The sequence below is a fragment of the Agrobacterium sp. SORGH_AS 787 genome (assembly GCF_030819035.1).
GTDB classification, from domain to species: Bacteria; Pseudomonadota; Alphaproteobacteria; order Rhizobiales; family Rhizobiaceae; genus Agrobacterium; species Agrobacterium larrymoorei_B.
In genome coordinates this window covers 114,410-170,075 of sequence record NZ_JAUTBG010000002.1, presented here as the reverse complement: position 1 = coordinate 170,075, position 55,666 = coordinate 114,410, and the positions used below count along the sequence as shown (strand labels likewise).

Annotated in this window: 56 protein-coding genes, 1 tRNA gene and 2 pseudogenes (2 of these 59 cut by a window edge); 35 read left to right on the top strand and 24 right to left on the bottom strand. The window is 57.6% G+C overall.

Annotated features, from left to right (window positions below; genetic code table 11):
* From QE435_RS10220 to QE435_RS10205, 4 genes and pseudogenes are all read right to left on the bottom strand, one after another.
* Positions 1-206: the 5' portion of a hypothetical protein gene (locus tag QE435_RS10220; protein ID WP_349041283.1), read on the bottom strand. It extends 70 nt beyond the left edge of the window; the window shows 206 of its 276 coding nt (coding positions 1-206); the start codon lies at positions 204-206; its stop codon lies beyond the left edge, outside the window.
* 1 nt (position 207) lies between these two features.
* Positions 208-429: a hypothetical protein gene (locus QE435_RS10215; RefSeq protein WP_349041282.1), complete on the bottom strand. Its 222-nt coding sequence runs from the start codon at positions 427-429 to the stop codon at positions 208-210.
* Positions 430-465: 36 nt separating this feature from the next.
* A complete protein-coding gene (locus tag QE435_RS10210; RefSeq protein ID WP_349041281.1) occupies positions 466-705 on the bottom strand; it encodes a hypothetical protein in 240 nt (79 codons plus the stop codon).
* Between the two features lie 146 nt (positions 706-851).
* Positions 852-950 (bottom strand): annotated as a pseudogene (locus QE435_RS10205) (IS481 family transposase); the annotation flags it as partial.
* A 373-nt stretch (positions 951-1,323) separates the two neighbouring features.
* On the opposite strand from QE435_RS10205, the gene QE435_RS10200 reads away from it, so the two are divergent.
* Complete coding sequence (locus QE435_RS10200; RefSeq protein ID WP_349041280.1) at positions 1,324-2,544, top strand: EAL domain-containing protein; 1,221 nt, start codon at positions 1,324-1,326, stop codon at positions 2,542-2,544.
* A 257-nt stretch (positions 2,545-2,801) separates the two neighbouring features.
* Here the strand turns inward: QE435_RS10200 and QE435_RS10195 are convergent, their stop codons facing one another.
* Entirely contained in the window at positions 2,802-3,503 is a 702-nt protein-coding gene (locus QE435_RS10195; RefSeq protein ID WP_349041279.1) for a helix-turn-helix domain-containing protein, read from the bottom strand.
* Positions 3,504-3,633: 130 nt separating this feature from the next.
* Here QE435_RS10195 and QE435_RS10190 point away from each other — a divergent pair, with 130 nt between their 5' ends.
* Positions 3,634-3,861: a tautomerase family protein gene (locus QE435_RS10190; RefSeq protein WP_306933915.1), complete on the top strand. Its 228-nt coding sequence runs from the start codon at positions 3,634-3,636 to the stop codon at positions 3,859-3,861.
* A 297-nt stretch (positions 3,862-4,158) separates the two neighbouring features.
* Positions 4,159-4,281 (top strand): annotated as a pseudogene (locus tag QE435_RS10185) (IS5/IS1182 family transposase); the annotation flags it as partial.
* Positions 4,282-4,501: 220 nt separating this feature from the next.
* On the opposite strand, the gene QE435_RS10180 reads toward QE435_RS10185, so the two are convergent.
* Entirely contained in the window at positions 4,502-5,344 is an 843-nt protein-coding gene (locus QE435_RS10180) for a hypothetical protein (protein WP_349041278.1), read from the bottom strand.
* A gap of 168 nt (positions 5,345-5,512) precedes the next feature.
* Here QE435_RS10180 and QE435_RS10175 point away from each other — a divergent pair, with 168 nt between their 5' ends.
* From QE435_RS10175 to QE435_RS10135, 9 genes are all read left to right on the top strand, one after another.
* Complete coding sequence (locus QE435_RS10175) at positions 5,513-5,812, top strand: hypothetical protein (protein ID WP_349041277.1); 300 nt, start codon at positions 5,513-5,515, stop codon at positions 5,810-5,812.
* Positions 5,813-5,940: 128 nt separating this feature from the next.
* Positions 5,941-6,540: a recombinase family protein gene (locus tag QE435_RS10170; RefSeq protein WP_349041276.1), complete on the top strand. Its 600-nt coding sequence runs from the start codon at positions 5,941-5,943 to the stop codon at positions 6,538-6,540.
* 518 nt (positions 6,541-7,058) lie between these two features.
* Positions 7,059-7,418, top strand: a complete 360-nt coding sequence (locus QE435_RS10165; RefSeq protein WP_349041275.1) for a hypothetical protein — start codon at positions 7,059-7,061, stop codon at positions 7,416-7,418.
* A gap of 348 nt (positions 7,419-7,766) precedes the next feature.
* Positions 7,767-8,180: a hypothetical protein gene (locus QE435_RS10160; protein WP_349041274.1), complete on the top strand. Its 414-nt coding sequence runs from the start codon at positions 7,767-7,769 to the stop codon at positions 8,178-8,180.
* Positions 8,177-8,830: a winged helix-turn-helix domain-containing protein gene (locus QE435_RS10155; RefSeq protein ID WP_349041273.1), complete on the top strand. Its 654-nt coding sequence runs from the start codon at positions 8,177-8,179 to the stop codon at positions 8,828-8,830. Before QE435_RS10160 ends, QE435_RS10155 begins: the two co-directional genes overlap by 4 nt.
* Positions 8,831-9,209: 379 nt before the next feature.
* Positions 9,210-9,719, top strand: coding sequence for a ribonuclease H (locus tag QE435_RS10150; protein ID WP_349041272.1), 510 nt, complete (start codon positions 9,210-9,212; stop codon positions 9,717-9,719).
* Positions 9,720-9,815: 96 nt separating this feature from the next.
* A complete protein-coding gene (locus tag QE435_RS10145; RefSeq protein ID WP_349041271.1) occupies positions 9,816-13,568 on the top strand; it encodes a hypothetical protein in 3,753 nt (1,250 codons plus the stop codon).
* Between the two features lie 527 nt (positions 13,569-14,095).
* Positions 14,096-14,383 carry a helix-turn-helix transcriptional regulator gene (locus QE435_RS10140; protein ID WP_349041270.1) on the top strand — a complete coding sequence of 96 codons (288 nt, stop codon included), beginning with the start codon at positions 14,096-14,098 and terminating at the stop codon, positions 14,381-14,383.
* Between the two features lie 3 nt (positions 14,384-14,386).
* Positions 14,387-15,292: a reverse transcriptase family protein gene (locus tag QE435_RS10135; protein ID WP_349041269.1), complete on the top strand. Its 906-nt coding sequence runs from the start codon at positions 14,387-14,389 to the stop codon at positions 15,290-15,292.
* 24 nt (positions 15,293-15,316) lie between these two features.
* Here the strand turns inward: QE435_RS10135 and QE435_RS10130 are convergent, their stop codons facing one another.
* Together QE435_RS10130 and QE435_RS10125 are read right to left on the bottom strand one after the other, a co-directional pair.
* On the bottom strand, positions 15,317-16,687 hold the full coding sequence (locus QE435_RS10130; RefSeq protein WP_349041268.1) for a tyrosine-type recombinase/integrase: 1,371 nt from the start codon (positions 16,685-16,687) through the stop codon (positions 15,317-15,319).
* Positions 16,688-16,786: 99 nt separating this feature from the next.
* A tRNA-Arg gene (locus QE435_RS10125) sits at positions 16,787-16,863 on the bottom strand.
* Positions 16,864-17,335: 472 nt separating this feature from the next.
* Here QE435_RS10125 and QE435_RS10120 point away from each other — a divergent pair.
* Together QE435_RS10120 and QE435_RS10115 are read left to right on the top strand one after the other, a co-directional pair.
* Positions 17,336-17,857, top strand: a complete 522-nt coding sequence (locus tag QE435_RS10120) for a MarR family winged helix-turn-helix transcriptional regulator (protein ID WP_309771546.1) — start codon at positions 17,336-17,338, stop codon at positions 17,855-17,857.
* A gap of 429 nt (positions 17,858-18,286) precedes the next feature.
* Complete coding sequence (locus tag QE435_RS10115) at positions 18,287-18,514, top strand: hypothetical protein (RefSeq protein ID WP_349041267.1); 228 nt, start codon at positions 18,287-18,289, stop codon at positions 18,512-18,514.
* A 15-nt stretch (positions 18,515-18,529) separates the two neighbouring features.
* Here QE435_RS10115 and QE435_RS10110 read toward each other — a convergent pair whose 3' ends face one another.
* Positions 18,530-19,024, bottom strand: coding sequence for a hypothetical protein (locus QE435_RS10110; protein WP_349041266.1), 495 nt, complete (start codon positions 19,022-19,024; stop codon positions 18,530-18,532).
* Between the two features lie 92 nt (positions 19,025-19,116).
* Positions 19,117-20,103: a LysR family transcriptional regulator gene (locus tag QE435_RS10105; RefSeq protein WP_349041265.1), complete on the bottom strand. Its 987-nt coding sequence runs from the start codon at positions 20,101-20,103 to the stop codon at positions 19,117-19,119.
* 267 nt (positions 20,104-20,370) lie between these two features.
* Here QE435_RS10105 and chvE point away from each other — a divergent pair, with 267 nt between their 5' ends.
* The 4 genes from chvE to araD1 all read left to right on the top strand — a co-directional run bounded on the left by chvE (position 20,371) and on the right by araD1 (position 25,352).
* Entirely contained in the window at positions 20,371-21,435 is a 1,065-nt protein-coding gene (chvE, locus tag QE435_RS10100) for a multiple monosaccharide ABC transporter substrate-binding protein (RefSeq protein WP_306933905.1), read from the top strand.
* 90 nt (positions 21,436-21,525) lie between these two features.
* Positions 21,526-23,061 (top strand): sugar ABC transporter ATP-binding protein GguA, encoded by a 1,536-nt coding sequence (gene gguA / locus QE435_RS10095; protein WP_349041264.1) that lies wholly within the window; start codon positions 21,526-21,528, stop codon positions 23,059-23,061.
* Complete coding sequence (gene mmsB / locus QE435_RS10090) at positions 23,061-24,257, top strand: multiple monosaccharide ABC transporter permease (RefSeq protein ID WP_309771544.1); 1,197 nt, start codon at positions 23,061-23,063, stop codon at positions 24,255-24,257. Before gguA ends, mmsB begins: the two co-directional genes overlap by 1 nt.
* A 99-nt stretch (positions 24,258-24,356) precedes the next feature.
* Entirely contained in the window at positions 24,357-25,352 is a 996-nt protein-coding gene (araD1, locus tag QE435_RS10085; protein WP_309771543.1) for an AraD1 family protein, read from the top strand.
* A 193-nt stretch (positions 25,353-25,545) separates the two neighbouring features.
* Here the strand turns inward: araD1 and QE435_RS10080 are convergent, their stop codons facing one another.
* Positions 25,546-25,953, bottom strand: a complete 408-nt coding sequence (locus tag QE435_RS10080) for a VOC family protein (RefSeq protein WP_309771542.1) — start codon at positions 25,951-25,953, stop codon at positions 25,546-25,548.
* 120 nt (positions 25,954-26,073) lie between these two features.
* Positions 26,074-27,615: a magnesium-protoporphyrin IX monomethyl ester anaerobic oxidative cyclase gene (gene bchE, locus QE435_RS10075; RefSeq protein WP_349041263.1), complete on the bottom strand. Its 1,542-nt coding sequence runs from the start codon at positions 27,613-27,615 to the stop codon at positions 26,074-26,076.
* A gap of 376 nt (positions 27,616-27,991) precedes the next feature.
* Between bchE and QE435_RS10070 the strand changes: the two genes are divergently transcribed.
* The gene (locus QE435_RS10070) at positions 27,992-29,431 is read left to right on the top strand and encodes a PAS domain-containing protein (protein ID WP_349041262.1); all 1,440 of its coding nucleotides are present in this window, start codon (positions 27,992-27,994) and stop codon (positions 29,429-29,431) included.
* A 393-nt stretch (positions 29,432-29,824) separates the two neighbouring features.
* On the opposite strand, the gene QE435_RS10065 is transcribed toward QE435_RS10070, so the two are convergent.
* Positions 29,825-30,418: a class I SAM-dependent methyltransferase gene (locus QE435_RS10065; protein WP_349041261.1), complete on the bottom strand. Its 594-nt coding sequence runs from the start codon at positions 30,416-30,418 to the stop codon at positions 29,825-29,827.
* A 159-nt stretch (positions 30,419-30,577) separates the two neighbouring features.
* On the opposite strand from QE435_RS10065, the gene QE435_RS10060 reads away from it, so the two are divergent.
* Positions 30,578-31,459, top strand: a complete 882-nt coding sequence (locus QE435_RS10060; RefSeq protein ID WP_349042835.1) for an MBL fold metallo-hydrolase — start codon at positions 30,578-30,580, stop codon at positions 31,457-31,459.
* Positions 31,460-31,632: 173 nt separating this feature from the next.
* Here QE435_RS10060 and QE435_RS10055 read toward each other — a convergent pair whose 3' ends face one another.
* The 3 genes from QE435_RS10055 to QE435_RS10045 are packed head-to-tail and all read right to left on the bottom strand — an operon-like array spanning position 31,633 to position 34,836.
* Positions 31,633-32,454, bottom strand: a complete 822-nt coding sequence (locus QE435_RS10055) for a transglutaminase family protein (RefSeq protein WP_349041260.1) — start codon at positions 32,452-32,454, stop codon at positions 31,633-31,635.
* A gap of 27 nt (positions 32,455-32,481) precedes the next feature.
* Positions 32,482-33,423, bottom strand: a complete 942-nt coding sequence (locus QE435_RS10050) for an alpha-E domain-containing protein (protein WP_309771537.1) — start codon at positions 33,421-33,423, stop codon at positions 32,482-32,484.
* Between the two features lie 3 nt (positions 33,424-33,426).
* Complete coding sequence (locus QE435_RS10045) at positions 33,427-34,836, bottom strand: circularly permuted type 2 ATP-grasp protein (protein WP_306933888.1); 1,410 nt, start codon at positions 34,834-34,836, stop codon at positions 33,427-33,429.
* Positions 34,837-35,272: 436 nt separating this feature from the next.
* Here QE435_RS10045 and QE435_RS10040 point away from each other — a divergent pair, with 436 nt between their 5' ends.
* The 3 genes from QE435_RS10040 (at position 35,273) to QE435_RS10030 (ending at position 37,519) form a co-directional block, all read left to right on the top strand.
* Entirely contained in the window at positions 35,273-35,893 is a 621-nt protein-coding gene (locus QE435_RS10040; protein WP_306933886.1) for a L,D-transpeptidase, read from the top strand.
* Between the two features lie 111 nt (positions 35,894-36,004).
* The gene (locus tag QE435_RS10035; protein WP_306933884.1) at positions 36,005-36,802 is read left to right on the top strand and encodes a class II glutamine amidotransferase; all 798 of its coding nucleotides are present in this window, start codon (positions 36,005-36,007) and stop codon (positions 36,800-36,802) included.
* 333 nt (positions 36,803-37,135) lie between these two features.
* Positions 37,136-37,519, top strand: coding sequence for a DoxX family protein (locus tag QE435_RS10030; protein WP_306933881.1), 384 nt, complete (start codon positions 37,136-37,138; stop codon positions 37,517-37,519).
* A gap of 516 nt (positions 37,520-38,035) precedes the next feature.
* Here QE435_RS10030 and QE435_RS10025 read toward each other — a convergent pair.
* Both QE435_RS10025 and QE435_RS10020 read right to left on the bottom strand, forming a co-directional pair.
* Positions 38,036-38,668: a response regulator gene (locus QE435_RS10025; protein WP_349041259.1), complete on the bottom strand. Its 633-nt coding sequence runs from the start codon at positions 38,666-38,668 to the stop codon at positions 38,036-38,038.
* On the bottom strand, positions 38,593-40,002 hold the full coding sequence (locus QE435_RS10020; RefSeq protein ID WP_349041258.1) for an ATP-binding protein: 1,410 nt from the start codon (positions 40,000-40,002) through the stop codon (positions 38,593-38,595). The genes QE435_RS10025 and QE435_RS10020 overlap by 76 nt, the downstream gene beginning before the upstream one ends.
* A gap of 419 nt (positions 40,003-40,421) precedes the next feature.
* Between QE435_RS10020 and QE435_RS10015 the strand changes: the two genes are divergently transcribed.
* The gene (locus QE435_RS10015) at positions 40,422-41,957 is read left to right on the top strand and encodes a DEAD/DEAH box helicase (RefSeq protein ID WP_306933878.1); all 1,536 of its coding nucleotides are present in this window, start codon (positions 40,422-40,424) and stop codon (positions 41,955-41,957) included.
* A 90-nt stretch (positions 41,958-42,047) separates the two neighbouring features.
* Here QE435_RS10015 and mnmD read toward each other — a convergent pair whose 3' ends face one another.
* Positions 42,048-42,785, bottom strand: coding sequence for a tRNA (5-methylaminomethyl-2-thiouridine)(34)-methyltransferase MnmD (gene mnmD / locus QE435_RS10010; protein ID WP_349041257.1), 738 nt, complete (start codon positions 42,783-42,785; stop codon positions 42,048-42,050).
* Here mnmD and QE435_RS10005 point away from each other — a divergent pair.
* From QE435_RS10005 to QE435_RS09965, 9 genes are all read left to right on the top strand, one after another.
* Entirely contained in the window at positions 42,784-43,977 is a 1,194-nt protein-coding gene (locus QE435_RS10005) for an FAD-dependent oxidoreductase (protein WP_349041256.1), read from the top strand. The two genes, mnmD and QE435_RS10005, sit on opposite strands and share 2 nt — an antisense overlap.
* Before the next feature lie 105 nt (positions 43,978-44,082).
* Positions 44,083-44,790 (top strand): DUF1045 domain-containing protein, encoded by a 708-nt coding sequence (locus QE435_RS10000; protein ID WP_306933873.1) that lies wholly within the window; start codon positions 44,083-44,085, stop codon positions 44,788-44,790.
* A gap of 129 nt (positions 44,791-44,919) precedes the next feature.
* Complete coding sequence (gene puuE, locus QE435_RS09995) at positions 44,920-45,843, top strand: allantoinase PuuE (RefSeq protein ID WP_349041255.1); 924 nt, start codon at positions 44,920-44,922, stop codon at positions 45,841-45,843.
* Positions 45,843-46,346: a 2-oxo-4-hydroxy-4-carboxy-5-ureidoimidazoline decarboxylase gene (uraD, locus tag QE435_RS09990; RefSeq protein WP_349041254.1), complete on the top strand. Its 504-nt coding sequence runs from the start codon at positions 45,843-45,845 to the stop codon at positions 46,344-46,346. The genes puuE and uraD overlap by 1 nt, the downstream gene beginning before the upstream one ends.
* 60 nt (positions 46,347-46,406) lie before the next feature.
* Positions 46,407-46,700 carry a nucleotidyltransferase family protein gene (locus tag QE435_RS09985; RefSeq protein ID WP_349041253.1) on the top strand — a complete coding sequence of 98 codons (294 nt, stop codon included), beginning with the start codon at positions 46,407-46,409 and terminating at the stop codon, positions 46,698-46,700.
* Positions 46,697-47,059: a HepT-like ribonuclease domain-containing protein gene (locus tag QE435_RS09980; RefSeq protein WP_349041252.1), complete on the top strand. Its 363-nt coding sequence runs from the start codon at positions 46,697-46,699 to the stop codon at positions 47,057-47,059. The genes QE435_RS09985 and QE435_RS09980 overlap by 4 nt, the downstream gene beginning before the upstream one ends.
* A gap of 3 nt (positions 47,060-47,062) precedes the next feature.
* Entirely contained in the window at positions 47,063-47,563 is a 501-nt protein-coding gene (locus QE435_RS09975; protein WP_349041251.1) for an ureidoglycolate lyase, read from the top strand.
* A complete protein-coding gene (gene uraH, locus QE435_RS09970) occupies positions 47,560-47,916 on the top strand; it encodes a hydroxyisourate hydrolase (protein WP_349041250.1) in 357 nt (118 codons plus the stop codon). The genes QE435_RS09975 and uraH overlap by 4 nt, the downstream gene beginning before the upstream one ends.
* Positions 47,917-47,921: 5 nt before the next feature.
* Positions 47,922-48,662: a metallophosphoesterase family protein gene (locus tag QE435_RS09965; protein WP_349041249.1), complete on the top strand. Its 741-nt coding sequence runs from the start codon at positions 47,922-47,924 to the stop codon at positions 48,660-48,662.
* A 21-nt stretch (positions 48,663-48,683) separates the two neighbouring features.
* Here QE435_RS09965 and QE435_RS09960 read toward each other — a convergent pair whose 3' ends face one another.
* On the bottom strand, positions 48,684-49,955 hold the full coding sequence (locus tag QE435_RS09960; RefSeq protein ID WP_349041248.1) for a D-alanyl-D-alanine carboxypeptidase: 1,272 nt from the start codon (positions 49,953-49,955) through the stop codon (positions 48,684-48,686).
* 417 nt (positions 49,956-50,372) lie between these two features.
* The gene (locus QE435_RS09955; protein ID WP_349041247.1) at positions 50,373-51,515 is read right to left on the bottom strand and encodes an alpha-hydroxy acid oxidase; all 1,143 of its coding nucleotides are present in this window, start codon (positions 51,513-51,515) and stop codon (positions 50,373-50,375) included.
* 270 nt (positions 51,516-51,785) lie between these two features.
* Between QE435_RS09955 and QE435_RS09950 the strand changes: the two genes are divergently transcribed.
* On the top strand, positions 51,786-52,319 hold the full coding sequence (locus tag QE435_RS09950) for a hypothetical protein (RefSeq protein WP_349041246.1): 534 nt from the start codon (positions 51,786-51,788) through the stop codon (positions 52,317-52,319).
* Positions 52,320-52,422: 103 nt separating this feature from the next.
* Here the strand turns inward: QE435_RS09950 and QE435_RS09945 are convergent, their stop codons facing one another.
* The gene (locus QE435_RS09945) at positions 52,423-53,319 is read right to left on the bottom strand and encodes a LysR family transcriptional regulator (protein ID WP_349042834.1); all 897 of its coding nucleotides are present in this window, start codon (positions 53,317-53,319) and stop codon (positions 52,423-52,425) included.
* 118 nt (positions 53,320-53,437) lie between these two features.
* Here QE435_RS09945 and QE435_RS09940 point away from each other — a divergent pair, with 118 nt between their 5' ends.
* Entirely contained in the window at positions 53,438-53,833 is a 396-nt protein-coding gene (locus tag QE435_RS09940; protein WP_349041245.1) for a RidA family protein, read from the top strand.
* Positions 53,834-53,842: 9 nt separating this feature from the next.
* Here the strand turns inward: QE435_RS09940 and QE435_RS09935 are convergent, their stop codons facing one another.
* Both QE435_RS09935 and QE435_RS09930 read right to left on the bottom strand, forming a co-directional pair.
* The gene (locus tag QE435_RS09935) at positions 53,843-54,229 is read right to left on the bottom strand and encodes an ester cyclase (protein WP_349041244.1); all 387 of its coding nucleotides are present in this window, start codon (positions 54,227-54,229) and stop codon (positions 53,843-53,845) included.
* Positions 54,230-54,458: 229 nt separating this feature from the next.
* Positions 54,459-55,666, bottom strand: partial view of a methyl-accepting chemotaxis protein gene (locus QE435_RS09930; protein ID WP_349041243.1) — the 3' portion only. It continues 763 nt past the right edge of the window; only the last 1,208 of its 1,971 coding nucleotides appear in the window; its start codon lies beyond the right edge, outside the window; it ends in the stop codon at positions 54,459-54,461.

The following is a 55,666-nucleotide window of genomic DNA, read 5'->3' as shown; positions in this document are numbered from 1 at the left end:
TTCTGTTCCAACGGCTTCAACTGCTGCAATTTGCCAAACCGTCGCTCCAATTCCCACCGCTCCAGCATGCTCACCTCTCCGCATCCTCCGCATTTGCCGCTGATCGAATACCATTCCGGCAGGTCGGCAAATGTTGCGTCCTTGGTCTTCTGCCCTGCTATCTCATCATCCGCGCCCATCAGATCGATACCGCGACGGTGGCGCATGTCACTCCCGCTCGCCGTTTGGGATCCATCCGCGCGTGAATCCACGCCCCATGGCCGCAACGGCGACCGAAAGCTGTTGTTGCAGATGCTCGATCTCATCCAGCAGCGTTTCCACCGCCGCCTTTGCATCGCCGTCGTGGCATTGGATGACATATGCCGCAACATCCACGACCTGTTCGTTGATTTCGGCACACACGTTCTCGATCTCCTGTTTCAGAGCCATTTGCTCATTGATGTGAAAGATGATTGATCCTGCCGATCAGTCCGGCATCAAGTCGGCAATCTCGCCATGCGAGACCAAAAGACGCGGATCGGCCATATCGCCGCTCTCTTCGTCCACGCTGACGGCATAGGCAGCAACGCCAATATTACGGGACGCCATCGCGCCCGCGATTTTCTCAGCGGAGGCCGCATTAGAGGCCTGACGAATATCGCCCGGCACAATGCCGCCACGCCCCTTCTTGAACTGCACCACGATGATCTTCTCAGCCCCGGACATCTCTCGCCCTCTCATTTGTTCTATAAATGTTCTCATTTTTGAGGAGAGTCAAGACGGTGTTTTCGAAGGCGCATCTCCAGAAGGCCAAGTATCCGTCGATGATAGGATCTCCACCACTACAGACACGTCGAGCTGGACGCTATGGGATAGCCGATTTCGCAGGAGTTGAACCGTTTGGGCCTTTCACGATCCGCCTTCGGCAAACGGCAGATAGCGTGGTGCTGCAAGCAGCAATGAAGGCTTGAAGGGCACAGATGGCGGGCAGGTCAACTGGGTTTTACCAACATACTCCAATCGGCTAGGCACGAGTAACGCCATGATTGAGATTGATGAGGCAATCGCCGGTCTGGCGATCAGATTCGAAGAATGACAGCGCGGCGTTACCGCCTGCAGGATCAAAGACAGCAGGATCAGTGCCAATTTCCGACTATTTTCTGCAGGGTGATCAAGCGCTGGAAAGTCCTAGTATGGACGCTGTTTCGGCGGGAAACGGATGGTATACCTTTAAAATTAGAGTGATTATGACTACGTACATTTTATACTTCATATCTATCATGCTGGCATGCCGTGTCTTAAATCTCGAATAGAGTGCCCTTTGCGCTGTTATAGGAAATCAGGTTGACAGCTACCGAAGAGTCCGTTTCTGGCTTCACCAAGGTATCAGAAGCCGACCTCCGTTACGCGATCGACCACGGCGAGATTTGCCCATCATTCCAGCCGCTCGTCGAGTTGAAGTCCGACGCGATTGTGGGCTTCGAGGTGCTCGCGCGCTGGACAACGGATAGGCACGAGACAGTTGCGCCGTCGGTGTTTATCCCGCTGGCAGAAGATTATGGGCTTATCGATCTGCTCACCGAAAATTTGGTGCGCGAGGCATGCTCTCAAGCACGGAATTGGCCTGGTGAATTTATTCTCGCGTTCAATCTGTCTCCCGGCCAGTTCCGGGATGTCGAACTAGCCAAAAAAATTCAGCAGATCGTCAGTGCGACGGGGTTCGCTTTCCAACGCGTGCATATTGAGATTACCGAAGGCTCTTTGTTGGAGAACGACCAGACGGTACAATCAAATATCTGTTCTCTGAAGGAGGCCGGGATGGGCATTGCCCTCGACGATTTCGGTACGGGTTTCGCCAGTCTCACTCAACTTCATGCCTTTCCATTTGACAAGCTGAAGATCGACATGAGTTTCGTGCGCCATATCACATCCGATAGCGGCAGCCGGAAGATCGTCGCCTCCGTGATTGCTCTCGGTCAGAGCCTCGGCATGACAGTTGTTGCGGAGGGTGTCGAAACAGGGGAGCAGGCAGCAATGCTGCGGCGTCTCGGTTGCGATGTTGGGCAGGGCTGGCTGTTCGGTAAACCGGTTTGCGCCGCGGAAGCGGCAAATATCATCGCGCATCACCGCCAGAAGCCGTTGGTCCGAAACAAATCGACCGCGCCATCCTTCCAGCGCGTTCACCAGCTGGAGACGCTCTACAACGCCGCACCTGTTGGTCTCTGCCTCCTCGATAACGAACTGGTACATACGAGCGTTAACGGGCGGTTCGCTGGCATGTTTGGCTTGTCGCCAGAGGAGATGATCGGTCGCACGGTATCTTCCTTCATGCCTGCTGCCGAGGCATCGCGTGTCACAGCCGACCTTGGACGTGTCTTGGCAGGGGAGACCATTATAAAACGGGCTTACAAACCCGCAGGCTCGGAACGTAAATTTCTCGTCGTCAATCAGCGGGTTGACGATCACGATGGCAGAACGATTGGCATTTCCGTCATGTCGATTGAGCTTTCCATCCTGTCACAAGCGCAAAGTTTCCCAGTGCAGAGTGAAGACGACACAGATTGAACAATCGATCTTAGCCATATGATTCGCGAGCTACGCGGAGGCAAAAGTTACGAGGAAGGAGCGGATGATCAACTGGTCCTCTGCGCCTTGATCTTGCGCGGGACAGGGCGGGACAAAACGCGGCTCTCCTCTCGTTCGCATTGAGAGACGAAAAAAAATCCAATTAAATCAACAATTTTAATGTCGCGCCGCGCCGGGTGAAGACGAGAACTATGTCTACGCTATAACCCTCTAAAGCCTTCTCATATCGATGGCGGCTAACGGCACGCGTCAGGTTGTCCATCCGCCGAGCCGCAGGCAGATGCGGCGAAGCTGCTCAACACCAGCCAGCGCTCGATCGAGGCTTTCAAGGCGGCATCGCCTGATACATAGATGTCGCCGCCTTCCAATGCGGGGCGGATCGGCGACCAGCCCATCCATATGCTGGTCAGGGTTTTCAGCCTGCTTTCGATGAACAGGTCGACGGCAAAGCCGGGATCGCTGACGCACAGGTCCGTGTCACAGCCCGGCCGCGCAATCAGCCAGTAGTGGCGTTCGGACGCCGGCTGATCGGGAAAGATGAACTGCACGACGCAGCGCCGGTCAGGAAAGTGGCTAAGGTCGATCTTGCGCCGCACGTTCCACATCAAAAGCCGGCTGTCGAGATCACGCAGGCTGACCTCGCAATCGATATTCTCGTGCGCCCACTGACCCAGGGCATGGACGATTGGTTCCAGTTTGCGCCCCATCACCGTCGAATGATACCCGTTGGCGTCGTGACGGATCAGGCCGCTGGCCTCCATCTCTTTAAGTCGGCGCGAAAGCAGGGTCGGCGACATGCCCGGCACGCCGCGGTGAATGTCGTTGAAGCGCGTCGAGCCCGACCACATCTCGCTCAGAATCAGCAAGGTCCAGCGCGGCTGCAGCAGCTCGCACGCCTTCGCCACTGGACAAAACTGGTTGTAACCGCGATCGGCCATACCCGAACCTTCCCTAGTGCGCGGAAGATTATCATGGATCATCCGGCTAGGCTGCTACACTTCTTACAGTGGCCGCCGGACGTCCGCCGCTTCATCCTTGGCGCGCAACCACAGCCAAAGGAGATTGCCAATGCCCCTCGTCACCATCGACGTCATCAAAGACGTCTTCACCCCGGCGCAAAAAGCCGACCTGATCCGCGAAGTCACCGCCGCCATGATCCGCGTGGAAGGCGAAGCCATGCGCGGCGTCACCTGGGTCAAGATCAACGAGATCGCCTCGGGCGACTGGGCGATTGGCGGCCAGCCTCTGACGACGCAGGACGTGCAAAAGCTGGCGGCAACGTCCGCTGCCGCTTGAATGCGCGCGCCTTCTATGGCTTGGTTGGCATGGAAGGCGTAGCATCCACAGGTACAATCTTGTGTCCGCCGAACGGCAAGGCGGGCATGTTCCCTACCATAGCAAGCCCCGTCGGGGTGCGTTCCCGCCACGCCACGCCGCAACCCATTCGTAGGGCGATCATTCCACCGAAACGTTCGAACCTTTCCGCCGCCAAACACCGCCGTGTCTGTGCTTCTCCACGCACTAGGCTTTGTCGGCATTCAGTGATTCCGTTTGGGTTAAAGTTCTGATTCCAGGCTGACGCCGGAGCCAGCGTTGAGCAGACGGACACTAACGGACGAACAATGGGACCGGATCGGCAGCCGTCTTCACGGCCGGGTTGGGTTGCCTGGTCATAGGGGGGTGCAACGGCTGCTTGTCGACGCGATCCTCTGGATGACCGACACTTAGCGTTTTTCTGTTTCAATGCTTTAGGAAATTATGGCGCACCCGACATGCGTTCTAGGTGGTCAGCCTCTCAGTAAAAAATACCATAAAGTTCATTATTATCAATGCTTTGTCGACTGTCCGGTCAATCTCCGTTTTCCGACTTGTGGACCTCGTGCGGTCGAAATGTGGACCGCACTAAATCTGTGATAAACTGTCCTATCAATATTTCCTATAGGGAATGTGCAGGTCCCAAAAGCCCCGGTTTGCGACAAGAAGACAGGATGAACCGCTTGATAACTCCCCGAGCAGATCGAACGGGTGCAACTTGAAATTCCAGCAAGCCAGGAAGCCGATTGTTTGCCTCATCGAGTGACTTACTGAGGAGAAGAATGGAGGACTGATTGAGTGACTCACCCGCCTTGAATGGGATAGTTCGATCCTCGGTCTTGTCGTAAATTCTGCCGTTATGTGAAATGATATTGAACCGAGTGACGGTGCCGAGGCGGAAAGTGGATGCTTCGTCCTCCTCGCGAGTTTTTACCCAGTCGAGCGTGTCTGCGTCAAAAGTCAAAAGATTGGATCGCGGGCGTTCCAGCGAGATTGTTCCGCCGCTTTCCTCGATTGTCCGGTGTCCCTCCCGCAACGGTGCTTCCAACAAGTCAGCTAGTTCATCGAAGAACGGTTCGTCCCTTTCTAGTCGCTGCCTTATCGCCGGTGTTTCCGGTTCAAACATAAGCCCGGCAGCACGTCCAAGGGCTATTTTAAGGAAATCGTAGAATGCGTTAGTAATGACACCTGTGGTTAGACCTGCCATGAAGTTTGGGTCTGTAATGGTGACTTGCAAAACTTCTACGAAGGAGCCCGCCTTGGGAGGGCTCATGAATATCTTGGCTCCTTTCATTGATGGAGCAGTTTTCGTGATGCCGTCTTTGACGAAGGCATGAGTCGCCATCTGGAGCGTTTTGGCAAATCCGAAGATTGAGTCCGCTCCGTCGTATAAGTCCAGTCGGCCCTCATCCGCGTGCCCTCCGCGAAATACTAGCTTTAGTGTGATTGAGATTTCTCTCGCCATTATTTGTCCGCCCCTTTGCTGCCCCATGCGTATCTATGTTAGGCGAAGTTTGATTATTTCGTTACCATAAGTAGTGGGCGACCAAAATTTCCCCAAAAATTCGAGGCATCGACCTCGACAGGTGATGAGCCGCATTACCCCCCGCGGGGGTCGCCCATAGGGGGGCGCATGGAACTCTACGTTTTGCTGTTGATAAGTGCTGCGGCCTTCGGTGGATACCTGTTGGGGCTTGAAGGGTGGCGCAGCGCTTCGGGCTTGATGGGGACCATGCTTGCCGCTCTGATATTCGCCGTCCCAATGGGCTTTTGGTTCCTGTTCAATGGACTTGCCTTTGCCTTGAAGGGAGGGCGCGGGGGCTTTCGAGCAAATGATGTCAGGGAAGTGACGACGCTGTTGCTTGCAGGGGTGGCATTCTGGATATGCGGTGTTGTCGTCGGATGGGTGCAGCGGAAATGGCGACGCAGGTAGTCCAACAGGGCTTGGTCTAGCTGGACTGCTCGTCATCGCTCCTCAATAGTCCAACACGAATGGTTGTTGACTTTTTGGACTATTTGTCCGAAAGGATTAAAGAATCTATTTGGACTATGGAGGCACACATGACCAATGCCAGCTATCGCGGACAGCTTGTCGGATATGCCCGCACCTCGACCACAGATCAAAAGGCAGGACTTGCCGCACAGGTTCGGGACCTAGAGGCCGCCGGATGCGACAGAGTATTCAGCGAACAGACATCGGCCAAGGACGCTAAGAGGCCAGAGCTTCAAAGGGCGCTGGATCACCTCCGGGAAGGCGACACGTTCATCGTGACCAAGCTCGACCGTCTTGCCCGTTCGGTGGCTGATTTAGTGGCGATTGTCGGCACCCTGACGGCCAAGGGCGTGAGCCTCCGCATTCTCGCCATGAACCTCGACACCTCTACACCCACGGGAAAGCTGATGCTGAACCTATTGGGGTCGATTGCGGAGTTCGAGCGGGAATTGATGCTCGAACGACAGCGGGAAGGCATTGCCGACGCCAAGGCGAAGGGGAAGTACAAGGGACGCGCACCAACGGCCCAGAGAGAGGCACAGACGATCATTCAGCTACGGGATGAGGGAAAGACCGTCCCGCAGATTGTCGCCGCCACAGGGGCAAGCAGATCGAGTGTATTCAGCATCCTGAAAGAGGCCGGAAAGACGAACAAGGCCGGAGCCTAAGCCAATTCAATGTGAGAGGAGGGCGAGGGAAACCCGTAGCTTCCTCTCTGCTTGCGCGACTTCAATCATCCTCGCTGTGTCGTCTACATTCAGCCGCCCGTGTGACCCCTCTCGGTAGTGCCGAAAGCGCCCCGCTTTCATTTCCGAAATGTAGGCATCTAGGCGTTCGAGCCCTTCGGCGTGTGTTGATTCGATGTGGTAGGTCATCGCCACCTCCAGTTTGTTCTTCAAATGTTCCGTGAATCGAGCGCTGGTGTCAACCGTGTAGGGGCGGTGCCAGCAGATTTCTTTGCTGCGACATTCTGTCCATTTGCTCCCGATAATGGGAGCTCCCGATCTTCGTTGCAAAGCTCGGGGGCCTCAACCGCAGGGTCTCTCTCGTGTTTCGATAGTGGGACGTTTTTGCGTACTTCATTCCCACTATGGGGAACCTCCCGATAATGGGACAAGATATTGATTTCCAACATTAAAATTATCCGTAATGTGCCGCTCCATAACTAAGCATAGGAGTTTGAGACATGCGAACAAGCCAAGCGAAGCCCACCAGCCTCTCTCTCTTTGTGGATTCCATAATTGAGATGGAGCGGGTTGCAGCACCCGTCAGCGCTCCTGCAAGCCATGCCCTTCGAGCCGCGATAGAGGCGATGGATCAAGCGTTCCAGCTTGCGGGTCTTTTGGCGTCAGGGGTCGATCCGAAATCGAAGGAGGTGCGAGTGCCGTTCACGTTTGCTGTTGCCAAGCTGATGCAAACGAATGAATTGCTTGGACTACCGGCGAATAGCCCGGAAGCGATGTGCCTCGACATACTTAGCGGGGTTGCGGAGCCCAGTTCTTCGCAACGTTCTGGTGACGGAACGCCTCACCCGATTATCGCTTAGTCAAGACGCCCATTTTCTCCAAAACCCTCGGTTCACCACCGGGGGTTTTGATTTTGGAGAACCGATATGAACGCACTCTCTTACCACAGGCGATGGGAATCATGCAGGTGAAGATCGCCCGCCTGACGCAGGAGCGGGACACCGGATTACACCCTAGTTAAGGACTTTCCTGCCGTCGCTTTCACGCCTTTCTCCACTTGCCTTCCTTCGTCCATCTATCAGTTATCAGGCATGGAATAGACGGCACCTGATCCCCCCTCAAACACAATCGCCACTCCGTAAGTTGCACAAACTGTTGCGCGACGGGTGGCTACTTTTTTTCAACCATGGAATAGGAGACCAATCCACATGAGCCCAAAAGCTCTGAACCCCTTCCGGCATGAGCCGATCATGTTTCACGATCAGCACGGGCGAGCTTGCTACCGCGTCCCGCTGGACAGGCACGGACGGCAGTATGCGCTCGTCACAGTGAGCGACTTCAATCGAGTTCGGGAAAGCGGAGCGACTGGCGTCTGGTACTTGGACACGAACGGCTGCGGTAAGCACTACGTCCGCACCTGTGTTCCCATTCGCCGGGGAAGAAACGCGGCAGTTATGCCCGCCCGTATCATTTCTGGAGCGCGGCCACAGTCAGTAGTCCGGTACGTCAACGGCGATACGCTTGACCTTCGCCCGGAAAACATCGTGCTGCATCGTGGGAAATCCAAGCGCACAGACACGGTTATGGCGGAGCGCGGTGCCTCGCTGCGGGCGAGCCAATGACGGCAGACTATTCCGAGTGGATCGCTGCAAAGAGAGCCGAGGCAATTGCACGAGGCGGCAGACGGTGGACACTCACAATGCTGACGAAGGCCAAACAGGAGGCCTATGCTCGGCGGGGCGGGTTCTTCATTGCCGGCAGGAAGCCGGGAGAAATCGTGAACCCGGAGACGGGAGAAGTCGCCACCGGTTGCGTCACCATCGGCTCACTTGCGGAAACCCTAGGCATCACCACGCCGCAACTCACGGACCACATGGAGCAGTGCGGGATTGTTGATAGGGTACTGACCCGAAAGGAAGTCCCGATGCAGTGCAACCCGTTCTTCCGAAAGCCGGACTATTACCGCACCCCAGTGGCAGCGCCAGCAGCCGTTCGGGCCGGATTAGTTGTCCAGATCGTGGGCCGATGGGGCAAGGGCGGAACTGGCATCCCGCGCCCTCTAATCCTCGTCACGTCGAAGGGGCAGGACTTTGTTCGACAGGTTTTCGCACAGACGACTGACCTTGCAGAAGTGCCGGGGCACCGCATCCGCCGGGAAAGCATAACTCGTCTTCATCGTGAAGGGCGAGGCGCATCCGAGATCGTTCGGCTTACAGGCATTCCCCGGAGGACGGTCTTCCGCCACCTTGGCGAACTCCGAAAGGCCGCGTGAGTGGAAGGGTGCCACTTTCAGGAAAATCCCGTATCATAAGAGTGGAAGTTCACAGGGGGTGGAGGATGTGAGCTGACACCCGGAGACACTGAAACCCTTCAAGTCCGTTTCGTCGTTTGTCGTCTGCCGTCGGCATGACGGGCCGGAAAGGCTGACGAGAGTGGGACTAGTCCCGCCCTTGTCGAGGCAGTTTATCTTCTTCTTCAATTTCGATGACGAGGAAGACCTCTCCACTTCGGCACCCTCAAGACCCCGGTCTTATCCAGCCTTCCTTCTTCACCGTCATAAGACTTCACCACGCAAGCTCACCAAGACTTGCGCTTGATCCTTGGTGTCTCCTCGCACCGCATCCCGCTGCACGTCCCACCGAAAGGAACACATGAGCAAACCCGAAAACCACCCGCATATCCTGATCTACACCGATGGCTGTTGCCACGGAAATCCCGGCCCCGGTGGCTACGCCGCCACCCTCCGGCGCATTGCTGCCGATGGCACTGAGTTGAAATGCCGTCGTGTCTTCGGCTTCGAACCGGAGAATACCACGAACATCCGCATGGAAATGATCGCTGTTGCCAAGGCGCTCGAACAACTCGCTCCCGACGAACCTCTGCCCATTGTCATCCGTCCTGACCTCGAACTGATCGTCAGAACGACGACCGACTATCTGCCGACGTGGCTGACGAACGGTTGGCGCAAGAGCGACGGGAAGCCGGTGAAGAACCGTCACCTCTGGGAGCGGATCGTTGCCGCCGCCGAAGGCAAGGCGATCACCTGGGAGTGGGTTCGGGGCCACGCCGGGGACCCTCGGAATGAGGAGGTAGACCGTCTTGCGGCAAAGCAAGCGGAACTAGCTCGCCGGAAAGCCGCAGCCCTCATGTGTGCCGACTGACCAACTGCCGTCGCCCACTTGGGCCACGCTCATGTCCCCACACACAAACAACATCGCCTCGTCCTCGTGACGGGGCTTTTTCATTTGGAGAATTGAATGAACAATCCACTGGCATCTGCCATCGTGAGCCAAGCCGAACGGATCGGCGCTAATCCCGCTGACCTCGCCACTGTTATCTCATACGAGACAGGCGGCACTTTCGACCCTTGGAAGAAGGGTCCGGTGACGCAATGGGGCGAACATCGCGGCCTGATCCAGATGGGTCAGCCGCAACGAGAGAAATACAACTATTACAAGGGTATGCCGATTGAAGACGCCGTTCGTGTCTCGGCGGATTACCTTGTGGATGCAGGTTTCAAGCCCGGAATGGGCCTCCTCGAAATGTACTCGGCCATCAACGCCGGGGGTATCGGGGAGCAGTATTATGGCCGTAGTGACGCCGGGGCTGGCGGCGCTCCGGGAACAGTTCGGGACAAAGTCCAATACCAGATGGGCTCCCATAAGCAGAAGGCAGTCGCCCTGCTGAACGGCGAGTTCACTCCCACCGAGACGACCTACTACACGTCAGCCGACACTCGTGGTCCCGAAATCCAGACCACCGCGAATGATGTCGTCATGGCCCCGCAGCCGAAGACTTATGTGGAGCAGAACGCCAACCCGGAACCCGAGCCGTATTCCTTCCTTGAAGGCGTCGGCGCGAACTATGAGAGCTTCGGCATCACGTCGCACCTCACACGGTGGATGGGGGAGAGCGGGATAGACCCGTACTTCACTATTGGCGATGAGCGCGGCACGCACCTCACCAAGCAATACCCTTCGCAATACCACGACTTCCTTCTTTCCTCGGGTTCGGAGTTCAATCTTCGAAGCCGTGAGCAGTGGGTTCGGGAGGACTTGGTTCGTCAAGCCCGTATGGGCGTCTCCGGCACCGCAGCGAATATCTCGCAGGGCTTGGTGGCGGGAGCCATTGATCCCGTCTCCGTGGCGGTAGGTGTCGGTACTGGTGGTATGGGCGGCGCAGCCTTGGGCGTCGGTCGCGTAGGCCGTGCGCTTTATGGTGCCGTCTCTGGTGCAGCAGTCAACGCCGCTCTGGACTTCGCTTCCGGCGAGGTGACAGACAACCCTTATGCCGATCCGGTTACGGCCGGAACGTTCGGTGCCGTGTTCGGTGCCTTCGGTGGAGCCCTCGCAGCCAACCGTGGTTCATCGTTCGAGGCCCATGCGGCCTACGATACAGCGGCCAGCGTTCGGCGCGGCATCAAGCCCCCGGAAGTGGCCCCGGAAGGCGGCTCGATCCAGTTATCCGGCTCGGGAGGCGCAGCGCGTAACCCCGAAATGAGGGATAGCCTGATTGGACTTGATCGCGGTCTGTCCATCGAAATGTCCGACGAGAGTGTGCCGAGAGGCTTCGGCGGGTGGTTCCGAAAGGGCGACGTGACAGGTCAGATGACCACGGCAAAGAACCCGTTCACCCGCCTGATAGGCGCTCACTTCTTCGAGGAGACCGCTGGCTTCACCGACCATAGCGTTGTCCCGGACAGCGTGAACTCCCGCTTCACAGCGGCGCATCGGAAGGCGGAAGGCAACTTCAACGCAGCTTATCTTCCGGCGAAGAACGAGTTCATCAAGGAGGCCGGTCTTTCGAGACTAAACCTCACCGGACAGGCACAGCTTGAGAGAGACTTCAACCGCGCCGTCGCTGACTACATTTGGGATCGAGCTCCATCCCCCGACGCGAACCCGCATGTGGTCAAGGCCGCAACCGCTTTCCGCAAATCCATGGGTGATTTCGCTCGGGATATGGAGGAGGCGGGCCTGTGGAAAGGCGGACCAGACGCGAACTACGTGCCGCTGGTCGCGGACCACAATTACATCGCCCACATTGACCAGCTCGTACATCACGAGGTCATGGAGAAGTTTTTCAAAGAGGCCATCAAGGACCACGCTGGAGCCCGGATATCGGACGACCTCGCGGGACGCATGGCAAAGGGCTACTGGGCGAATATCCGAAAGGCTGGCTACGGGATCGAGGACAGCATGTCCAAGGCCCTGCATCTGGAGGATCGCGAAGGGTTCAAGAAGGCGTTTCAAGAAGCTCTGGAAGATCAGGGTGTTCTCTCGAGCAAAGAGCTTGAAGAAGTTTTCGATCTGCTTTCCGGCATGATGGATCAGGCGAAGAAGACCGAAGGCGATAGCTCCAAAGGCGTCGGCTACCTCAAGCGCCGAACCCTCATGAACCACGATTACAAGGCCACTATTCAGGACCGTGAAGGCAACCTGATCGAGCTACGGCCTCGTGACCTGTTCGAGCAAGACGCAGAGCTATTGTTCCGCCGGTATGCCCGGTCGATGTCGGGCCGGATTGCATTCGCCAAGACGAAGATTTTCAACCCGGAAACGGGGGAGCTTATCGTTGATGGCATCCGTTCCGAAAGCGATCTCGACAAACTCAAGCAGTCCCTCAAGGAAAGCTATCGGCTTATGCCTGGCACTCGTGCCGAGAAAGAAGCGGAACTCAGGAACGCGCTGGAAAACATCGACTTCGGATGGGCCAAGATCAATGGCATTCCGATCTACGGACAAGAGAAAGGCTATGCGCAGTGGGCAAGGCGTCTCAAGGCAACCCAGTTCATCCGCCTAATGTCCAACATGGGCCTGAACCAGATTCAGGAGACGTGGAAGATCGTGTCACTGACGGGCTTCCGTGCATCACTCTCGCAAATCCCCGCGATCAGGGACATGGGTCGCGCCGTATCATCCGGCAAGTTGAGCAAGGACAAGCTTCTCAACGAACTGGCCGACATGACCGGGATCGGCATGGACAACCTGTGGAACCGCTACGACCTGCGCCTAAACGATGATCGCCTTGGTGCGCAGTCGGGCGGGCGGATCACGCAGGTGGTCGATAACGTCCTTGACGCGGGACAACGGCTCACGGCCAACGTCTCGTTCATGCGTCAAATCCAAGACTACCAGCAGCGTTGGGCCATGAAGGCAATCACGCAGCAGATCGCGCATATGGCTCGTAAGACCCGCAACGCGGATGGGTCCTTCGATTACTCGAAGCTCAAGCCTCGTGATCGGGACCGGATGGCTTCCATCGGCCTCGGTGAGGCTGACGCGAAGAGCCTGTTCAGGGACCTTCTGGAACACTCCGAGTTCGATGGGAACAAGATCGTCGGCATCAACACGATGAAGTGGGACCCGGCGACTGTCTCGAAGTTCCGTGTCTTCCTCAATCGGTACACCGACCGGCTCGTCCAGCAGAACGATTACGGCGCTCTGTCGAAGTGGATGAGCCGCCCGGTCGCGTCGATGTTCGTGCAGTTCCGCACGTTCGTCTTCGGTGCGTGGGCCAAGTCCACCCTCTGGTCGCTGAACCACGGGGCCTTCACCGATCCCAAGATGATCGTCCTCCTCCTTGGTGAGATCGCAGCCGGTTCGGCCACCTTCGCGGTGCGCAAATCCGGTGAGGCCGTAACCGAAGAGGGGTGGGAGAAGTATTGGGAAGAGACCATGGACCCGGCGAACCTGTTGAAGAACGGCTTCGCCCGCTCGGCGACCGCTTCGGTGGTCCCGATGTTCCTCGATAGTGTCCTGTTGGCAACCCCGCTCGGTCCCCAGTTCGGTCAGGCCCGTGCCTCGGGATCGGCTGCGGACGTGTTCTTCGGCACTCCTGCAAAGGATCAATGGGACAGCGCCATTAGCTTCACCAGAGGTGCCGCTACATCGGTCTGGACGGGGGAGGACATGACCCAAAGCCAAATCCGGCAGGGCATTCGAGCGTTCGTGCCGCTCGGGAACTGGGTGCCGCTAACGGCGGCTATTGGTGCGCTGATCGAGGATTGACAAATGAACTAGAAAACTTTGTTCGCTGTTGGCGAACTTTTTTGTTGACTAGCGAAGCTCGTGGATCTATCTTCTCCGCAGTTAGTTAATGCGGAAGGAAGTTCATCACACCTTGAACTCTTGCGAGTTCGCGGAGGGGGAAACTCCTCTACTGCTTACGCGGCCCACGGCCCTTGGACCCTCCGAGGACGATGGCGAGCGAAGCGAGACCCCGGATGACCTGGGGTCTCTTGGTATATTGGTTAAGTCGTCGTGTTCCGCGCCGTTCTGTCGAGATGACCCCAAACCACAATTCCGTGGGGAGGGCGACAGAGAGGAGGCCAACATGGTCTTAGAAACTAACGAACGACGACAGCGGCTGAAAAGGAAGTGGCGCTTCCCAAAGTGGGTTCGCGGTGCTGCCCTGCTGAAATGGACATTCCGAGTGATGCTACTCCTTTTCCGCCTGTGGCGGTTCTGGAACTGGCTGAACGGGGATCCTGACAGCTAAGTCGCTTCCAATGTATCCCTATAGAAAGGAAAATACCATGTTATCGGAAGCGTTGCGGCTCGTCCGTGTGTATCATGATCTAAAACAGCATGAACTTGCTGAACGGCTCGAAATATCAAAGTCCTATCTCTCAGAGATTGAGAGTGGCAAGAAGACTCCAACAATCGAATTGATCGAGAAATACTCGAAAGAGTTTGGCATACCTGCTTCATCGATCCTGTTCTTTTCTGAAAATCTTGAGGATCCTAGCAAGGCTGCTAAGGTGAAGGGAGCTATCGCTGGTAAAGTGTTGCAGTTCCTCCAGTTCGTTGAAGCGCGGACTTAGTGAATGGCGCGGCGCACGTACTCCCTTCGCGACAGTCCGTTCTTTCGTCTTCGTTCGAAAGCGAAGCTCGCGAGTCTGCTGTATGTATCGCCGGACAAGCTGAAGAAGCTGGCTGAAGGCGATCAGCGGTACTTCGAATTCACAAAGCCGAAAAAATCCGGAGGTGTGAGGAATATTTGCGCCCCGATTGGCCCACTCAAAGCCGCTCAGTCACGCATTGCAGACCTGTTGCGAAGGGTAACTACCCCCGACTATCTATTTGCGCCGGTGCCCGGTCGGTCTTATGCGGATAATGCGGCCTTCCACGTAGGTGCTCGGTCGATCAGGCTGCTGGATATCGAGGATTTCTTCCCTAGTTGCACGGCTAAGAAAGCATTTTGGTTCTTTCACGTTCGAATGGAGTGTTCCCCCGACGTCGCAGCCCTCCTTACGAACGTCGTGACTTTCAAGGGTCGCTTACCTCAAGGCAGTCCGTGTAGTCCGATTTTAGCGTACCTGTGCTACATCGATATGTGGGACGAGATTTCGCGGCTGGTCGCAGATTGCAGCTGCAAACTGAGCGTCTACGCGGACGATCTGACTATCTCTGGACCCACGGTGCCAGAGGCCCAGATATGGAAAATCAAGCAGACCTTATTCCGTCACGGCCATCGCTACGCGAGAGCGAAAGAGCGCTCCATCAGGGACAAGGTGGCAGAGATCACTGGTGTGGTCCTGCTAAGAACACGTGTAGTCGCTCCGAACAGGCAACACGCAAAGATAGCGAAAGTTCGCGAAGAGATTTCGCGGACGAACTCGGAAGCTGAGAAACGCAAGCTGGAGAGCCAGCTCCGTGGTCGCATAGCGCAGATGCAGCAAATCGCGACCGCTGGCGCTCGTCGAGAATTCGTCGCCGAAGCGGGTTCATGACAGGTCACCCGTGAGGTTGCTGTTTTAGTGGTAGCCGCTTTTGAGATCTAAAGCCCCCCGGAGGGCCGCTTCCGCAGCTTCTAGTCGCGCATCCGGGCCACCGTACCGTTCGCTCATTCCACCTTTGGTGTGACCGAGGACAAGATTGCGGTCGAACTCGTCAACTCTTGCCCGTATTAGCCGGTCTTCCATCGTGTGCCGAAGGGAGTGGACTGTAATCTTCCGGCTAGTCGTCACCTTGCGAACGTGCTTCATAAGAGCGTTAGAGGCGTGGGTGGCCGCCTTCTTTCCCTTGCCCTTGCCGCCTTTAGTCTTCACGACACCGGCATATTGGACGAAAAGATACGGCCCTTCACCCGCAGCCTTCACGGCCTCTTTCGCCGCTTCCAATGCGTCACCCACAAGCGGCACCCTTCGGGCAGAGCTTTGGTTCTTGACGCGCCGATGTTCGCGGAAGCCGACATCGAGATAGGGGATGGGGGTGTCTAGTTTCACGTCCTCAACGAGCAGGGCGGCAACCTCTGCCAACCGGCACCCAGTCCCCTCAAGCATCCGCCACAGTTGCCACAGATCGGGGCCAGCGTTGGTAGACAACGTTTCCCTGATAGCCGGGAGCATGTCCTCCGGGATCGGGTGCCGCTCATCCACAACAAGGGTCTCAACCCTAATCGTAAGGCCGTTGAACGGGTTGCCGACGCTGCTCATGTCGTTCTCCCGGAGGCCAAGGTTCACCATCGACCGAATATCAGCGATATACCGCTTCACGGTTCCGGGCTTCATTCCGAGATCGCGGAGCATATGGTCTCTGACTTCGCGGGCGTCTTCACGGGTCAGCTTGTCGAGCGGCCTACTCGCCTCAACGGCATGGGCAAGAATGTCCATGACGCGATCCAGTCGGAGAGTCCGGTTCCTCTCGTTAATGTCGCCTTTGACCTTCTCTGCTAGATAAAGCCGCTTTGCGTCCTCGATAGTAGGAACGGGACGAGGAAGGTTCCCCCCGTTTGCCACCAGATTAACAGCCTGACGCTCCACCGGATCAGAGACACCCTTCGATAGGGCGCTGTCACGGATCACTTCCGCAGCTTCTGGATCGGCTCCAGTCAACTCCCGGCCACCGACATAGACCTTCATTGCAGCCAGTTCGGCAGCCCTCAGTTCAGCGAGTCGGCGGATTTCCAACGCCGTGAGCGCATCTTTGTCAGGAGAAGCCGCACGAGCCCCCGCCACTAATTGTTCATACAGCGCGTTGATTTTCGGGAAATTCTTCAAGGCTTCGCGCTCAGTCTCGCCCAGTAGGCGCTTGAATTCGCTCTTGCCAATAATCGTCGCTACGTCCTTGGGAACTCGGCGGCGGTAGTGAAATGTGCCCGCTTTCGTGACTACGATATGCTTCAACGTTAAACCCATTGTGTACTTTCCGTGGACCTGAATGTGGACCGGAAAGGCTGACAAATCATTGCAACTGTTGGAAATTATGGGGTTTTCAGAGGAAAATGGCGCACCCGACAGGATTCGAACCTGTGACCTTTGGAATCGGAATCCAACACTCTATCCAGCTGAGCTACGGGTGCACTCTTGACGCGGCTTCGAGTCGCGTTTGGATATGCCGGGTGTCTTAAACCAGCTTTCCTATCTCTTCAATCCGTAAAATGTCGCCGGAGGCAATGATATCTCCGATGAATAGGTATGGTTAAAAATCATCTATTACTTATTGCACGCTCTGCTTGCACTCTAATTCTTGTGGGCTGGAAGTTGTACTTCGTCCGCACGAGGTTGCATGATCACCGTATGGTTAACGAAAACGTGAACGACGCGTTGAGCGATCCGGTTTGGCTTCGGCAAAATTAATGGTTTATTTACAATATATTGGTTGTAAGACCCAATATTTATGTTGTGCTAATAGTAGCGAAGGCTGGCAGTTTTCGTCGGGGAAGATTTCACCCGTGCGAACTCTAGGTCTCTGGATTAATTACTATTAAACATTGTTCTAATAGACGTAAACCGATAATGTCATCTCAAGAGGATGATTCACAGGAGGCCGGGATGACTTTGAGTATCGCTTTTGAGCAGGGTCGTGCAAAGGGTAAATATTCGGAGACGAATGAGCCGTCGCTTGGGCATTCCAAGCTCTCGAAGCTTGATGTCGATTACTCCATTCTTTCGGAAGCTGTACTTTACCGGCTCCGGAGGGCGCAACTCGCGGTGGTGGGGGATTTTAACGAGAGCCTTCTCACCTATGGTCTTCGGCCGGCTGATTTCTCCGTATTGATCGTTGTCGCCAATAATTCCGATCTGAAGCAGAGCGATGTTGCAGAGGCGCTTGGTATCCAGCGCGCCAACTTCGTGGCGATCATCGATGGTTTGGAAGACAAGGGGCTGCTTGCCCGCCGCAGATCGGCGACGGACCGCCGTGTGCATTATCTGGAGATGACAGAGGAGGGTAACGTCATGCTCGACGAAATTCTTCAGATCTGGAAGGCGCATGAGGACAAGCTTGTCGGCCGGCTGGGTGGCGAGAAAGCTCGCGACCAGCTGGTGGGCCTGTTGCGCAAGATTGAAGACTGAGCGCGAGCGGCGTCTCTTTTAGTATTGTTATTGAATATCGAAAAGCGGTGCAGTTTGGCGCCGCTTTTTTGTTTGGCCGTTGGGTGAGGGATCCTCTGCTGTCGCAGACTCATGCGGCTTCATGTCGTCGATGGAGTACGAGCCTCGGGTGGGGAGATAGGGTGTTTCACCTGGCTCACTTTCGTGAGAGCGTCGCACTTTCGATATTGGTGAGTATCGGCGCTTTTTAAGTGCCGGCATGTCCTGCCCAAAATATTATAACTGAAGAGAGTGCGGTCGATCACAATCCGGTTGGGTAGGCCATTCTCGTGCTTCTCTTTCGCCTGCGGTCTTGCATTGTTGCGTCTCTATGGAGATATGCTCGCCAAAACGCCGCGCCACGGATGGCCGCGAGATTTCGCATGACGGGCAGAGCGCAAGGGAGAGACCATGCTTTTGATCGATACGAACCACCCGATGTATCGCCCGCTCTGGGTGCGGCTGCTGATCGTTGGCATCTGCGCAGGCTGGGCGGTGCTGGAGTTCATCAACAACGAGCCATTCTGGATGACCGTGGTGGGTGGCATAGCGCTTTATTCGGCTTATGTGCTGCTTTTGACCTTCAAACCGTCCGAACCGAAGCCGGAAGAGCCGGTGGCACCGTCCGAGCAGGACTGAGGTCGTACGCGCGATTTACGGGGTTCGTTTTTCGGGTCCGCTCATCAGCGGCAAAAGCCGGATCGCCTGATCGATAAGAAGATTGGCGGCGGTCATGCGCAAATGGGCGTTCTCGCGACATGCGTGGGGTACGGCATCAGGGTGATTGAGCCTTGCAAAGGCGCGTCGCTTTTCGCTGAGACTGTCCAGCGTGTCCTTGTCGTTGATGGCGAGTTCATCGCTGACCTCTGCCAGAGACGTCTTTTCAAGGTAGTTCGGCATCGGTGCCGGTTCGGGCTCTTCAACCTTTGGCGCCGCGTTCAGTGCTGTCGTCTCTTCCAGCAGGTCGAGATAGGCGGACAGTGGGCGATTGTCCGGTTTTGTGTCGGTTGCGCTGGAGGTGGTGATAGGACCGGGGTCGAAGATGACGCGCGGACTGAAGGACGTCTGGGTTTCCTCTTCAGGTCGCTCGTCCGCTTCGCGCTCAAGGCGCGCGACGACCGACTGGAAAACCGACTGGCCGAAAAGCATGACACTCCATTTGTCTGTGAACCATGCGAGCCGCTTCTCGCCCGTTGCTTCCTGCGCAGAGAATCACTCTAATATTGCCCGAGCCTTGAGCGTCACGCAGCCTTGCGGCTTTCCTCCAGCACCAGATCATAAAGAAGTTGCGCGCTGGGTGGCAGCATTCGGTCCTTCACCGTCAAGAGGCTGAAGGGTTTGACGCTCAGTTCAAATTCGGTCGGCAGAATGCGGATGTCGCCCATCGGGGAATGCTGGCCGGAGAGAAACTCGGCCATTTCCAAAGCCAGCGGCGCGATTGCGTGGGTGTTGCTGACAATGGCAAGGGTGAGCACGGTGGAGGGCGTGTTGATGATGTTGCGTGGCAGCGAGACCCCTTGCGCGAGGAAGGCATCCTCGATCGTGCGCCTCAGCAGCGTGCCGGGTGGCTGGAACACCCAGTCGTAATCGCAGAGATCCTCCAGCCGGGCAGGCGGTGCACTCAGCAGCGGGTGATTCTTGCCGACCAGAAGACAGGCGCGCTCGATGCCGATTTCGTGGGCGTTGAACAGTGCCGGGTCGAGATCGTCTGGAATGCGGCCAATGACGAAATCATGCCTTGCTGCCAGAAGCTCGCGCGCAAGAATATTGCTGGTTTCCACCTGCACGCTGATCTCGATGCCCGGATAGATGTCCATCGCTTTGCGAAGTGCGGACACCACCATGCTGATGGCGGGTGCAGTGACCGAGCCAATATAGACCGAACCGCCGCTGCCGGATTTCATCTGCGCCAGCTCCCGGCTGGCTTCGCGCAGCTCCAGAAGGATCTTCTTGGCCCGCTTTGCCAGGGCTTCTCCGAACTTGGTTAACACCACGCCGCGCGATGCGCGCTGACAGAGCGGGCTCTTCACGATGGCTTCCATCTCTGAGAGAATGCGCGAGGCCGCAGGTTGCGTCATGTTGAGGGCTGCCGCCGCCGCGCTTACCTGGCCGTGTTCTTCCACCATCACAAGCATGCGTAAGTGGGTCATTTTCAGCCCGGCGCGCAACAGCGGGTTGTCTTCGGTGACGGAGGGAAACTCACCCAGATTCGTTTCATCACGTTCCATTTTCGTCACCATTTGGGGCAAGAAGCTTTCAAATAAAAATTTATATCGATTTAATATACCAAAATTGATATAGGAAAAGAGAGATATTCTATTTGACAGTTATATAGATTCAGAACAGTTTGCACCACGTGCCGGGGAGGAGCGATGAAAGACGGATTATGCTCAGGGAGCCCGTTCGAGTAAGCTTGATTCTTCATCACCGCGCATGGATTTGACGGCAATCTGTAAGGATGCAGATGCCTAAATGGGTTCCAAGGGAGAGAGTTTATGAAATCCATTATTTCGTTGTTTGCTGCCTGTGCCATCGGCGCCGCAGCATTTGCGTCGCCCGTCTGGGCGCAGGACAAGGGCACTGTCGGCATCGCCATGCCAACCAAGTCCTCGGCCCGCTGGATCGACGACGGCAACAACATCGTCAAGCAGCTTCAGGACGCCGGCTACACGACGGACCTTCAGTACGCTGACGACGACATTCCGAACCAGCTTTCCCAGATCGAAAACATGGTCACGAAGGGCGTCAAGGTCCTCGTTATCGCTTCGATCGACGGCACGACTCTGTCGGACGTTCTCAAGCAGGCTGGCGAGCAGGGCATCAAGGTTATCGCCTATGACCGCCTGATCCGTAACAGCGGCGACGTCAGCTACTACGCAACCTTCGACAACTTCCAGGTTGGCGTTCTGCAGGCCACTTCCATTGTCGACAAGCTTGGCCTGAAGGACGGCAAGGGTCCATTCAACATCGAGCTCTTCGGCGGTTCGCCGGACGACAACAACGCCTTCTTCTTCTATGACGGCGCAATGTCTGTTCTGAAGCCTTACATCGACAGCGGCAAGCTCGTCGTGAAGTCCGGCCAGATGGGCATGGACAAGGTCGGCACGCTGCGTTGGGATCCGGCAACGGCCCAGGCTCGTATGGACAACCTGCTCTCCGCTTACTACACCGACGCCAAGCTCGACGCCGTTCTGTCTCCTTACGACGGTATCTCCATCGGTATCATCTCCTCGCTCAAGGGCGTAGGTTACGGCACCAAGGACCAGCCGCTGCCGGTCGTTTCCGGTCAGGACGCCGAAGTTCCGTCCGTCAAGTCGATCCTGGCTGGCGAACAGTACTCCACCGTCTTCAAGGACACCCGCGAACTTGCCAAGGTTACCGTCAACATGGTCAACGCGCTGATGGAAGGCAAAGAGCCTGAAGTCAACGACACCAAGACCTATGAAAACGGCGTCAAGGTTGTTCCGTCCTACCTGCTGAAGCCTGTCCTCGTTACCAAGGACAATGCTGAAAAGGTTCTGGTTGGAAGCGGTTACTACAAGGCCGACCAGCTGAAGTAATTTCTTCATGATCGTGACGGGGAGCGACGTGATCGTCGCTCCCCGTTTACCTACATAAGAACGCCGGATTGTACGGCGCAGGATTGTGATATGGACAACACCATTCTCGAAATGCGCAACATCACCAAGACGTTTCCGGGCGTGAAGGCGCTTGAAAACGTGAACCTCAAGGTTCGTCAGGGTGAGATACATGCGCTCGTCGGCGAGAATGGCGCGGGAAAGTCGACCCTCATGAAGGTCCTCTCCGGCGTTTATCCCGCTGGCACATATGATGGAGAGATCCACTACGAAGGTGAGCTGCGCAATTTCCGCGCCATCAACGACAGTGAAGATATCGGCATCATCATCATTCACCAGGAGCTGGCGCTCGTGCCGCTTCTGTCTATCGCAGAAAATATTTTCCTCGGCAACGAGGTCGCGCAGAACGGCGTCATCAGCTGGCAGCAGACCTTTACGCGCACCCGCGAGCTGCTGAAGAAGGTTGGCCTGAAGGAATCGCCCGAGACGCTCATCACCGATATCGGTGTCGGCAAGCAGCAGCTGGTGGAAATCGCCAAGGCGCTGTCGAAGAGCGTCAAGCTTCTGATCCTCGACGAGCCGACCGCATCGCTGAACGAAAGCGATTCCGAAGCGCTGCTCAACCTGTTGATGGAGTTCCGCACCCAAGGGCTGACCTCGATCATCATCACCCACAAGCTGAACGAAGTGCGCAAGGTGGCCGACCAGATTACCGTGCTTCGCGACGGCATGACGGTGAAGACGCTCGACTGTCACAAGGAAGAGATCAGCGAAGACGTGATCATCCGCAACATGGTGGGTCGCGATCTGGAAGACCGCTATCCGCCGCGTGACGTGCCGATCGGCGAGACCATTCTCGAGGTCAAGAACTGGAACGCCTATCACCAGCAGCACCGCGACCGTCAGGTTCTGCACGATATCAACATCAATGTCCGCAAGGGCGAGGTCGTCGGTATTGCTGGCCTTATGGGCGCAGGCCGCACCGAATTCGCCATGAGCGTGTTTGGCAAAGCCTATGGCCATAAGATTTCCGGCGAGGTTCTGATCCACGGTAAGCCAGTGGATGTCAGCACCGTGCGCAAGGCGATCGACGCCGGTCTGGCCTACGTCACCGAAGACCGCAAGCATCTGGGTCTCGTGCTGAACGACAATATTCTGCACAACACCACGCTTGCCAATCTTGCCGGTGTATCGTCGGGTACGGTCATCGACGATATCAAGGAGATGCAGGTCGCTACGGATTTCCGCAAACGCTTGCGCATTCGTTCTTCCGGCATTTTCCAGGAAACGGTCAACCTGTCCGGCGGCAACCAGCAAAAGGTCGTGCTGTCCAAGTGGCTGTTCTCCAACCCGGACGTTCTCATTCTGGATGAACCGACGCGCGGTATCGACGTCGGTGCAAAATATGAAATTTACACCATTATCAACCAGCTTGCCGCCGACGGTAAGGGCGTTTTGATGATCTCATCGGAAATGCCTGAGCTGCTTGGCAATTGCGACCGCATCTACGTTATGAACGAAGGACGGATTGTCGCCGAATTGCCGAAGGGAGAGGCGAGCCAGGAAAGCATCATGCGCGCTATCATGCGCTCAGGGGAGAAGAACTGATGAGTTCGACCAACACATCCACCGAAGAGAACAATGTCGTCTCGGTCGGCTCGTATATCCGGTCCAATATCCGCGAATACGGCATGCTGATCGCGCTTGTCGCCATTATGCTCTTCTTCCAGTTCTACACAGGCGGCATTCTCTTCCGTCCGGTCAACCTGACCAACCTTGTGTTGCAGAACTCGTTCATCGTCATCATGGCGCTCGGCATGCTGCTCGTCATCGTGGCGGGGCATATCGACCTTTCGGTCGGCTCGATCGTTGCCTTTGTCGGCGCGATAGCCGCGATTTTGACAGTGCAATGGGGCATGAACCCGTTCCTGGCCGCGCTCATCTGCCTTGTCATCGGCGGCATTATCGGTGCAGCGCAAGGATACTGGATTGCCTATCACCGCATTCCATCCTTCATCGTAACGCTGGCGGGCATGCTGGTGTTCCGCGGCCTGACGCTGTTCGTTCTGGGCGGCAAGAACATCGGTCCGTTCCCGTCCGACTTCCAGGTTATCAGCACAGGCTTCCTGCCCGATATTGGTGGCATTGAAGGCATCAACACCACCTCGCTGATCCTCACCATTCTGATTGCGGTCGTTCTCCTGGTTCTGGCCTTCCGCCGCCGTCAGGTGAATGAGAAGCACGGCATCGAGGTCGAGCCTTTCGGCTTCTTCCTGGTTCAGAACCTGCTGATCGCCGCTGCGATCCTGTTCCTCGGCTACAGCCTGTCGACCTATCGCGGCCTGCCGAACGTTCTGATCGTCATGCTGGTGCTGATCGCCATCTACAGCTTCGTCACCCGTCGCACCACGATTGGCCGTCGAATCTATGCCATGGGCGGCAACGAGAAGGCGACGAAGCTCTCCGGTATCAACACCGAACGCTTGAGCTTCCTGACCTTCGTCAACATGGGCGTTTTGGCTGGTCTTGCCGGTATGATCGTCGCAACGCGTCTGAACTCGGCAACGCCGAAGGCTGGTGTTGGCTTCGAACTGGACGTGATCGCGGCCTGCTTCATCGGTGGTGCATCGGCCTCCGGCGGCGTTGGCAAGATCACCGGCGCGGTTATCGGCGCCTTCATCATGGGCGTAATGAACAACGGTATGTCGATCGTCGGCCTCGGCATCGACTTCCAGCAGATGGTCAAGGGTCTCGTGCTTCTGGCCGCCGTGTTCTTCGATGTCTACAACAAGAACAAGGGCTGACCGTCAGGTCCAGCAACAGTTTTAAACGATAGCAAGTGGCCGGTTTCCGGCCACTTCCATGAGGAGGGGGCGTTTCATGACGCCCAGGAAGGAACAATCATGCTGATTTCTCAAATCAAGGATGCCAGCGGCAAGATCATCGTTGCGGCGCGTGAAGATGGCGGGCAAGCCCGCACCGTCAACAATGCCGAGTCGGTCTATGCACTGGCCATGGAAGCTGCCAATGGCGGTAAGTCGCTCGCCGATGTGATTGCTGCCCATGGCTATGGCGATGCAGTCGATCTGGAGAAGGCCTATTCCGAAGGTCGCTTCCTGCCGCCGATCACCCATCCGGATCCCGCGCATCTGCATCTGACCGGCACGGGCCTGACGCATCTTGGCTCTGCCGCCACGCGCGACAGCATGCACAAGAAGACCAGCGAAGCCTCAGACGATACGCTGACGGACTCGATGAAGATGTTCAAGATGGGCCTGGAGAACGGCAAGCCGAAGGCTGGCGAAAAGGGCGTTCAGCCCGAATGGTTCTACAAGGGCAACGGCCATGTTTCGGCGGCACCCGGTGCAGCGCTTGTTTCTCCGTCCTTCGCGCTCGATGGCGGCGAAGAGCCGGAAATGGCAGGCATCTATGTGATCTCCGACAAGGGCGAGCCCGTGCGCATCGGCTTTGCCGTTTCGAACGAATTCTCCGACCACGTCACCGAGCGGATCAACTACCTTTACCTCGCCCATTCCAAGCTGCGCCCTGCAAGCTTCGGCCCCGAAATTCGCGTTGGCGCACCGCCATCCGACATTCGCGGCACGTCCCGTATTCTGCGCGACGGAAAGGTGATTTTCGAAAAGCCGTTCGTGTCCGGTGAAGACAATATGTCCCACACCTTCGCGAACCTCGAATATCATCACTTCAAATACGGCCTGTTCCGCGTTCCGGGCGAAGTGCATGTGCACATGTTCGGCACGGCAACCCTGTCCTTCGCGGATGGCATCAAAACCGAAGCCGGAGATGTCTTCGAAATCGAGGCCGGCGGCTTTGGCCTGCCGCTTCGCAACCCGTTGAAGGTTGCCGAAGAAGAGACGATTACGGTTCGTCAAATCTAAGGGGCAGGGCGGTTTTCTTACGGGGCCGCTGCTGCACGAACATGGTGAAAGGGGCTCGGCGCTGGCGTTCGAGCCCTTTTGTTTTCGGCAGGTTTTGGCAAACGACCGACCGATGAGAGCGCGCTGCGTCCTATTGAACGCACAGACGCTCTGTCTTCCAGACTTTACGAATCGCGCCTTGAGCTGTCTTCTTTCAACTCGCCCACAGACCCACTTCAGCAATTTCCACCGAGTTGCCAGCCGGGTCGCGGACGTAGACGGAGTAGGTGCCGTTGTCCCAACGGAAATAGAGATCGATCTCTATGCCCTTGGCGATGAAGTGATCGCGCCACGCATCCACCTCTGCCTTGTTCTCAGCCCTGAAACACAAGTGCCCAGATCCTGTGGTTCCATGGCGGGGGAGCGGGTTTCCGCCTTGCGCAATCTGCGAGGTCTCTGGATTGAAGATCAGCAGCATCTGCTCGCCACATCGCAGGAAAACGAACTGGTTTTCGAACGTCTTCACAACCTCTAAACCAACGACATCCCTGTAAAAGCGCTCCGCGGCATCAAGATCGGTGGCATAGATCACGGTTTCCAAAATGGCCTTCGGTGGCTTCATCGGGCGGCTCTCCTTTGCTGGGGTCGGCTTTGGTTGAAGGTTGGTCGATCTAATAAAGATGGGCGGACAGGAATTCGTCGATTTACCTTTCCGAACCAGTTCCGCTCGATGTCAACCAGACTATGCAGAGTGTGTCGCATCCTGCCTGACCTGTTTGCGGCGCGGTGCCGGCAGCGTCATCGATTCTTCCTCGGCATCCTGCGGGTCTCCCCAGAATGCCTCCAGGCTTGGCCGTTGCGCTAAAAATCGATCTTGGACTATGAACTGGACGATTTCCCGCAGCCATACACGCCTACCCATCTTTGTATACCAGCGCATGGAGTGGCGCTGCTCCGGATCGGGATGAAACAGGAGACGTGCCAGTGCGCGCGGCCGCGCCTGGATGGCCAGTTCGATCGCTTTGACGCAGGCAAACAACATCCACGGTTTGAAGTGTGCCATTGCCAGGACCTGATGCTTATAGTCCCACTTGCGTATGTCCGACTGAATGACTTGCCTGTTCTTTGCGATGCGGAAGAACGGTGTCCAGCGATGCGGCGTAACGTAAAGCGCCTGTATCTGGTCAGGATCGTAAGACAGAAGTTGGCGGAAACCACGCCACAGGTCCTTTGGACGATCCTCCTCGAAGCCAACGACCCATGTTGCCATGGACAGGATGCCGTGCTGGCGCAAAAGCTGGATCGCTTGTCGATCCGAAGACGTGCCGCCGCCTTTTCGGATTAGCGCCAATGTGGCCTCATCCGTATTCTCCATCCCGATAAGCCAGCGGATGACACCTGCCTTGCGATAAAGATGTAAGATATCTGCATCACGCACGATGTCATCGGCACGCGTTGAGCCCACGATCAGCACGGGAACATTCTCCGCGATCATCGCTTCCAGAAATGCCTTCCAAGCCTTTTTTGACGAGGTGGGATTCTCGTCGGCAAGATTGACAAGTTCCACGCCATGGTCGCGATGGAGCCTTGCGATTTCGCGGGCGAACAGCACCGGGTCTCGGTGACGCCAGCGGGTCCAGAAGCCGCGCTGACCGCAATAGTTACACAGATGCGGGCAGCCGCGGGAAAACTGCATGACAACCGCTCTTTTCCCACCCCAGTAGCTGTAACGGGCATGATCGATCAGTTCCCAGCCCACCCTGCAGCTATCGAGATCGGCAATGGCCTGTGCCGGGGCGGTGGCCTTCGCGCTGCCATCCTCTTCACGAAAGGCTATGCCATTCACCGTCGAAAGAGGACGCCCCGTCTCCAGCGCGTCCATCACGCGGGTGGCTGTCACCTCTCCTTCGCCGCGGACGATCACGTCGAAGGCGGTTGTTTCGGTCAGTATCTCCCGCCAATGATAGGTCGGAAACACACCCCCATAGATGACATGGATCGTGTCATCCTGAGCCTTGATCGCCTGCGCGATGGCAAGTGCTGTCGGATGCGCCGAGGTTGAACCTGAATGCCCGATGAGCACGGCGTCGGGGGCGGCAAGCATGACCTGCGACACGATTGCGGCAACCGACATTGGGCCGAACTCCGCATCGATGAGCGATACATCATGTCCGGCATCGATCAATGGTCCACCGATGGCGAGGAGACCGAGAGGTGGCAGGTGATCATCCGGAACCCGACTCCCGATCGCTGTATGCGGTGGGTTGACGATACAAATCTTCACGCGTGCCATTCTCCCCTGAAAGACCTTTCAATGCTGGCTGATCGAAGGATTGGCGCTTCAGCCGCAGCAAGCTGCACTATGCAGATTTTGAGGTCACATGCGTACATGAAATCTGCGCGCTATGGCCCTGCATTCCGTTCCGATGCTGACACCAGAAGGTTGGAGCTTGGAGCGGCAGAAGCCGCTGGCTTCCGGCATTCGTCTCATCTGCCTGGGCCAACAAGAACCGGTCGTTGGGGGAACCGAGGTCGCTTGCAAGCGTTTCTTGAACCGTTCGGTGGCGCCGTTGACGCATCACGCCACCAGCCCATGCTCCTTTGTAACCCACATCCATTTTACACATTGCAAAAGAACAAAGGGAGTATATGGATTGCTAATGGACACTTCCGAGCACCTGCGCATCGAGCATGAAATCAGCGAGCTGGTATCTGGCGCCGATCCGTTTGCCGCGTCAATGCGGGCGACGCGGATGCCGATGGTGATTACCGATCCGCGACGCGCCGACAATCCGATCATCTTCGTGAATGATGCCTTTTCCAGGCTGACGGGCTATAGCCGCGAGGAAACGCTTGGAAAGAATTGCCGCTTTCTGCAAGGCCCGGGAACGAATGCCGATGATGTCGCCCGTCTCAAGCGGGCCATTGCGGAGCGCAACTCCATCGAACTGGATCTTCTCAACTACAAGCGGGATGGATCGATCTTCTGGAACAGGCTGCTGGTCTCGCCGGTCTTCGATGGCGATGAGTTGATGTATTTCTTCGCCTCGCAACATGACGTCACAAGAGAGCGTGCGATCAAGGCGATCGAGAATCAGGAAGACTACCAGCTCGAGCTGGAACGCCGTATTGCCGATCTGATTGCCAGTGAAGAGCGCCTGAACTTTACGCTCAAGGCAGGCGGATTGGGAACCTGGACGCTGGACGTTCCGACGCAGAAGCTGTCTTGTTCTGCTTTGTGCAAGGAAAATTTCGGGCGCAGCCCCACGGATAAGTTCGATTATGAGGAGCTCAAATCTTCCGTCCATCCAGACGACTTCGACCGTTGGCAGGAGGCGGTGCTGGCGGCTCTTTCATCCGATGGCAATCTTCAGGTCGAGTACCGCGTCAACCGGCCGGATGGAACCTTGAGCTGGGTGGAGGTTCGCGCAGAAACGAAGTTCGACGCTGCCGGTCAGCCGGTGCTGATGAACGGGATTTCGATGGATATCACCGAGCGCAAGGCGATCGAGACGGAGAAAGCCGTGATTGCCCAGGAGATGGGGCACCGGATCAAGAACATGATGGCGACCGTCCAGTCGATCGTCAATCAGTCGATGCGCGGCGATATTGACGTCACGACCATGCGCAACAACATTACTAACCGTCTCGATGCGCTTGGGCGCTCTCACGACGTGTTGCGGGGCAGGGACTTTCTGTCGGCCAATATCAGGGCTGTCATTGAGCGCGCCATTGAGCCTTTCGATGCGGGCAAGCGTTTCGTCGTCTCCGGCCCCGACTTTCTCCTCTCTCATCAGGGCGCCAATACGCTGGCGCTATCCGTGCATGAGCTTGCGACGAACGCAGCCAAATATGGTGCGTTATCGGCGAGCGGCGGTGAGGTGCGTATCGAGTGGCGGATCGAAGGCGAAGACTTCCACTTCAGCTGGGCGGAAAGCGGTGGACCGCTCGTCGTGGCACCCAAGAAATCAGGCTTCGGCACCCGTCTGATCAGGATGTTGGGGCTTGGCCTAAACGGCAAGGCCTCGATCGACTATCACGAGGCTGGCGTCGTCTTTACCGCATCGACCAGCCTCGCATCTTTGTCCCAGAGCGGCTGACGTCGGTTGCGGAGGTTGCCGTGCTGTCATAGGTCCGGCATTCGAAAACGCCGATGGGTTCTTGCCCAGTACCTCGGTTCAATTGCGGGTTTTTGAAAGCCAATCGCTTTCGTGGCGCTCATCTTCGGACGCACAGTCGTCAGGCATTTCCGCCTCGTCAAGTTGCTGGAGCAAATGGGAAAAAAGCTCGTCCGTCTGCACCGTCGTTCTGGATGCTGCGCGGGACGCCTGCTTTATCGCGTCGTGGCTTAAAAACCTAGCCAAGCGGTATTCTTGTCCTGTCACGAGTCTGTCCCTGTTTTCCCCACTCCGATAACAGTCCTACGTGGATTAGGTTCCGCGGGTATCTGGCATCCACCATGAAAAACAGGGACGCGCCCAATAAAGGGTCTCTTATGGTTTCACAGCCGTTACATGCAGCCAGTCGGTTGGCTTGTTGTCATAGCCGCCGCCCTTGGCTTCTTCGATGGTGACGGACGTCCAAGGGAGCCGCTGGTAGACGCCCAAAAGCCAATCCGAAGACGGGTAATTGTAGAAGCGGTCGAGGTCGTCGCGGCCTTCGGCTTTTCCTGCTTTGTAGCTGGCATAGAAGACGCCCTTGTCTCTCATGGCGGCATGGATGCGGGCGATGATCGAAGGCAGGGTCGCGCGTGGTACATGGAGAAGACAGGCGTTGGCCCAGATGCCTTCATAGGCGTTTTGCTCGGCAATGTCTTCGAACAGCAAGGTGCTGGTCGCGACACCCAGACGTTCGGCGGCCGCGCGCGCCATTTCAGGCGTGCCGTCGGTCGGGTGAACATCGAAGCCGCGTGCGAGCATGGCTTCGCTATCCTGGCCCGCCCCGCAGCCGAGTTCAAGAATGCGGCCGCCCGGCGGAAGCGCGGCAAGAAAGCCCTCAAGGCGAGGAGATGCCTCTTGGCCCCGTGTCGTGTAGGCGGCCACTTCTCGGGCGTAGAAATCGATCGTCTCGTCATCGCGGGCGGTCATGGATATCCTCTCTGCGTAGGCGCACGTCATTAAGACGAAAACCGCTTAGCAGTTTTGGGTGATCGTCTCCACTTCCGTAGCTTGACGCCATCGAAGCATCCCAACCATGATTGGGGCAGCCGCAGTCCGTCTGGTGTTTGCGCAATGAAAGAGTGGATGATGACAAGTGATGTGAGCCTTGCCTCCTATCCGGGTCTGGATGATCGTATCGTGATTATACGGGCGGGTGATGAGGTCGACGCAGTGTTCGTCGGCACCGAGCGTTTCAACGTGCTGGTCGATACTCTGGGGACGCCGAGCCTGTGTCGGCGTGCATTGGATCTGCTTGCCGATCGAATGCGGGATCGACCCCTGATCGTTGTGAACTCACACATGGACTGGGACCATTTCTGGGGAAATAGTGCCGTCAGCGGGGCGCCGATCGTCGCGCATCAATCTGCCATCGAGCGTTTGCGCGATCCCGCGGCTCTTCAGACACTGGAGCAGAAGAGAAAAACCGAGCACCGCTTTAACGAAGTGGAGCTCGTTTCACCCACATTGACCTTCAGCGGCGGCAGTATGACGCTGCATGGCGGGGATCTCAGCCTGCATCTTCTGCACACGCCCGGACACACGCCAGATCATCTTGCCGTCTGGATACCGGAGATCGAGACGTGTCTGGCGGTGGATGCGGTCGAGCATCCCATTCCGGAGGTTTGGAGCAGCGCGCCTGATGATTTGCGCAGCCTCCGTTCCTCATTGAACCTCATCCGCAGCCTGAAGCCGAAACAACTTGTTCTGGCGCATGGTCAGACGAGTGATCCCGCCGTCCTGGACCGCAACATCGCCTATTTTGAGACCATTCAGAAAGCGGTGGGTCTCCTTCCTGTCTCGTCCTTGCCAAGTGAGGGATTGCATGAATATGACGGGATGCGGCTCGAGGAGTTTGTTGATCTTCCTTCGGACATTTCTTCCGAGGCGCAGGAATTTTATAGACGCTGTCACCGCTCCAATCTTGAAGCAGCTGTCGCCACGCACATTGCAGCGACAGCCTTCAGCTAATGCCTGGTGACGGTATCCGCAGCTGAGTTCTTTGAGGTTCCATCGGGGAAAGGTCACCCGCAGCGCAAGTCATTAAAGCGTGTCGCGATCTTTCAGATTCGCTCATACGCTTTAGGTCTTTGTTATCGCATGTCGATATCGCAAAACCGCTGCACAGTTTTGCGCGACATGCTTCAGCTCTGCGATTGGCTCTGGCTCTGAGATTCCTGCACGGTGACGGAGACGCTCAGGCTTTCGCCGGAAACGCCGACGCGCATGCCGGAGACTGGCGCACAGTCGCGGTAGGATAGGCCCGTGGCGATGCGGACATAGCGCTCATCCGGGCAGATCTTGTTGGCCGCATCGAAGCCGACCCAGCCTAGGCCGGGAAGATGGGCTTCACCCCAGGCGTGGGTTGCCACCTGTTCTTCGACGCCTTCCATCATCAGATAGCCTGAGACGTAGCGGGCAGGATGGCCGAGCAGGCGGGAGGCGGCAATGAAGATATGGGCGTGGTCCTGGCAGACACCCTTGCCCGCTTCCAGCGCCTGTTCAGCCGTTGTTTCGGTGCCGGTGCTGCCGGTCTGATATTCGACCTCCAGGTGGATCAAGGCCATCAGTTCGTGAAGTCGTTCCAGTTCGGTGCTGCCTGAACTCTGTCGGGCCATCTCGCGTATCAGCTTGCCGGGCTTGGTCAGCGGCGTATCGCGCATAAAAAGCCAGAGCGGCGCGTTGCCGATATGCGCGCCGAAAACGCCTGCCTTGTCCTTCGTTTCCACTTCACCGCTTGCGGTAACCTTGACGGCGCGGCTGGGGCCTTCGCTCTCCACAAGCTCGACACGATTGCCGAAATGATCGTCATAGCTCACTTCGACGGTCGCGCCATCGACGTTGACGTCCCAGTTCAGCACGGTCTGCATCGGGCCACTGATCGGCGTCAGGCGCAGGCGCTGAAGGGAGTATGGCACCGGCTCTTCGTAAAGATATTCGGTCGTGTGATTGATCTTCAGACGCATTCGCCCCGTATCCCCGTCTTGTACCGCTTACTGATAGAAGCGGTAACCTTCCGTGATTTCCTGACCCAACTGACCGTTCCTGTTGATGAAGGCTTCCAGGAACTCGTGCAGGCCCCGATCCATCACGCGGTCGATGGTGGTTTCCTTCAATGTCGATAAGATGGCGTCCGACGTTTCGTGCGCCTTGTGCCGTTCACCATAATCCTTGGCGAGATAGCCGAGGTTGCTGACGATCTTCTCATAGCAATAGGCGAGCGACCGCGGCATGCGGGCGTTGAGAATGAGGAAGTCGGCAATGTTGGCTGGCTTATATTCCGCATCATAAACCCAGCCATAGGAGCGGTGGGCCGAGACGGAACGCAGAATCGATTCCCATTGCGCATTGTCCAAAGACGAGCCGACCTGTGCTGCCGCGGGCAGAAGCACGTAATATTTGACATCGAGAATGCGCGCGGTGTTGTCCGCCCGCTCGATGAAGGTGCCGATGCGCGAGAAGTTGTAGAGATCGTTGCGCAGCATCGACCCGTGGAAGGCGCCGCGCACCAGACCCGCCCGATGCTTGATGACATCGATGACATGCGGCATTTCCGCCGGTTTCAAGCGGCGTCCGAGCAGGCTCTTCAGCTCGATCCAGAATTCGTTCGTTGCTTCCCAGGTTTCGCGGGTCAGCGCCGTGCGCACCATGCGGGCGTTGTTGCGACCGGAGTCGATGCAGGACATCACGCTCGACGGGTTGGTCTTGTCGCGCAACAGGTAATCGATGGCATCGGCGGACGTCACCTTCTCGTTGCTCTCGAGAAAGGCTTCGCGAACGCCTGCACTTTGCAGCACGCCGTCCCAATCTTCATCCGCGCTGCCGCTTCGCGTCAGCGAGACACGCAGGCCCGCATCGACGAGGCGTGCGATGTTTTCGGCGCGCTCGATATAGCGGAACATCCAGTAGAGCCCGTTTGCAGTTCTTCCCAACATGGCTCAGTCCTCCAGTACCCAGGTGTCTTTGGTGCCGCCACCCTGGCTGGAATTGACGACGAGCGAACCCTGCTTGAGGGCCACGCGGGTCAAGCCGCCTGGAATGATTTTGACCTTGTCGGACACCAGCACATAGGGACGAAGATCGACATGGCGCGGCGCGATGCCGTTCTTCACCATGATCGGGACGGTGGAGAGAGAGAGCGTCGGCTGGGCGATATAATTGTTCGGTCGCGCCCGCAGCTTATCGGCAAACAAAGCGCGCTCCTTCTTGCTGGCGGTCGGGCCAACCAGCATGCCATAACCGCCGGAGCCATGTACTTCCTTGACGACGAGATCGGCCAGATTGTCGAGGACGTATTTCAGACTATCCGGCTCCGAACAGCGCCAGGTCGGCACGTTTTCCAGAAGCGGTTTGCGGCCCGTATAGAACTCGACGATTTCCGGCATGTAGGAATAGATCGCCTTGTCGTCGGAAATGCCGGTGCCCGGTGCATTGGCAATGGTGATGTTGCCAGCGCGATAGACGTCCATGATACCGGGAATGCCGAGTGCCGAATCCGGACGGAAGGTGAGGGGATCGAGGAAGTCGTCATCGACGCGGCGGTAGAGCACGTCGATTGCCTCATATCCCTGCGTCGTGCGCATCTTCACCTTGCCGTCCATGACGCGCAGGTCGGAGCCTTCCACCAGCTCCACGCCCATCATATCGGCCAGGAAGGAATGCTCATAATAGGCGGAGTTGTGGATGCCGGGCGTCAACACGGCAACGCGCGGCTTGCCCTTGCAGCCTGGCGGTGCCAGCGAGGCCAGCGACTGGCGCAATTGATAGGGATAGTCCTCGACGCGTTGCACCCGGTTCTCATGGAAGAGCTCGGGGAACATCTGCATCATGGTTTCGCGGTTTTCCAGCATGTAGCTGACGCCCGACGGCGTTCTGGCATTGTCTTCCAGCACGTAGAACTGGTCTTCGCCGGTGCGCACAATATCGGTGCCGACGATGTGGGTATAGACGCCGCCCGGTGGGCGGAAGCCGATCATCTGCGGCAGGAAGGCTTCGTTCTTCTCAATCAGCTCGCGGGGAATGCGCCCTGCCTTGATGATTTCCTGCTTGTGGTAGATGTCGTCCAGAAATGCGTTGAGGGCAATGACGCGCTGTTCGATGCCCTGGGCGAGCTTGCGCCACTCCTTGCCGGAAATGATGCGCGGAATGATGTCGAAGGGGATGAGCTTTTCGGCGCTGTCTGCGTGGCCGTAGACGGCAAAGGTGATGCCGGTTCTGCGGAAGATGTTTTCCGCGTCCTTGGATTTCTGGATCAGGTGCGACCTGTCCTGTCGGCTATACCAGTCGTTGTAGTTTGCGTATGGGCTTCGCGGCGTTGAGTCCGCATTTATCATTTCATCAAATGCCAACTTTCAGATCCCCTTTTTGTACATTTGAATACAAGGTTGGAAGCAATGCAAGCCGGATGAGCGGTTGACGATCCAGATTTTTTGGCTGGTCGCCGTTCCGCAAAGCGACTGAAAATAAAGCAATCTTTCCCTCTCAGCATCAAAATGCGGCAGCGCATGGAAAGTTCATTCCGTGTTGACGGAATTGCAGAGTTTTTTACGCCTGATGCGAAAGCTTTGTGCCTATAAATTGAGCGAATTTTTATTGTGCGCCCGTCCACTAAAAGTTGGTGCCGGAGAATAAGATGCGGCGCGACCGCGATGGAATAGGAAGGAGCCGGGCAGACGGAGCTGGTGGCTGCGCCGCCTTAACCTTTGGCTGCTGATATTAGATATTTATTAACTATAAAAACATACCTCTTGTTAAATCGAAAGATTCGTCAAGGCAGGGGGTAATATGTCGATTTCGCGTCGTGGTGTCCTATTCGGGTTGCCGCTTTTCCTGGCAGGCTGTGCAAGTATCAATCCGGCTGGTCAGCGGCAGAACTATGCGGCTCTGCCGAACGAGCAGTTCCCGATGGCAGCCATGCCGCTTGAAAAGATCAAGCCTGAACTGCGCCGTCAGGAAGTGGCCTATGAAACCACTTATCCGGCCGGTACCGTGATCGTCGACACACCAGCACGCCGCCTCTATTTCGTTCTCGGCAATGGCCGCGCCGTGCGCTACGGCGTGGGCGTCGGTCGCCAGGGCCTAGCGCTGAAGGGCAATGCCTATGTGGGCCGCAAGGCGGAATGGCCAAGCTGGACGCCGACCCCGAACATGATCCGTCGCGAGCCGGAGCGGAACCTGAAATATGCCGGCGGCATGCCGGGCGGTATCAACAACCCGCTTGGCGCGCGTGCGCTTTACCTTTATCGCAACGGCAATGATACGATGTTCCGCCTGCATGGCACCAACCAGCCGCAGTCGATCGGACACGCCATGTCGAGCGGTTGTATCCGTATGCTCAACCACGATATCATCGACCTTTACGAGCGCGTTCCGGTCGGTGCCCGCGTGGTTGTGCTGCAAGCCTGAAGCATCTCATAAACGCCCCGATCGGGCTTTAAGAGCGGCTTCGTTCAACAGGAAGCCGCCTCCCACATCCTGATCGGTGCGGCGCTTTCCACCTGATACGAAGGTATGCGCATGTGCCGTTTTCTGGCCTATTCCGGCTCCCCCGTCTGGCTCGACACTCTGCTGATCGAGCCGGAAAGTTCACTGATCAGCCAATCGCTTGCCGCCAGGGAAGCCAAGACTGTGGTGAATGGCGACGGTTGCGGGATTGGCTGGTATGGCGAGCGGCCGGAGCCGGGCATTTATCGCGGCATTCTGCCTGCATGGTCGGACAAGAACCTCACTTCGCTCTGTCATCAGATCCGCGCTGGCATGTTTCTGGCGCATGTGCGCTCCGCCACCACCGGCGGCGTATCCATGTCCAATTGCCATCCCTTCGGGTTTGGCCGGCACCTCTTCATGCATAACGGCCAGATCGGTGGCTACGAGAAGGTGAAGCGCGCTATCGAGGCGCATATTTCCGACGATGTCTATTGTTCGCGCGCCGGCAATGGCGACAGCGAGGCGATGTTTCTGATCGCTGCCGGGCTCGGCCTCGATAAGGACCCGGTCGACGCGCTCTCCCGCACTATCGAGATCTGCATGGATGTGGTGCTGGATGCAGGGGTGGATCAACCCATCCGTTTCAGCGCCATCCACGCGGATGGTGATACGTTGCACGCTTTCCGCTGGTCGAGCGACGCCCGCCCACCAACGCTCTATTGGCGCAACATGGGAGAAGGCATCGCGATCGCGTCCGAACCCTTCGGCACGGGTGGCGAGATGTGGGAAATCATCCCCGCCAATACGGTAGCGACCGTCGTCAAGGGCAAGATCGAGTTCAAGCCTTTCACGCCGTTCTATCGGGATGCGGTTTTGATGACCGCCTGAGTGCGCTCCGGCCTTTAGTCCGATCCTAAAATATGTGGACAAATTTCTGGCGCCAATGGATGCTGCCGGTTGAATTCTGCAAGACGAGGCGACAAAAGGATCGCTTTTTCAACTCAACGGAGAGTTGCGCCGCGGGTTGGCGGCGTCCGTTGCTTCTGGTGTCGGAAATGTGATTATCGAGCGCTCGATTTCAAGCCTATCGACGAAGCGCCACCTCGAGCAAATGCGATGACCGTATTTCCATCGCGCGCGCTCCAACCCATTGTTTTAAAGCATTTCTAGACACGAAGCTTAAGCACCGCCGCTGGAAATGCGCCAATCAGGAACGCTTGAATGTCCGTATTTGAAAAACTTTCCCGCTATCAGCCCTACGCCCTTGCCGCGCTGCGCATCATCGCCGCACTTCTCTTCATCGAACACGGCACCCAGAAGCTGTTCGGTTTTCCTCCGGCGCAGATGGAAGGCTCGCTCCCACCGCTTCTTCTCGCAGCCGCGTTGCTTGAACTTATCGGCGGCATTCTCATCCTCATCGGCCTCTTCACCCGCCCGGTGGCTTTCATTCTCTCAGGCCAGATGGCGTTCGCTTACTTCCTGGCCCATGCGCCGAAGAGCTTCTTCCCCGCCATCAATGGCGGTGATGCTGCGATCCTCTTCTGCTTCTTCTTCCTGTTCCTAGTGACCGCAGGTCCGGGCGCATTTGCAGTCGACAAGCGTTAAGGCGACCTTCTTCGCCGTCATCCTTGGCCCTCGGCTCAAGGCCGGGGCTGACGCCGGGTTGGGTCTCGCCCTTCTCGGCAACCCGCATCGAGGCGCCTCACAGGGCGCCTTCTTTCCCACGAGCTCTCGGTTCGGCACCTAAATCGTGTCGCGATCTTTCAGGTTCGCTCCTTACGCTTTAGGTTTTTCTTCTGCCGCATGTTCTCATCGCAAGACCACAGCACAGTTTTGCTTGGACCCTGCTTTAGAGCGTTTCCTTGTTAAATAGAAACAGTTCTGTTGGTTCAAACGGGATCGACTGATTGTCCGGAGGGCGCGTGCCGTAGCCAAAGCATACGGCCAAGCCGTCCGGGCAAGCAGGTGGCCCGTTTCAACCAACCCGAAGGGCCGGGCATCTTTCCGCCAGGCTCAAAGGCGATCGGCTCGACCGTACCTTTGGGTATGCCCTTCGCCAATCGCCTTTGCCCTGACGAAAACCTGCTCCGGCAGAACGTTTCTATTTAACAAGGAAACGCTCTAAAGCGCTTCCAGTGCGCCCTTCGGCAGCCACTGGCTGATCTTGGCGCGCAGCAGTTCCGGGCTGATCGGTTTTGACACGTAGTCGTCCATGCCCGACGCGAGGCATAATTCGCTGTCCAGATCCAAAGCGTGCGCCGTGACGCCAATGATCGGCACGCGGCCGAGGCGGCCGTCTTCGTCGTCTTCCATCTGGCGGATGGATTGCGCTGCCTGGTAGCCGCTCATGACCGGCATCGACACGTCCATCAAAATGAGCGACGGGTTCTCGTTGCGCCAGGCTTCCACCGCCTTCTTGCCGTTGCCAACGATGCGGAAATCGAGTCCCGTCTGCTGCAGGATCTGGCTGAAGACGATCTGGTTCACATCATTGTCTTCTGCCACCAGCACATCGATGTTGGAGCCGCCTTTGCGGGACGGTGGCGGCAGGGCAGGCTGCGATAGCTGGTCATCTGCGACAACCGCAGTGACCGGGGGAGGCGTTATGTCCTCCAGAGCAGGGGTGGGTAGCAGCGCTTCCAGCGTCTCGCGAAGTTTTCGCCTGCGCAGAGGTTTGGCTATGTAAGCTTGAGCGGGCCCGCAGGCCTCAGCTTTTGCAAGCGAAGCCAGCAGGATGACGGGTATATCTTGCATGCGGGGATGCGGTGCAGGTAGCCGACCACGTCATCGGCGCGCATATCGACCATGTCCTCATCCAGAAGGATGGCTGCGGGGCGCAGACCCAAGGCGACCGCTTCCTCCAGAATTGCCAACCCGGTCGTGCCGTCTTCAGCGGCATAGGCGTCCAGCCTCCAATCGCTGAGGTGTCTTGTCAGAATATCGCGGCTGATCGCGTTGCCATCGATCACCAATATGCTCGCGTCGGAAGGCCAGGCAGGTGTGACGGGCTGCGCCGATATCACGGAAACCGGCAGCGTCACTTTGAAGACAGATCCCTTGTTCTCTTCGCTTTCCGCTTCGATCCATCCGTCGAACAAAGAGACGATCCTGAGAGTTTCTGCGAGTCCGGACGGGGCGGGTGCAGAACCCTCGTTTTGATCGAGGATAGAGGCGAGCTGCTCCGGTGACATTCCGATGCCGGTATCTTCAACGGCCAACCGAAGTAAGACACCGTCCGCGGTGTTCTCGGCAACAAGCCTGATAATGATATGGCCGGTAGGAGTGAAGCGGATGGCATTGCTGACAAGGTGGGTGACGATCTGCCGGAAGCGCGCCGCATCCGCTTCGACCGTGATCTCTGCGGAAGCATCGATGTCGGTAAAGAGCGTCAGCCCCTTTTCTTCGGCATGGAATGCCAAGAGCGTTGCGATGTCTTCCACCAGGTTTGCAGGATCGAAGAGGCTCGTCTGCAAGGGGGCTGACGTCTCCGTCGATGCGTTCAGCGCCTCGTCGAGGCTTCGCAACAAGGCGTTGCCGGATTGCACGATGGTATCCGCATAGGTCTTTTGCCGGGCGTCAAGGTCGGTTCTGGCAAGCGCGTCTGCCATGCGGAGAATGCCGTTAAGCGGCACTCTGATCTCGGAAAGGCGTTCCGCCTCGTTCTGACGATAAAGGTTTTGTCTTACGTCGGAGGTTGTTCTCATTCCGACACGATCGTCTTGAGGCGCTGCGTCAAAATCAGGCATCTTCTCGAAGACTTCGTAGAGAAAGATCTGCCCCGTTTCGTCGATGAAGCGTTCGCAGCGGAGCGTCTGCGCTTCGGCCAAGATGCCCCGGCAGGTGGCAACCTCGTCAGTGGCGAAGACGAGGCAGCGGCGTTCCTTGTCCTCCCGTTCCACATCGTCTGCCGTATTGAACATGAAGCGGCTCGATTGCCCGGTGAAGTCCTCCGGGCTTTTCCCGGCAAAACGGGCATAAGCATCGTTGACGCAGACATAGCGCAACTCGCTGTCCTTGACGCAAGCCGGCAGGTGCAGGGATAAAATTCCCTGGCAGGCCTTTTCCAACAAGCTTCCGTCAGTACTCAAGCCATGCTCCGAACCATCAATGGAATCAAATATCTTTAATCTCAGGGCAAGCTAGGAGAGCTGGGCTTGAAAAACCATGGGCGGCCAAGGCTTTTCACGCTTTTTTAACCATGAGCATCAGATTGGGAGCGTGATGCCCGTGAAAGATTTGCTTGACTTTTTCCGGCAAAACGACCACATGCCTGTCAAGCTTTCACCTTCCACAGCCGCGTGAGCTGTAGCGTCCACTTCAAAATCATACGCACGCATGAAGGAAAAGCGCATTTGATGCAGAATACGGCGATCATTCGCCGGTGCTGAGCGCAGAAAGTCATTTCAACCACCAAGTTCCCAATTCACGCGGGGTTCTTGACGCCAAGACAACCGGACAGCATGGGCTGAACCGGCTGAAGCGTTTTGGCGCCCCGAAAGGTATTCTATTGACCAGTTTTAACGAACTCGGCCTCTCCGAAAAGCTCGTCGCCTCTGTGACCGCTCTCGGCTACACGACACCTACACCCATTCAGGCGAAAGCCATTCCGCTTCTCATGGAAGGCCGCGATGTTATCGGTCTTGCTCAGACCGGCACCGGCAAGACCGCCGCATTCGGCCTGCCGATGATCGAAATGCTGATGAAGCATGCCGAACGTCCAGCCAACCGCACGACCCGCTCTCTGATCCTTGCGCCGACGCGCGAGCTGGTCAACCAGATCGGCGAGAACCTGCGCGCCTTCGTCAAGAAGACGCCGCTTCGCATCAACCAGGTTGTCGGCGGTGCGTCGATCAACAAGCAGCAGCTGCAGCTGGAAAAGGGCACCGACATTCTGGTCGCCACCCCTGGCCGCCTGCTCGACCTGATTGCCCGTAACGCGATTTCGCTGTCCAAGGTCACGCATCTCGTTCTCGACGAAGCCGACCAGATGCTGGATCTCGGCTTCATTCACGACCTGCGCAAGATTTCCAAGATGGTGCCGGCAAAGCGCCAGACGCTTCTCTTTTCGGCCACCATGCCGAAGGCGATTGCCGATCTTGCCGGTAGCTACCTGACCGATCCGGTCAAGGTGGAAGTCACACCTCCGGGCAAGGCTGCCGACAAGGTTGAGCAGTATGTTCATTTCGTTGGCGGCAAGAACGACAAGACGGACCTTCTGAAGAAGTCGCTTGCCGAAAACCCGGATGGCCGCGCCATCGTTTTCCTTCGCACGAAGCATGGCGCCGAGAAGCTTTACAAGCATCTCGAGCATGTCGGTTACAAGGTTGCCTCGATCCATGGCAACAAGAGCCAGGGCCAGCGTGAGCGCGCGCTTAAGGGCTTCAAGGATGGCGAAGTCAAGGTGCTGGTGGCGACAGACGTCGCTGCACGCGGTATCGATATTCCAGCCGTAACGCACGTCTTCAACTACGATCTGCCGGAAGTGGCGGATGCCTATGTGCACCGTATCGGCCGTACCGCCCGTGCGGGCCGCGATGGTATCGCGATTGCGTTCTGCGCGCCGGATGAAACCCGCCTGCTGCACGACATTGAAAAGCTGATGAAGATCGAGATTCCCGTCCTTTCCGGCGAGCGTCCCGAAGGTCTTGCCAGCCCGACCCGTGGCAGCGGCAACCGTGGCGGTCGTGGAAACGGCGCCGGTAATGGTGGCCGCCGGCAGGGTGGCGAGCGCGGCGAACGTGCGCATGGCGACCGTCCGGCCCGTGGTCATCGTGAAGGTGGTCATCGTGAAGGTGGACGCCGCAATGGCGATTTCCGCGGTCAGCGCGCTGGCGAGTTCGCCCCTGTCGAACGCGACAACGATCTGGAAGTCACGTCCGACTTCAAGCGCACCAAGGTCGAAGGTGCCGAAGGCGCCAAGGCCGCTGGTCCCCGTAAGCATCGTGGCGGCCAGGGCCGTCCAGCCCGCAAGGCCGGTTCTTTTGCCGCTGCCGGTCAGGGTCGTCCTGCTGGCAATGCCGGTCGCGGTCGCAAGCGCGGCTGATACCGCTTTGTAAAACTGGAAACGCCCGGACGATGATCCGGGCGTTTTTGTTTTGAGCATCTTGCCGAAGGGATGGCGAGGCCACCCGGCCTATCTGATATTACCCTGCTTGGTGCCGCAGAGCATTTCGCGCTTGCCGGCAAAGCCCTTGCGGCGCTCCACCGCGAAGCCCACGGCCTGCAGGTTGCGGCGGACAAAGCCTGCGGCGGCATAGGTCGCAAATGTTCCGCGCTCTCGTGTCTTCTCGTAGATCGCGCTCATGATCTCTACCGACCACATGTCTGGATTGCGCGATGGCGCAAAGCCATCCAGGAACCAGGCATCGAAGGTGAGCGCACTCGTCTCGATGCCGTGCAGCGCCTCGCCGCAGACGACGGTCAGCTTTGTCTGCTCGTCCAATTGCAACGCAATAATGCCCTGCGGCTCTTCCGGCCAAAGGGCGACGAGGGCCTGACGTTCCGTGTCGACTTCCGGCCAGCGCGACAGCGCCCGGTCAATCTCTTGCGCCCGCATGGGGTAAAGCTCGAAGGAGACGAAATGCAATGTCTTGTCGGGGCGACGGGCGAGCTTCCACTGACGCCATGTTTCGGTGAGATTAAGCGCTGTGCCGAAGCCAAGTTCGCCGATGACGAAGGTTTCTTCGAGGTGATCGGCCCAGCGGTCCGGCAGGCCGTTGCCGTTCAGGAAGACATGGCCGCATTCCAGCCGGCCATCGGTCTGGCAATAAAAATGGTCGCCAAAGGCCAGCGAATAGGGCATATCGCCCTCTCGCCAATCCAGCATATGATCGCCGGTGCCGTCCGGTTTTGCGTCTTCGGGATGTGTCATGGTCCAAGCCGATAGTCTTCCCGATCAAAGAGGTCAATCACCTTTGCCACCGAGCACCTCGCTGCTGATTATCGGCGGCGGCATCATGGGGCTATGGGCGGCGCTGAAAGCGGAGCGTCTGGGGATCGATACGGTGCTGGTCGATGCCGGTCGTTTGGGAAGCGGGGCCAGTGGCGGGCTGCTCGGCGCGTTGATGCCGCATATGCCGGATCGCTGGAACGACAAGAAGCAGTTTCAATTCGATGCGCTTCTGACGCTGGAAGACGAGATTGCGCGGTTGGAAGCCGAGACTGGCCTGTCTGCCGGTTACCGGCGCTGTGGACGCATCATACCGCTGCCGAAGCCACATCTGCGCGCCATTGCGGAACGCCATAGTCTGGAGGCTGCGACCAATTGGGACCAGCAGGGCCAGCGCTTCCATTGGCATGTGCTGAATGCGCCGCCGGTGGAGCAATGGGTCAGTGCCTCTGCCGGGGAAGCGGGCTTTGTCCACGACACTTTCGCAGCCAAGGTATCGCCAAGGGCGCTGGTTGCCGCGCTCGTTGCGCGGCTGAAGGCTGCGCAGCATGTGCGTCTCGTTGAAGGCTGCAAGGTCGTCTCGCTCGATCAGCAGCGTGTCGCGCATTTCTCGGACGGGGAGCGATTGTCTTTCGGTCATGCCATCGTCTCTGCGGGCTACAGTTCCTTTCCACTTTTGACGCAAGCCTTCGGCCTTTCCGCCGAGCCCGCGCTAGGGCAAGCCGTCAAGGGTCAGGCGGCTCTCCTGAAAGCCAGGATCGATCCGGCCATGCCGGTGGTGTTCCTCAACGGGCTTTACGTCGTGCCGCATGAGGACGGAACGGTTGCGATCGGCAGCACCAGCGAGGATGTCTTTGCTGATCCATTCGGCACCGATGAGAAGCTGGATGCTTTGTTGAGTGCGGCAAGAGAGATTGTGCCGGAGCTTTCACGAGCTGAGGTTATCGAATGCTGGGCCGGTCTTCGTCCGAAAGCAATTGGTCGTGATCCGATGGTGGGCGCGCATCCGGAGCGGCCGGAAATCGTGGCGCTGACCGGAGGCTTCAAAGTGAGCTTCGGTCTTGCGCATCGTCTTGCCGATGCAGCGCTTTGCGCCGTCCAGGGCAAGGATATGGATGTGCCTTCGAGCTTCCGCACCGAGGCTCATCTTGCGCTCGTTCACGGAAATCTTTGATTCGTCTCTGTTTTGCGTCGTCAATCTGTCACGCAAATCACCTATCTGCTGTCGCCATGCACAGACAGACGTAAATCCCAGTTCAGCGGGGCGAGGTGACGACGCATGCGGTACGCCATTCATTACACGCCTTCCCCGAACGACCCGATGACCTTTGCCGCGGCATCCTGGCTTGGGCGCGACGTCTATTCCGGCCACAGCATCGAGCCGCCGCCACAGGCCGGGCTCGGGATGCAGGAGCTTTCCTACTTTACAGCGCTTCCGCGCCGCTATGGTTTCCACGGCGCGATCAAGGCACCGTTTCGTCTGGCCGAAGGCATGACCGAAGCGGGACTTCTTCGTGACCTGATGCGGTTTGCCGGTACGCACCAGCCTTTTACGTTGCCGCCGCTCGAAATCGCCAAGCTCGGCAATAGCTACGGGCTCGTCCCGTCCTGGCCGTCGGAGATGCTGAATTTTCTCGCCGCAAGCGTGGTGCAGGATTTCGACCGCTACCGCGCGCCACTGTCGGATGCCGATATCGACCGGGCCGACCCGCATCGGCTTTCCGCCGCACAGCTGACCAATCTGCACCGCTGGGGACACGCTTACGTCATGGATGAGTTTCGTTTTCAAATGACGCTGACCGGCGCCATCGTGCCGGCAGATTGCGCTCGCCTGGAGCGGGCTTTGCGCAGCGTGTTCGACGCTCTTCTGGAGCGCCCGCTGGAGTTCGCCAATCTGGCGCTCTTCGTCGAAGAAGAACCGGGCGCGCCATTCAGGGTGCACTCGCTGCATCCCATGGGGCGTGTCTCGGCCCGCAAGATCGCCTGAGTGTCTGCCGCGCTCTACGTTTCAGGCACCTGCAAAAGCAGCGAGCGCTTTTGGTGAAATTGCACTGAAACGCTCTCGACTTTCCGGTCTGCGATGCTACCGTTCACGAAATTTCGTGAAGGTGATTTGATGATTTCCGCAGACTATCCCCGCAATCTCATTGGTTATGGCCGCAACGCTCCCGATCCGAAATGGCCGGGAGATGCACGCATTGCTGTGCAATTCGTCATCAATTACGAAGAGGGCGGGGAAAGCTGCATTCTTGACAATGACAAGGCCTCGGAATCGCTGCTGTCGGAAATCGTTGGGGCGCAGCCTTGGGCCGGGCAGCGCAACCTCAATATGGAGTCGATCTACGAGTACGGCTCGCGCGCCGGCTTCTGGCGTCTTTGGCGCATGTTCACCTCGCTTGGCGTGACCACCACCGTTTATGGCGTCACCTCAGCCATGGCGCGCAACCCGGAAGCGGTTGCCGCGATGAAGGAAGCCGGTTGGGAGATCGCCAGCCACGGCTATCGCTGGCTGGAATACAAGGATTTCTCCGAAGAGGAAGAGCGCAAGCATATTCTCGAAGCGGTGCGGCTGCACACCGAGCTGACCGGCGAGCGTCCCTATGGCATGTATCAAGGCAAGCCGTCCGACCACACGCTGAAGCTGGTGATGGAGGAGGGGGGCTTCCTCTACTCCTCCGATTCCTATGCGGACGATCTGCCCTATTGGGTGAAGGGTGCAAAGAACGACCCGTTCCTCATCATCCCCTATACGCTTGAAACCAACGACATGCGCTTTGCCACACCGCAGGGGTTCAATTCCGGCGATCAGTTCTACACCTATCTGAAGGACGCCTTTGATGTCCTCTATCAGGAGGGTGTGGAAGGCTCCGCCAAGATGATGAGTATCGGCCTGCACTGCCGTCTGGTCGGACGTCCGGGACGCGCGGCGGCGCTTCGCCGTTTCATCGAATACGTCCTCGGCCACGAGAAGGTCTGGATACCGCAGCGCATCGAGATCGCACGTCACTGGCACGAGCACCACAAGCCGGAGGCGCTTTGATGCCGGGGCGCGACGATTTCATCAACCGCTTCGGCGGCGTCTTCGAGCATTCGCCCTTCATCGCCGAACGCGCTTATGATGCAGGTCTGGTGGTTGAACCGCTGACGGCCAAAGATGTGCATGAGGCGCTCTGCGTGCCGTTTCGCGCAGCCTCTTATGACGAGCGTCTCGGCGTCTTGCGGGCGCATCCCGATCTTGCCGGTAAGCTCGCCATTGCCGGCGGGCTGACGGAGGATAGCAAAAAGGAACAGGCGGGTGCCGGGCTCGATCGCCTGACGCCGGAAGAGCATGCGCGCTTCACCGAACTTAATACAGCTTACGTCGAAAAGAACGGCTTTCCTTTCATCATTGCGGTCAAGGGGCTAAACAAGGACGATATTCTGCGCGCCTTCGAAGAGCGCATTCATAACGATGCCGAAGAGGAATTTGCGACCGCAACGGCGCAGGTGGAGAAGATCGCATATCTGCGCCTTTCCGCACTGTTGCCCGAGACTGCTGAGTGATGCTGCGGCTTTCCTTGCGCCCTTTTGCGTCCTATATTCGTTGTCATTGAAGGATGAGCGATGAGACCGTCGGAAGTGCTGGAACAGAACCGTGAGGCGATCCGCGAAGCGACCAAGCACTTCAATGCGGCGAACCCGCGTGTCTTCGGTTCGGTGGCTCGAGGAGAAGACCGATCGGATAGCGACCTCGATATTCTGATCGATGCGTTGCCTGGGACGACGCTCTTCGATCTTGGAGGGTTGCTGGAGGAGTTGTCGGAGATCATGAAGGGGACTGATATCCATCTTCTCACGGCGGGCGACCTTCCTGAGCGTATTCGCTTTCAGGTCGTAGATGAAGCAAGGCCGATATGAGATCGGACAGCCTGCTTGCGTATATCGAGAATATCGAGACGATCGCATCGAGAGCTCAGAGCTTCGTGCAGGATATGGACGAGGCGTTGTTCCTCGCCGACAAGCGGACCCAGATGGCGGTGATGCTGTGCTTGGTTCTCATCGGCGAAACAGTGATCAAGATTGACGCTGAAGCACCGGAGTTCTCGCAAGAGCATCCCAATGTGCCTTGGGCGCAGATGATGGATATGCGAAACCTCATCCTGCTCGACCATGTCCATGTTGAACTGCCTGCCATCTGGCGGGCAGTCAGTGAAACCATCCCTGAGCTGCAAGAGAGTCTTGCCACCATCCGAAACTGGCGAGCACAAGGTGAATAAGCATTGAGTGAATTTCTGGAAATCCGCCCTCTGGAGCGCGACGCCTTTCGTCCCTTCGGCGATGTCATTGAAGCCGATCCGTCGACGATGCGCCTCATCAATGGCGGCAATACCGAGCGTTATCATGCTTTGGGAGAGGCCGATGTCACGGGAGAGGGCGCGCGCGTCGTGATCAATCTCTTTCGCGGCAAGCCCCGGCGCTTTACCCATGCCGTCGATATGATGGAGCGACATCCGCTCGGCAGCCAAAGCTTTTCGCCGCTCTCTGACAGGCCCTTTCTTGTGGTCGTCGCACTGGATGAGGGTGGCAAGCCCGGCCGGCCCCACGCCTTTCTGACAGCGCCCGGCCAAGGCGTGAACTATCATCGCAATGTCTGGCACCATCCGCTGATGACGATCGGCGAGACGAGCGACTTCCTGGTGGTGGACCGCGATGGTCCAGGCGTCAATCTGGAAGAATATTTTTACGAGCAACCCTTTTTCATAGCGGAGCCACGCCCATGACCGGCCTCACGACCCATGTTCTCGATGCTGCCCATGGCACGCCTGCGCAAGGGCTGAAAATCGATCTCTATCGGCTGGATGGCGACGTCCGTCAAAAGCTGAAAAGCGTCGAGACCAATAGCGATGGCCGGGTGGATGGCGGGCCGCTGCTGGTGGGCGAAGACTTCCGCGCCGGGCAGTATGAGCTGGTCTTCCATGCGGGGGACTATCTGCGCCAGAAAGGCCTTGTGCTACCCGAACCGGCCTTCCTCGATATTATTCCGATCCGCTTCGGCATTGCCGACGAGACCGGGCATTACCACGTGCCGTTGCTGCTTTCGCCCTTCAGCTACTCCACCTATCGCGGGAGCTGATCGTCATGATCTTTGCCGCGATTGCCGATGTTCACGGAAACTATGCAGCGCTCGAAGCCGTGCTGGCCGATATTGAAAAGCTCGGCATCGCCGACATCGTCAATCTGGGCGATTGTTTCAGCGGTCCGCTGGATGCGGGAAAGACCGCAAGACTGTTGATTGACCGGGCTATTCCGACGGTGCGCGGCAATCATGACCGCGCCTTGATCGAACAACATCCGGACGAGATGGGGTCGTGGGAAAAGACGATCTACCCCCAGCTTTCTCCAGCGGATCTCGAATGGCTGAAAACGCTGCCTTTCGACATGGTCTTCAAGGACGTGGCCTATTGCTGTCACGGATCCCCGGCGGGCGATCTCGATTATTGGCTGGAGCGCATCCTGCCGGAGGGCGTGCTGCATCTGCGTGCCCGCGCCGAGATCGAAGCGCTCGCCCGCAGCATCGATCAGCCGATCATGCTTTGCGGCCACACCCATCTTGCTCGCACAGTGCAGCTTTCCGACGGTCGCCTGATCGTCAATCCGGGTAGTGTGGGTTGTCCCGGCTGGAAGGATGACGAGCCGGTCTACCACCAGGTCGATGTTGGCCATGGGCTGGCGTCTTATGCGGTTCTCGAAGACACCGCACATGGCTTTCAGGTGACCCATCGCAATATCCGCTATGATGCAGCCCCCATGGCAGCATTGGCTCGCGAGAATGGCATGGACCGCGTCGGCAATGCGATCGAAAGCGGCTGGCTGGACTGATCGGACGTTCCGTCGTTTGTTTCAGCCGTTGCTGGTCATCACCACGCAGGAATAGGAGCGTGCCTTCAGGTCCTTGCAGGCGGAAAGCGCCTCTGCCTGGGTGTCGAAGCCGGTGAAGCGGGCGCGGTAGAGCGTAGCACCGCCGGTTTGGACCGCTTCGGTATAGGGCGCCACACCCGAATGGCCGGAAGATAGCGACGCCTTGGCGGATTTCAGCATGGAGAGGGCGGCGGCTTCCGAATCGGTAGCGGCAATCTGCACTTCCCAGCGGCTTCTGCCGGGAGGAACGGCGGAAGGGGCGGCGACGGATGTTTGCATCATATCGGCCATCATGCCATCGGCCGCTGCGATCTGACGGGCGATCGGGTCATGGCGTTCGGCAAACATGGGCAGTGGCACGACGGAGGGCGGCGTGTCGAAGGTCCGGCTGGTGCTGGCGCTTGCTACCAGTTGCTCGGTGTTGCGCGTGCGCGATGCTTTCGGCAGGGTGCGATCCAGCAGGGCGACGACCTGATTGTCACGGCGCTGGGCGCTCTGTCCGCCCAAGACCACGGCGACGACGCTGCGGCCATTGTAATTGACGGCGCTGACGATATTGAAGCCTGAGGCGTTGGTGTAGCCGGTCTTGATGCCGTCGACGCCTTTGTAGCGCGTCAGCAGCCGGTTATGGCCGCGAATGGTCTTGCCACGAAAGCTGAAGGATGTGGAGCTGAACATCTTGTATTCGCGGGGGAAATCCCGCTGGAGTGCTAGGCCGAGTTTCGCCATGTCACGTGCGGTGGTGACTTGCGATTTGTTAGGCAGGCCCGATGCATTGCGGAAGACGGTCTTTGTCATGCCAAGCTGGCGCGCTTTGCGCGTCATCATCTCTGCGAAGCGCGCTTCAGAGCCGCCGAGATAATCGCCCATGCCTTCAGCCAGATCATTGGCGGACTTGACGATCATGCCATAGACGGCTTCGCGCACCGTAAAGGTCGTGCCGGCGCGGACATAGAGCTTGGAGGGGATGGTCGCCGCACCATTCTTCGACATGGTGATGCGCTGATCCCAGGTGATGCGGCCCTTATGCAGCGCCTCGAAGGTCAGGTAGAGGGTCATCATCTTGGTCAGCGATGCGGGATATTTCAGCTGATCGGCATTTTGCGAATCCAGAACCTTTCCAGAGTTCGCGTCGATGACGATATGCGCATAGCGTGCCTGCGCCGGTGCTGCCCCGAAAGTGAGGATCGCGCAGAAAAACGCCAAAGCGAAGAGCCACGCTTCAGCCGTTCCCCGTCTGATCTTACCCGACATGAAATTCCCCTTGTGCGTCCCTGTGCTGCCCGTTGCCCATAAAGTAGCGAAGCTTTCGGGCAACAAAACCGTTCAAAGTTTAGAGACTGCCTTCATGCTTAATTAAGGATGAAAATCGACCCCCACTGGTGGCGGGTCAGATTTGGGGCTTGGCGGAGATGATTGGCTGCCGTGCACTGCTTCGGAGCGCACAATAAAGCACGCTGTTGAAGCGCAAGACTGATCTTAAATGCCGCTATAGACGCGCCTTTAGCGGGGTTCTGGACGCAATCGGCAAGTCGCAAGCTTGTCTGTGGCAAAAGCCTGCGAGCGCCGATCAACCCTTGGGCAGATCGCTTCTGAATGGATATCGGAGCAGGTCGCCCTCACATCATTGTGAGAGCCGCATTAGCGTCTGGTGGGCCGGCTATCCTGCAATCAGGCGTTCTGAACGAGGATGCTGCGATCGATATCGGTGATCAGGCGCTTGCCGCAAAGCGCCATGGTGATGTCCATTTCCTTGCGGATGATCTCAAGTGCCGTCGTCACGCCGAGCTTTCCGTTGGCGCCGAGACCGTAGAGGAAAGGGCGACCGATATAGGTGCCCTTGGCGCCGAGCGCGACGGCTTTCAGCACGTCCTGACCGGAACGGATGCCGCCATCCATATGCACTTCGATCCGGTCGCCGACGGCATCGACGATCTTCGGCAGCATGGCGATGGAGGAGAGGGCACAGTCCAATTGGCGACCGCCATGGTTGGAAACGATGATGGCATCCGCCCCCGTGTCCGCCGCAGCGCGGGCATCTTCCTCATCGAGAATGCCCTTGAGGATCAGCTTGCCGCCCCAGCGTTCCTTGATCCACTCGACATCCTTCCAGGAGAGGCGCGGGTCGAACTGCTCCGCCGTCCAAGAGGAGAGGGAGGAGAGATCGGAAACGTTCTTGGCGTGGCCGACAATGTTGCCGAAGCTGCGACGCTTGGTCTGCAGCATGTCGAGGCACCATTTCGGCCGCGTTGCCATCTGCCAGATATGCTTCGGCGTGAATTTCGGCGGGGCCGAAAGGCCATTGCGCAGATCCTTGTGACGCTGGCCGAGGATTTGCAGATCGAGCGTCAGCACCAGCGCCGAGCACTTTGCGGCCTTGGCGCGGTCGATCAGATTATTGATGAAGTCGCGGTCCTTCATCACGTATAGCTGGAACCAGAAGGGCCGCGAGGTGACGGAGGCGACATCCTCGATCGAGCAGATGCTCATGGTCGAGAGCGTGAAAGGCACGCCGAACTCTTCGGCGGCTTTCGCCGCCAGCATCTCACCATCGGCATGCTGCATGCCGGTGAGGCCCGTTGGAGAAAGCGCGACAGGCATCGACACCTTCTCGCCAATCATTTCCGTTTCCAGCGAACGATTGGTCATGTCCACCAGTACGCGCTGGCGCAGCTTTATCTTCTGAAAATCATCCTCATTGGCGCGATATGTGCTCTCGGTCCATGCGCCGCTATCGGCATAGTCGAAGAACATTTTCGGCACGCGGCGTTGCGCCTGCTTCTTCAGGTCCGCGATGGTCAGGATTTTGCTCATGGATAAAACCTTCAAATCTGAATGCTGACTGCATACCATGAAATACTAAGGTGCAATATCGAAATGTGGCGACGATCATCTGTGCCGTGCGACAAAACGAAGCTCACGCGTGCGCTCAGTCGCTAGCGTCGTTTTTAACTGATCGCCGGTGAGTTGTAATAGCTCGCCTTAAAATCGCCTTCTGCGTGCCATTTTCTGCCATCGGCAATAAACCCACTATTTCCACGAGAATTTTGACGCATTTTGCGTGGCGTATTTTGGAGGATTAGCATGATTACCGTATTCTTCTGGGCACCGGAAGCCTCTAGGGGAAATGTTGGACACATCAGCATGAAGATCGGCGTCGGACAATCCAAGGGCCTAGAAACCTATGTCAGTTGGTGGCCGAACACGCGCGCTGAAGGCGCCTTTCTCAAGGATCCCGTCGGTCCTTACACCTATGAGCAAGACATCGGACCTAACGGAGAGGGAAAACCGCCGACCGCCAGTGTCAGTATTTCCGGTCTCAACGAAGCGGCGATGAAACGTGCCTGGGCCAATATGCTCGCCAAGAAGCCGGGCTATTTTCTTCTGAGAAAAAATTGCGCCTGGGCGGTCAAGAGCCTGCTGGACGTGGGTACCGGCTACGACCTGGCTGCGATGATGACCGACTTCGGTAACATGCGTATAGCCGGTGGGGTGTGGACCCCTCGCGCGGTTTTTGAATATTCCAGGCTGTTGAAACGTCGCTACGACGGCAGGGCCAAGATCGCATCAGGTCCCGGCAGCGGCGCTGTCGATCCGTATTCCCTGCGCCTCAGCTGAGGCGGTATTGGCTCCAAAGCAACAGGACAAGCGGGTAATATCGCCACCCATTATCCCTTCGTCTTGGCGGAGTGCTCCCAAAATTCGTCGCGTGCGGGGATGCTCACACGTCGGGCGCGGTTTTGACGACGTCGATAAAGGCGCGCAGCGGTGGCGGAACCGATCGATGGCCGGGATAATAAAGCGCCATTCTCTCAGGCGCATGCATCCAGGATGTCAGCACCGGTTTTAACTGGCCAGAGGCGATGGCGGGTTCGGCAATCCAGCTGACGACATAGGCAATCCCCAGACCATTGGCGGCAGCCTCGACCATCAGATCCTCGTCATCCAGAACCACGGTTCCGCCCGTATCCACGGTGAGTTCCTGACCAGAGCGCTCGAACTCCCATTTGTAAAGCCTGCCGCTTGGAAGGCGGTGGCCGATGCAGCGATGTTGAGCGAGATCGTGCGGCGTCAGCGGTTCTCCGGCTCTCTTGAGATAGGCGGGTGAGGCCACGCAGAGAAAGTGCACAGGCTTGCCGAAGGGGACGGCGATCATGTCCTTCGGGATAGCCTCCATCGATCGAACACCGGCATCGAAGCCGGCGGAAACGATATCGATCAGACGGCCCTCGGCGACGAGATCGACCTCCACATTCGGATACCGCTCTGTCATCAACGGCAGGATTTCCCGCACGAGATAGGCGATGGTGACACGTGGCGCGTTGATCCTGACACGCCCCGCCACGTTGCCGCGAAAGGCAGCAGTTGCATCGAGCGCCTCATCCAACGAATTCATTACATTGTGCAGCCGGTTGAGCAGCGACAGGCCTGCTTCCGTGGGGGAAACGCTGCGGGTCGTTCGGTTCAGGAGCCGGACGCCAAGGCGCTCTTCGAGCGCACGCACCGTGTGGCTCAATGTGGACGGCGCCGTTCCAAGCTCGTCTGCCGCACGCCGAAAGCTGCGATGGGTGGCGACAGCCATGAAGGCCGTAAGTTCGGTTAGGGATGGGCGCATGATTGATGGGAATTTTGCATGAGCGCATTCCAACTTCAACGTCTAATCGCATCTATGCGTCATTGCTATCTCTCCAACAGCCGAGGCGAAGGACCTCGGCGCTGTCAACAAGGAGAAGCAAATGGCAAAGTCCGAAGCAATTTTCCCGGCCCGCCGTCAGGCCCTTTACGAAATGCACCGCTATTCCGCCGCCATCCGATCCGGCGACCTTCTGTTCATCTCCGGACAGGTGGGCGCGCGTGAGGATGGATCGCCCGAGCCTGAATTCGGAAAACAGGTTGAGCTTGCTTTCAAAAACCTACAGGCGGTGTTGCAAGGGGCCGGCGGCACACTCGATGACATTATTGACGTTACGACGTTTCACACCGATCCGGAACAGCAATTCGAGGCGGTGTTTGCAGTCAAGGACAAGATGTTTCCGCAGGCGCCCTATCCGAACTGGACTGCCGTCGGCGTAAACTGGCTTGCCGGTTTCGACTTCGAGATCAAGGTGATCGCGCGTCTTCCTTCAGCGTGAAACGTCGAATCAGAGGTCTAACTGGGCCTCGATCGCAGTTTTGTCGATGACCGACCAGACAGACACGATCCGCATATCGTGGAACGCGTAGAAGACGTTTTCGGCGAATGAAATGCGGCGTCCGTTGATCTGAAGTCCAAGGAACATGGATTTTGGGGAGCAGTCGAATTCCAATCTTGCCGCGATGAAAGGCGGGTCGCAGGCCAGGATCCCGATCTTGAAGGAAAGATCCGGGATCGTCTCGAAGTCGTTGATCAACATCCTCCTATAACCATCGAGGCCGAAACGACGGCCGTTATGCGTGACATCGGAGGCAACGAATGTCCCGAGATCGTCCCATCTTTGATCGTTCAGGCAGGCAATGTAGGCGCGATACTGATCGGCAAGTGGTGTCATTCGAATCTGTCCGTACTGACATGCGAGGAACCTTCATTGAAGTGGATTCGCTGCAGGGGTTCCTTTGGTGTAAATTAGGGATTTCTTACGCATTGAATAGACTCCGTCTTTTACGCGCAAGGCGTCGCCGATCGCGATAGAGAATCGGTCAAGAAAAACGACGGTGGCAAAAGCAGAACAGGCGGCTCAAGGCCGCCTGTTCGCATCTGTTTCGCGGGAGACGTTTGTCTTAAAACTCTTCCCAGCTGGCGGAAGCAGCGGTTGTTACCGCGGCAGCAGCGCCGCCGCCAAACGCGCTGGCGATCTTGCGGCCAAGGGCATGTGCAGGGGAGGCGGCAGGCCTGGAGGCACTGGTGGCGGCTTTGGGTGTGCTTGTCACCGGTGCTGCTGCATTGCGGCTCCATCCATCTGTTTCGCCGATATTGAAGCGGGACAACAGTTGATTGAGCGATACGGCTTCCTTGGCAAGGCTATGGCTAGCGGCGGTGGACTGTTCCACCATCGCCGCATTCTGCTGCGTTCCCTGATCCATCGAGTTAACGGCCGTGTTGATCTCCTGCAGACCGGTCGACTGTTCGCGCGAGGATTCGACAATCGCATTGACGTGACGGTTGATCTCCTGAACTTCACCGACGATGATCTCAAGCGCGCGACCGGTTTCGTCAACGAGATCGACGCCTGAGCGGACATGCGTGCCCGAGTTGGTGATAAGCTCCTTGATCTCCTTTGCAGCCTTTGCAGAACGCTGCGCCAACTCACGCACCTCCTGGGCCACGACGGCGAAGCCCTTGCCGGCCTCGCCAGCGCGTGCTGCCTCGACGCCTGCATTCAGGGCCAGTAGGTTCGTCTGGAATGCGATCTCGTCGATCACGGTGATGATGTTGGTGATCTCTCCCGACGAGCGTTCGATCTCCTGCATGGCGGTGACGGCCTTGCGGACGACATCGCCGGATCTTTCCGCACCGTGACGCGCCTTGTTTACCAGCTTGCCGACTTCTTCCGCACGTCTGCTGGAATCCTTGACCGTCGTGGTGATTTCCTCCAAGGCGGCGGCCGTTTCTTCAACGGATGCTGCCTGTTGCTCGGTGCGCTTGGAGAGGTCGTCCGCCGCGGAGCGGATTTCATTGGCGCTGGCATCGATGCCAAGGGCGTTCTGTCCCACGGCGCGCAACGTCTCGTTCAGATTGCCGACAGAGCTGTTGAAGTTCGTGCGCAGCGTATCGAGATGCGGTACGAACGGCGTGTCGATCCGGTAGGCGACGTCGCCTGCTGCCAGCTTGTTCAGCGCGGTTGCCAGTTGATCAACGGCAAATTGAATATCTGCTGCGTCTCTCGCCTTCTGTGCCTCACGCTCGGCTCGCTCCTTTTCCGTCAGGTTGAGATTGGCGGCTGCCTCGTTTTCGATGCGCTGCTTGTCGAGCGCGTTTTCCCTGAAGA

What these genes read in the sequence shown, in the direction of transcription:
- QE435_RS10030 (WP_306933881.1), top strand. Translation starts at nt 37,136, where the DNA reads ATGTCCGTATTTGAAAAACTTTCCCGCTATCAGCCCTACGCCCTTGCC.
- QE435_RS09980 (WP_349041252.1), top strand. Translation starts at nt 46,697, where the DNA reads ATGAGATCGGACAGCCTGCTTGCGTATATCGAGAATATCGAGACGATC.
- QE435_RS10140 (WP_349041270.1), top strand. Translation starts at nt 14,096, where the DNA reads ATGTTATCGGAAGCGTTGCGGCTCGTCCGTGTGTATCATGATCTAAAA.
- QE435_RS10145 (WP_349041271.1), top strand. Translation starts at nt 9,816, where the DNA reads ATGAACAATCCACTGGCATCTGCCATCGTGAGCCAAGCCGAACGGATC.
- QE435_RS10150 (WP_349041272.1), top strand. Translation starts at nt 9,210, where the DNA reads ATGAGCAAACCCGAAAACCACCCGCATATCCTGATCTACACCGATGGC.
- QE435_RS10210 (WP_349041281.1), bottom strand. Translation starts at nt 705, where the DNA reads ATGTCCGGGGCTGAGAAGATCATCGTGGTGCAGTTCAAGAAGGGGCGT.
- QE435_RS10180 (WP_349041278.1), bottom strand. Translation starts at nt 5,344, where the DNA reads ATGGCGAGAGAAATCTCAATCACACTAAAGCTAGTATTTCGCGGAGGG.
- QE435_RS09935 (WP_349041244.1), bottom strand. Translation starts at nt 54,229, where the DNA reads ATGACACCACTTGCCGATCAGTATCGCGCCTACATTGCCTGCCTGAAC.
- puuE (WP_349041255.1), top strand. Translation starts at nt 44,920, where the DNA reads ATGATTTCCGCAGACTATCCCCGCAATCTCATTGGTTATGGCCGCAAC.
- QE435_RS10215 (WP_349041282.1), bottom strand. Translation starts at nt 429, where the DNA reads ATGGCTCTGAAACAGGAGATCGAGAACGTGTGTGCCGAAATCAACGAA.
- mnmD (WP_349041257.1), bottom strand. Translation starts at nt 42,785, where the DNA reads ATGACACATCCCGAAGACGCAAAACCGGACGGCACCGGCGATCATATG.
- QE435_RS10055 (WP_349041260.1), bottom strand. Translation starts at nt 32,454, where the DNA reads ATGCGTCTGAAGATCAATCACACGACCGAATATCTTTACGAAGAGCCG.
- chvE (WP_306933905.1), top strand. Translation starts at nt 20,371, where the DNA reads ATGAAATCCATTATTTCGTTGTTTGCTGCCTGTGCCATCGGCGCCGCA.
- QE435_RS10190 (WP_306933915.1), top strand. Translation starts at nt 3,634, where the DNA reads ATGCCCCTCGTCACCATCGACGTCATCAAAGACGTCTTCACCCCGGCG.
- QE435_RS10195 (WP_349041279.1), bottom strand. Translation starts at nt 3,503, where the DNA reads ATGGCCGATCGCGGTTACAACCAGTTTTGTCCAGTGGCGAAGGCGTGC.
- QE435_RS10105 (WP_349041265.1), bottom strand. Translation starts at nt 20,103, where the DNA reads ATGGAACGTGATGAAACGAATCTGGGTGAGTTTCCCTCCGTCACCGAA.
- QE435_RS10135 (WP_349041269.1), top strand. Translation starts at nt 14,387, where the DNA reads ATGGCGCGGCGCACGTACTCCCTTCGCGACAGTCCGTTCTTTCGTCTT.
- uraD (WP_349041254.1), top strand. Translation starts at nt 45,843, where the DNA reads ATGCCGGGGCGCGACGATTTCATCAACCGCTTCGGCGGCGTCTTCGAG.
- QE435_RS10110 (WP_349041266.1), bottom strand. Translation starts at nt 19,024, where the DNA reads ATGCTTTTCGGCCAGTCGGTTTTCCAGTCGGTCGTCGCGCGCCTTGAG.
- QE435_RS10025 (WP_349041259.1), bottom strand. Translation starts at nt 38,668, where the DNA reads ATGCAAGATATACCCGTCATCCTGCTGGCTTCGCTTGCAAAAGCTGAG.
- QE435_RS10080 (WP_309771542.1), bottom strand. Translation starts at nt 25,953, where the DNA reads ATGAAGCCACCGAAGGCCATTTTGGAAACCGTGATCTATGCCACCGAT.
- QE435_RS10165 (WP_349041275.1), top strand. Translation starts at nt 7,059, where the DNA reads ATGCGAACAAGCCAAGCGAAGCCCACCAGCCTCTCTCTCTTTGTGGAT.
- QE435_RS09960 (WP_349041248.1), bottom strand. Translation starts at nt 49,955, where the DNA reads ATGTCGGGTAAGATCAGACGGGGAACGGCTGAAGCGTGGCTCTTCGCT.
- QE435_RS09985 (WP_349041253.1), top strand. Translation starts at nt 46,407, where the DNA reads ATGAGACCGTCGGAAGTGCTGGAACAGAACCGTGAGGCGATCCGCGAA.
- gguA (WP_349041264.1), top strand. Translation starts at nt 21,526, where the DNA reads ATGGACAACACCATTCTCGAAATGCGCAACATCACCAAGACGTTTCCG.
- QE435_RS10000 (WP_306933873.1), top strand. Translation starts at nt 44,083, where the DNA reads ATGCGGTACGCCATTCATTACACGCCTTCCCCGAACGACCCGATGACC.
- uraH (WP_349041250.1), top strand. Translation starts at nt 47,560, where the DNA reads ATGACCGGCCTCACGACCCATGTTCTCGATGCTGCCCATGGCACGCCT.
- QE435_RS09950 (WP_349041246.1), top strand. Translation starts at nt 51,786, where the DNA reads ATGATTACCGTATTCTTCTGGGCACCGGAAGCCTCTAGGGGAAATGTT.
- QE435_RS10060 (WP_349042835.1), top strand. Translation starts at nt 30,578, where the DNA reads ATGACAAGTGATGTGAGCCTTGCCTCCTATCCGGGTCTGGATGATCGT.
- QE435_RS10065 (WP_349041261.1), bottom strand. Translation starts at nt 30,418, where the DNA reads ATGACCGCCCGCGATGACGAGACGATCGATTTCTACGCCCGAGAAGTG.
- QE435_RS10005 (WP_349041256.1), top strand. Translation starts at nt 42,784, where the DNA reads ATGGTCCAAGCCGATAGTCTTCCCGATCAAAGAGGTCAATCACCTTTG.
- QE435_RS10115 (WP_349041267.1), top strand. Translation starts at nt 18,287, where the DNA reads ATGCTTTTGATCGATACGAACCACCCGATGTATCGCCCGCTCTGGGTG.
- QE435_RS10160 (WP_349041274.1), top strand. Translation starts at nt 7,767, where the DNA reads ATGAGCCCAAAAGCTCTGAACCCCTTCCGGCATGAGCCGATCATGTTT.
- mmsB (WP_309771544.1), top strand. Translation starts at nt 23,061, where the DNA reads ATGAGTTCGACCAACACATCCACCGAAGAGAACAATGTCGTCTCGGTC.
- QE435_RS10155 (WP_349041273.1), top strand. Translation starts at nt 8,177, where the DNA reads ATGACGGCAGACTATTCCGAGTGGATCGCTGCAAAGAGAGCCGAGGCA.
- QE435_RS10170 (WP_349041276.1), top strand. Translation starts at nt 5,941, where the DNA reads ATGACCAATGCCAGCTATCGCGGACAGCTTGTCGGATATGCCCGCACC.
- QE435_RS09965 (WP_349041249.1), top strand. Translation starts at nt 47,922, where the DNA reads ATGATCTTTGCCGCGATTGCCGATGTTCACGGAAACTATGCAGCGCTC.
- QE435_RS09955 (WP_349041247.1), bottom strand. Translation starts at nt 51,515, where the DNA reads ATGAGCAAAATCCTGACCATCGCGGACCTGAAGAAGCAGGCGCAACGC.
- QE435_RS10035 (WP_306933884.1), top strand. Translation starts at nt 36,005, where the DNA reads ATGTGCCGTTTTCTGGCCTATTCCGGCTCCCCCGTCTGGCTCGACACT.
- QE435_RS10120 (WP_309771546.1), top strand. Translation starts at nt 17,336, where the DNA reads ATGACTTTGAGTATCGCTTTTGAGCAGGGTCGTGCAAAGGGTAAATAT.
- QE435_RS10070 (WP_349041262.1), top strand. Translation starts at nt 27,992, where the DNA reads ATGGACACTTCCGAGCACCTGCGCATCGAGCATGAAATCAGCGAGCTG.
- QE435_RS10040 (WP_306933886.1), top strand. Translation starts at nt 35,273, where the DNA reads ATGTCGATTTCGCGTCGTGGTGTCCTATTCGGGTTGCCGCTTTTCCTG.
- QE435_RS10175 (WP_349041277.1), top strand. Translation starts at nt 5,513, where the DNA reads ATGGAACTCTACGTTTTGCTGTTGATAAGTGCTGCGGCCTTCGGTGGA.
- QE435_RS09940 (WP_349041245.1), top strand. Translation starts at nt 53,438, where the DNA reads ATGGCAAAGTCCGAAGCAATTTTCCCGGCCCGCCGTCAGGCCCTTTAC.
- araD1 (WP_309771543.1), top strand. Translation starts at nt 24,357, where the DNA reads ATGCTGATTTCTCAAATCAAGGATGCCAGCGGCAAGATCATCGTTGCG.
- QE435_RS10050 (WP_309771537.1), bottom strand. Translation starts at nt 33,423, where the DNA reads ATGTTGGGAAGAACTGCAAACGGGCTCTACTGGATGTTCCGCTATATC.